The 57,671-nt window shown below is 63.4% G+C and carries 50 protein-coding genes, 1 tRNA gene and 4 pseudogenes (2 of these 55 only partly in view); 27 read left to right on the top strand and 28 right to left on the bottom strand.

The features are described 5' to 3' along the window. Positions 1-105 carry the 5' end (the start) of a polysaccharide deacetylase family protein gene (locus tag V1277_RS14350; RefSeq protein ID WP_334416793.1) on the bottom strand. It extends 930 nt beyond the left edge of the window, so the window shows 105 of its 1,035 coding nt (coding positions 1-105); it begins with the start codon at positions 103-105; its stop codon lies off the left edge, out of view. A 209-nt stretch (positions 106-314) separates the two neighbouring features. Here V1277_RS14350 and V1277_RS14345 point away from each other — a divergent pair, with 209 nt between their 5' ends. Together V1277_RS14345 and V1277_RS14340 are read left to right on the top strand one after the other, a co-directional pair. Further along, positions 315-593, top strand: a complete 279-nt coding sequence (locus V1277_RS14345) for a hypothetical protein (RefSeq protein WP_334416792.1) — start codon at positions 315-317, stop codon at positions 591-593. 232 nt (positions 594-825) lie between these two features. Continuing rightward, a complete protein-coding gene (locus V1277_RS14340; protein WP_334371781.1) occupies positions 826-1,047 on the top strand; it encodes a hypothetical protein in 222 nt (73 codons plus the stop codon). Positions 1,048-1,068: 21 nt separating this feature from the next. On the opposite strand, the gene V1277_RS14335 is transcribed toward V1277_RS14340, so the two are convergent. From V1277_RS14335 to V1277_RS14310, 6 genes are all read right to left on the bottom strand, one after another. Continuing rightward, entirely contained in the window at positions 1,069-1,242 is a 174-nt protein-coding gene (locus V1277_RS14335) for a hypothetical protein (protein WP_334416791.1), read from the bottom strand. Then, positions 1,239-2,630, bottom strand: coding sequence for an amidase (locus tag V1277_RS14330; RefSeq protein WP_334416789.1), 1,392 nt, complete (start codon positions 2,628-2,630; stop codon positions 1,239-1,241). Before V1277_RS14330 ends, V1277_RS14335 begins: the two co-directional genes overlap by 4 nt. A 31-nt stretch (positions 2,631-2,661) precedes the next feature. Then, positions 2,662-4,011, bottom strand: coding sequence for a TRAP transporter large permease (locus V1277_RS14325; RefSeq protein WP_334416787.1), 1,350 nt, complete (start codon positions 4,009-4,011; stop codon positions 2,662-2,664). Then, the gene (locus V1277_RS14320; RefSeq protein ID WP_334416785.1) at positions 4,008-4,613 is read right to left on the bottom strand and encodes a TRAP transporter small permease subunit; all 606 of its coding nucleotides are present in this window, start codon (positions 4,611-4,613) and stop codon (positions 4,008-4,010) included. Before V1277_RS14320 ends, V1277_RS14325 begins: the two co-directional genes overlap by 4 nt. A gap of 112 nt (positions 4,614-4,725) precedes the next feature. Further along, the gene (locus V1277_RS14315) at positions 4,726-5,847 is read right to left on the bottom strand and encodes a TRAP transporter substrate-binding protein (RefSeq protein WP_334416783.1); all 1,122 of its coding nucleotides are present in this window, start codon (positions 5,845-5,847) and stop codon (positions 4,726-4,728) included. Between the two features lie 326 nt (positions 5,848-6,173). Continuing rightward, entirely contained in the window at positions 6,174-7,865 is a 1,692-nt protein-coding gene (locus V1277_RS14310) for an MFS transporter (RefSeq protein ID WP_334416781.1), read from the bottom strand. 149 nt (positions 7,866-8,014) lie between these two features. Between V1277_RS14310 and V1277_RS14305 the strand changes: the two are divergent. The 3 genes and pseudogenes from V1277_RS14305 to V1277_RS14295 all read left to right on the top strand — a co-directional run bounded on the left by V1277_RS14305 (position 8,015) and on the right by V1277_RS14295 (position 12,418). Next, a pseudogene (locus V1277_RS14305) lies at positions 8,015-9,383 on the top strand (hydrolase). Positions 9,384-9,520: 137 nt separating this feature from the next. Next, positions 9,521-10,906: a cytochrome P450 gene (locus V1277_RS14300; RefSeq protein ID WP_334416779.1), complete on the top strand. Its 1,386-nt coding sequence runs from the start codon at positions 9,521-9,523 to the stop codon at positions 10,904-10,906. 102 nt (positions 10,907-11,008) lie between these two features. After that, a complete protein-coding gene (locus V1277_RS14295) occupies positions 11,009-12,418 on the top strand; it encodes an adenylate/guanylate cyclase domain-containing protein (RefSeq protein WP_334416777.1) in 1,410 nt (469 codons plus the stop codon). A gap of 6 nt (positions 12,419-12,424) precedes the next feature. Here V1277_RS14295 and V1277_RS14290 read toward each other — a convergent pair whose 3' ends face one another. Continuing rightward, the gene (locus tag V1277_RS14290; RefSeq protein ID WP_334416775.1) at positions 12,425-12,901 is read right to left on the bottom strand and encodes a hypothetical protein; all 477 of its coding nucleotides are present in this window, start codon (positions 12,899-12,901) and stop codon (positions 12,425-12,427) included. Positions 12,902-13,278: 377 nt separating this feature from the next. On the opposite strand from V1277_RS14290, the gene V1277_RS14285 reads away from it, so the two are divergent. The 4 genes from V1277_RS14285 (at position 13,279) to V1277_RS14270 (ending at position 16,689) form a co-directional block, all read left to right on the top strand. Next, a complete protein-coding gene (locus V1277_RS14285; protein ID WP_334416774.1) occupies positions 13,279-13,782 on the top strand; it encodes a tellurite resistance TerB family protein in 504 nt (167 codons plus the stop codon). A 226-nt stretch (positions 13,783-14,008) separates the two neighbouring features. Beyond that, the gene (locus V1277_RS14280; protein ID WP_334371800.1) at positions 14,009-14,788 is read left to right on the top strand and encodes an SDR family NAD(P)-dependent oxidoreductase; all 780 of its coding nucleotides are present in this window, start codon (positions 14,009-14,011) and stop codon (positions 14,786-14,788) included. A gap of 168 nt (positions 14,789-14,956) precedes the next feature. After that, a complete protein-coding gene (locus V1277_RS14275) occupies positions 14,957-15,763 on the top strand; it encodes a glutamine amidotransferase (RefSeq protein WP_334416772.1) in 807 nt (268 codons plus the stop codon). 113 nt (positions 15,764-15,876) lie between these two features. Further along, positions 15,877-16,689 carry an enoyl-CoA hydratase gene (locus V1277_RS14270; RefSeq protein ID WP_334416770.1) on the top strand — a complete coding sequence of 271 codons (813 nt, stop codon included), beginning with the start codon at positions 15,877-15,879 and terminating at the stop codon, positions 16,687-16,689. A 127-nt stretch (positions 16,690-16,816) separates the two neighbouring features. On the opposite strand, the gene V1277_RS14265 is transcribed toward V1277_RS14270, so the two are convergent. Next, positions 16,817-16,892: transfer RNA gene (locus tag V1277_RS14265), tRNA-Ala, on the bottom strand. Positions 16,893-17,076: 184 nt separating this feature from the next. Between V1277_RS14265 and V1277_RS14260 the strand changes: the two genes are divergently transcribed. The 3 genes from V1277_RS14260 to folD all read left to right on the top strand — a co-directional run bounded on the left by V1277_RS14260 (position 17,077) and on the right by folD (position 18,685). Continuing rightward, positions 17,077-17,367 (top strand): YggT family protein, encoded by a 291-nt coding sequence (locus V1277_RS14260; protein WP_334371807.1) that lies wholly within the window; start codon positions 17,077-17,079, stop codon positions 17,365-17,367. Between the two features lie 30 nt (positions 17,368-17,397). Further along, a complete protein-coding gene (locus V1277_RS14255) occupies positions 17,398-17,715 on the top strand; it encodes a DUF167 domain-containing protein (RefSeq protein ID WP_028348404.1) in 318 nt (105 codons plus the stop codon). An 85-nt stretch (positions 17,716-17,800) separates the two neighbouring features. Beyond that, positions 17,801-18,685 carry a bifunctional methylenetetrahydrofolate dehydrogenase/methenyltetrahydrofolate cyclohydrolase FolD gene (gene folD / locus V1277_RS14250; RefSeq protein ID WP_334416767.1) on the top strand — a complete coding sequence of 295 codons (885 nt, stop codon included), beginning with the start codon at positions 17,801-17,803 and terminating at the stop codon, positions 18,683-18,685. 85 nt (positions 18,686-18,770) lie between these two features. Here the strand turns inward: folD and ppa are convergent, their stop codons facing one another. Both ppa and V1277_RS14240 read right to left on the bottom strand, forming a co-directional pair. Continuing rightward, entirely contained in the window at positions 18,771-19,301 is a 531-nt protein-coding gene (ppa, locus tag V1277_RS14245) for an inorganic diphosphatase (protein WP_028348406.1), read from the bottom strand. 98 nt (positions 19,302-19,399) lie between these two features. After that, entirely contained in the window at positions 19,400-19,909 is a 510-nt protein-coding gene (locus V1277_RS14240; protein ID WP_057842744.1) for a GNAT family N-acetyltransferase, read from the bottom strand. Positions 19,910-20,199: 290 nt separating this feature from the next. On the opposite strand from V1277_RS14240, the gene V1277_RS14235 reads away from it, so the two are divergent. Genes V1277_RS14235 through V1277_RS14220 form a run of 4 tightly spaced genes read left to right on the top strand, consistent with a single transcriptional unit; the run spans position 20,200 to position 23,306 of the window. After that, positions 20,200-21,099, top strand: a complete 900-nt coding sequence (locus tag V1277_RS14235; RefSeq protein WP_334416766.1) for an alpha/beta hydrolase family protein — start codon at positions 20,200-20,202, stop codon at positions 21,097-21,099. Beyond that, positions 21,096-21,563 (top strand): DUF2269 family protein, encoded by a 468-nt coding sequence (locus V1277_RS14230; RefSeq protein ID WP_334416764.1) that lies wholly within the window; start codon positions 21,096-21,098, stop codon positions 21,561-21,563. Before V1277_RS14235 ends, V1277_RS14230 begins: the two co-directional genes overlap by 4 nt. A gap of 5 nt (positions 21,564-21,568) precedes the next feature. Next, a complete protein-coding gene (locus tag V1277_RS14225; RefSeq protein ID WP_334416762.1) occupies positions 21,569-22,888 on the top strand; it encodes an SDR family oxidoreductase in 1,320 nt (439 codons plus the stop codon). A 10-nt stretch (positions 22,889-22,898) separates the two neighbouring features. Continuing rightward, complete coding sequence (locus V1277_RS14220) at positions 22,899-23,306, top strand: thiol-disulfide oxidoreductase DCC family protein (RefSeq protein WP_334416760.1); 408 nt, start codon at positions 22,899-22,901, stop codon at positions 23,304-23,306. Between the two features lie 113 nt (positions 23,307-23,419). On the opposite strand, the gene V1277_RS14215 is transcribed toward V1277_RS14220, so the two are convergent. Then, positions 23,420-24,670, bottom strand: a complete 1,251-nt coding sequence (locus V1277_RS14215; RefSeq protein ID WP_334416758.1) for a flavin monoamine oxidase family protein — start codon at positions 24,668-24,670, stop codon at positions 23,420-23,422. 163 nt (positions 24,671-24,833) lie between these two features. Here V1277_RS14215 and V1277_RS14210 point away from each other — a divergent pair, with 163 nt between their 5' ends. Continuing rightward, positions 24,834-26,687: a hypothetical protein gene (locus V1277_RS14210; protein ID WP_334416756.1), complete on the top strand. Its 1,854-nt coding sequence runs from the start codon at positions 24,834-24,836 to the stop codon at positions 26,685-26,687. Between the two features lies 1 nt (position 26,688). On the opposite strand, the gene typA is transcribed toward V1277_RS14210, so the two are convergent. The 3 genes from typA to V1277_RS14195 all read right to left on the bottom strand — a co-directional run bounded on the left by typA (position 26,689) and on the right by V1277_RS14195 (position 31,981). Next, complete coding sequence (typA, locus tag V1277_RS14205; protein WP_334371825.1) at positions 26,689-28,515, bottom strand: translational GTPase TypA; 1,827 nt, start codon at positions 28,513-28,515, stop codon at positions 26,689-26,691. Between the two features lie 372 nt (positions 28,516-28,887). Further along, positions 28,888-30,462: an alkaline phosphatase D family protein gene (locus V1277_RS14200; RefSeq protein ID WP_334416754.1), complete on the bottom strand. Its 1,575-nt coding sequence runs from the start codon at positions 30,460-30,462 to the stop codon at positions 28,888-28,890. A gap of 88 nt (positions 30,463-30,550) precedes the next feature. Next, positions 30,551-31,981 (bottom strand): TAXI family TRAP transporter solute-binding subunit, encoded by a 1,431-nt coding sequence (locus V1277_RS14195; protein ID WP_334416752.1) that lies wholly within the window; start codon positions 31,979-31,981, stop codon positions 30,551-30,553. 227 nt (positions 31,982-32,208) lie between these two features. On the opposite strand from V1277_RS14195, the gene V1277_RS14190 reads away from it, so the two are divergent. After that, entirely contained in the window at positions 32,209-32,517 is a 309-nt protein-coding gene (locus V1277_RS14190) for a 4a-hydroxytetrahydrobiopterin dehydratase (protein WP_334420377.1), read from the top strand. A 106-nt stretch (positions 32,518-32,623) separates the two neighbouring features. Next, a complete protein-coding gene (locus V1277_RS14185) occupies positions 32,624-33,010 on the top strand; it encodes a YkvA family protein (RefSeq protein ID WP_334416750.1) in 387 nt (128 codons plus the stop codon). A gap of 109 nt (positions 33,011-33,119) precedes the next feature. Here V1277_RS14185 and V1277_RS14180 read toward each other — a convergent pair whose 3' ends face one another. From V1277_RS14180 to V1277_RS14170, 3 genes are all read right to left on the bottom strand, one after another. Continuing rightward, a complete protein-coding gene (locus tag V1277_RS14180) occupies positions 33,120-34,283 on the bottom strand; it encodes a TAXI family TRAP transporter solute-binding subunit (protein WP_334416748.1) in 1,164 nt (387 codons plus the stop codon). A 146-nt stretch (positions 34,284-34,429) separates the two neighbouring features. Next, on the bottom strand, positions 34,430-35,740 hold the full coding sequence (locus V1277_RS14175; protein ID WP_334416747.1) for a hypothetical protein: 1,311 nt from the start codon (positions 35,738-35,740) through the stop codon (positions 34,430-34,432). Between the two features lie 270 nt (positions 35,741-36,010). Continuing rightward, entirely contained in the window at positions 36,011-36,985 is a 975-nt protein-coding gene (locus V1277_RS14170) for an NADPH:quinone oxidoreductase family protein (protein WP_334416746.1), read from the bottom strand. A 113-nt stretch (positions 36,986-37,098) separates the two neighbouring features. Between V1277_RS14170 and V1277_RS14165 the strand changes: the two are divergent. The 7 genes and pseudogenes from V1277_RS14165 (at position 37,099) to V1277_RS14135 (ending at position 45,084) form a co-directional block, all read left to right on the top strand. Continuing rightward, positions 37,099-37,937, top strand: a pseudogene (locus V1277_RS14165) (SDR family oxidoreductase). A 165-nt stretch (positions 37,938-38,102) separates the two neighbouring features. Beyond that, complete coding sequence (locus V1277_RS14160) at positions 38,103-38,726, top strand: invasion associated locus B family protein (RefSeq protein ID WP_334416744.1); 624 nt, start codon at positions 38,103-38,105, stop codon at positions 38,724-38,726. A gap of 165 nt (positions 38,727-38,891) precedes the next feature. Further along, positions 38,892-40,091, top strand: coding sequence for a 23S rRNA (adenine(2503)-C(2))-methyltransferase RlmN (gene rlmN, locus V1277_RS14155; protein ID WP_334416743.1), 1,200 nt, complete (start codon positions 38,892-38,894; stop codon positions 40,089-40,091). A 29-nt stretch (positions 40,092-40,120) separates the two neighbouring features. Beyond that, the gene (locus V1277_RS14150) at positions 40,121-40,612 is read left to right on the top strand and encodes a hypothetical protein (RefSeq protein WP_334416741.1); all 492 of its coding nucleotides are present in this window, start codon (positions 40,121-40,123) and stop codon (positions 40,610-40,612) included. A 138-nt stretch (positions 40,613-40,750) separates the two neighbouring features. Next, positions 40,751-41,512 carry a phosphatase PAP2 family protein gene (locus V1277_RS14145; RefSeq protein ID WP_334416739.1) on the top strand — a complete coding sequence of 254 codons (762 nt, stop codon included), beginning with the start codon at positions 40,751-40,753 and terminating at the stop codon, positions 41,510-41,512. Positions 41,513-41,623: 111 nt separating this feature from the next. Beyond that, positions 41,624-42,961, top strand: coding sequence for an argininosuccinate synthase (gene argG, locus V1277_RS14140; protein WP_334416737.1), 1,338 nt, complete (start codon positions 41,624-41,626; stop codon positions 42,959-42,961). 282 nt (positions 42,962-43,243) lie between these two features. Continuing rightward, positions 43,244-45,084: pseudogene (locus V1277_RS14135) on the top strand (alkaline phosphatase). Positions 45,085-45,107: 23 nt separating this feature from the next. Here the strand turns inward: V1277_RS14135 and V1277_RS14130 are convergent. After that, positions 45,108-45,752 carry a TetR/AcrR family transcriptional regulator gene (locus V1277_RS14130; protein WP_334371850.1) on the bottom strand — a complete coding sequence of 215 codons (645 nt, stop codon included), beginning with the start codon at positions 45,750-45,752 and terminating at the stop codon, positions 45,108-45,110. Between the two features lie 202 nt (positions 45,753-45,954). Here V1277_RS14130 and V1277_RS14125 point away from each other — a divergent pair, with 202 nt between their 5' ends. Next, positions 45,955-46,911 (top strand): homocysteine S-methyltransferase family protein, encoded by a 957-nt coding sequence (locus tag V1277_RS14125; RefSeq protein WP_334416735.1) that lies wholly within the window; start codon positions 45,955-45,957, stop codon positions 46,909-46,911. Between the two features lie 57 nt (positions 46,912-46,968). On the opposite strand, the gene V1277_RS14120 is transcribed toward V1277_RS14125, so the two are convergent. The 9 genes and pseudogenes from V1277_RS14120 to V1277_RS14080 all read right to left on the bottom strand — a co-directional run. Further along, complete coding sequence (locus tag V1277_RS14120) at positions 46,969-49,026, bottom strand: OmpA family protein (RefSeq protein WP_334416733.1); 2,058 nt, start codon at positions 49,024-49,026, stop codon at positions 46,969-46,971. Between the two features lie 226 nt (positions 49,027-49,252). Then, positions 49,253-49,481, bottom strand: a pseudogene (locus V1277_RS14115) (hypothetical protein). 83 nt (positions 49,482-49,564) lie between these two features. Beyond that, complete coding sequence (locus V1277_RS14110; protein ID WP_334416732.1) at positions 49,565-49,951, bottom strand: VOC family protein; 387 nt, start codon at positions 49,949-49,951, stop codon at positions 49,565-49,567. Between the two features lie 42 nt (positions 49,952-49,993). Further along, positions 49,994-50,821 (bottom strand): FkbM family methyltransferase, encoded by an 828-nt coding sequence (locus V1277_RS14105; RefSeq protein WP_334416731.1) that lies wholly within the window; start codon positions 50,819-50,821, stop codon positions 49,994-49,996. 304 nt (positions 50,822-51,125) lie between these two features. After that, a complete protein-coding gene (locus V1277_RS14100) occupies positions 51,126-53,120 on the bottom strand; it encodes an ABC transporter ATP-binding protein/permease (RefSeq protein ID WP_334416729.1) in 1,995 nt (664 codons plus the stop codon). Between the two features lie 118 nt (positions 53,121-53,238). Then, complete coding sequence (locus V1277_RS14095) at positions 53,239-55,404, bottom strand: hybrid sensor histidine kinase/response regulator (RefSeq protein WP_334416727.1); 2,166 nt, start codon at positions 55,402-55,404, stop codon at positions 53,239-53,241. Positions 55,405-55,591: 187 nt separating this feature from the next. Then, the gene (locus V1277_RS14090; protein ID WP_334416726.1) at positions 55,592-55,867 is read right to left on the bottom strand and encodes a hypothetical protein; all 276 of its coding nucleotides are present in this window, start codon (positions 55,865-55,867) and stop codon (positions 55,592-55,594) included. After that, entirely contained in the window at positions 55,864-56,574 is a 711-nt protein-coding gene (locus V1277_RS14085) for a hypothetical protein (RefSeq protein WP_334416724.1), read from the bottom strand. Before V1277_RS14085 ends, V1277_RS14090 begins: the two co-directional genes overlap by 4 nt. Positions 56,575-56,641: 67 nt before the next feature. Continuing rightward, positions 56,642-57,671 carry the 3' portion of a phage tail protein gene (locus V1277_RS14080; protein WP_334416722.1) on the bottom strand. Its footprint extends 2,375 nt past the window's final position, so 1,030 of the gene's 3,405 nt are visible here — the last part of the coding sequence; its start codon lies off the right edge, out of view; it ends in the stop codon at positions 56,642-56,644.

Here is a 57,671-nt window from a genome sequence, read left to right as displayed (position 1 = left end):
GGGTGCAGCCGCGTCGGTCCGCGGCGAGGAGGTCCAGAACCAAACGCCGGTGATCACCAGCGCCATCACTACACTGGCCAGCATCAGGCCCAACGCATTACGCATCGCTACTCTTTCCACATACTCGGGGTACACACACGCAACGGGCCATTAATGCCAACAATGTCTTAACGTCTCGCGAACAAGCGCCGGCTAGGTGAAGGAAATGAGCAGCTTATGCGCGAGTGAGGTCAGTCACAGTCGTCCCGCGGCTCCGGGCGCATGCTCCTGCCATCAACAACGGGGCTCGCCTGCCGAGCCAACAGGAGCCGACAATGACCGCAGTGTTCTTCAATGCCGTTCGCAAGGTCAGCCTAGTGCTGGCCCTGACCACCTCGTTCGCCGCCGCTTCGTCGACCGAGAGCTTCGCCTTCACCTCTGAGCAGCAGCAGATGTGCACCGGCGACGCATTCCGCCTCTGCAGCTCGGAAATCCCGAATATTCCGAAGATCACCGCCTGCATGATCAAGCATCGCGCCGACCTGAGCGCGGGCTGCCGCACCGTGATGGATCGCGATCTCGCGGCGAAGAAGGGCAAGCTCGCCGCGCAATAGTCGGCCCACCGGCTCCCGGGAACGCTTGCGGCGATGCGACGCAGGCGTTTTTCGTTTCGCGGCGTTCACAACGCGAACGGGGCATTTCACCGTTCACAAATGCGTGCGGCCGGGATTTTGACGCACTGGATTCCTGTTTGACGCGTTTTCCTGACGCGGACCGGTTCCAACCTCGCCAGAAAACGCTATAGAGCGCGCTGATCGCGTTTCCCGGCTACGAAGGCATTAACAAATGACCAAGATCCTTTTCGTCATTCCCCTGATCCTGATGGCCTCAAGCGTATCGGCACAAACACAAAAAAGAGAGGGGCATGACGAGTGCGCGCGCGACGTCTCGCGGTATTGCCGGGCGCAGATGCAGGATGGTGATCAGGTCATTCTGGCCTGCCTGAAGCAGAACCGCTCACGGATCAGCAAGGCCTGCCAGCGGAAGCTAGCGAGCGCCGGGCAGTAGAAGGCGCCGGGCGGCCGCGGCTTATCCCGTGCCGTTCCCGTTGGTGCGGAGCGATTGGTAGAAATCGTAAATCAATAGCGCCATCACCAGCACGCAGATGATGATCAGCGGCACCGCCTTGATCCACCAGAGCATGATGCCGAGAAACGCGCAGACGCCGGCAACGCCGATCAGTCCGGTGATGAAATTTGTCATCTGCCGCTCCTTGTTTTCGCTCGACGCGCATTGGTTTTGGCAGGCGCGGCTTTGCCGCGGCCGCCTTTTCCAAGAGTTTTGATTAGCCAGTTGGCCGTCCGCAGGAGCCGCGCATCGTTGCCGCGGCGCCCGACCAACTGAACGCCAATGGGCAGGCCGCTTTCCGATTGCAGCAGCGGCAGCGTCACCGCCGGCGTGCCGAGGTAAGTCCACGTCGAGCAGAACACGGGGTTGCCGGTACTGTCGAGGCCGCGCGGCGCCGGGCCCGGTGCAGACGGGGTCAGAATCGCGTCGTATTCGTCGAACACGCCGTCGAGCGCCGCGTTGAGCGCCGCGCTGCCGGCCAAGGCGCGCGTGTAGTCGACGGCCGCAACCACGCGACCGCGCTCGATCAGCGCGCGCAGTACCTGGCTTAAGGATCCGCCGCCCTGCTCGAAATCACGATGCAGGTTGTGCGCCATCTCCACTTCCATGACGGTGCGGTGCATGTCGATGGCGCGGTCGAAACTTGGGCCGATCTCGACTTCGGAAACTTGCTCGCCGAGCGCTTCCACCAGTTCGGCAAACGCCTCCGTCGTCACCTGCTCGACATGCTTCCACGCGGGCGAGCGCACGAAGGCGAACCGTGGCGGCAATGGCGGCTCACTTGCCGCCATTTCGACAAAGCGGGGAGAGGCAAGGGGGCGCGTATCCGGATCTTCCTCGTCGAAACCTGCAAGCGTCTGTGCCAGCAGTGCTGCATCGTCGACCGAGCGAGCAAACACGCCGACATGATCGAGTGCCCGCGATAGCAGTAGCGCGCCGCTCCGTGGAATGAGACCGTGTGTCGGCTTGAAGCCAACCACCCCGCAGAAGGCGGCAGGGCGGATCACGGACCCATTGGTCTGCGAGCCGATGGCGCCCGGCACCATCAGCGCTGCAACGGCCGCGGCGGAGCCCGACGATGACCCGCCCGGCGTGTGAGCCGGGTTGTGCGGATTTCGGGTCTTGCCGGGATTGAAATAGGCATACTCGGTCGTCACCGTCTTGCCGAGGATCACGGCCCCTGCCGCCCGCAGGCGCGCCACCGCCACCGCATCGCGGCGCGGCGTGCGTCCGGCCCACAGGCTGGATCCGAATTCCGTCGGCATGTCGCCGGTATCGAAGATATCCTTGATGCCCAGTGGCACGCCATGCAACGGGCCTGTGGCCTTGCCCTGCTTGCGACGGTCGTCCGCGGCCTCGGCCTGCCGCATCGCGTAGTCGCGATCGAGGAATGCCCACGCCTCGATGTCGCGATCGGTTTCGTCGATGCGTTTCAAGCAGTCGGCGACAAGCTCCACTGAGCTGAGCCGGCCGTCGCGGATGCCGGCCGCCGCTTCCGCAAGCCCGAGCGCATTGAGACTCATGCGCATCCTTTCAGCGCTTTACCGGGCCGGCTCACCGCGATCCATAGAGATAGCTGGGCAACCACAACGCAATTTCCGGGAAGATGTAGACCAGAGCCATGGTGAAGAAGACCAGGCCGACAAAGGGAAGCGCGCCGGAGAAGATGTCGGTGAGCTTCACTTGCGGCGGCGCCACGCCCTTTAAATAGAAGGCGGCCATCGCGACGGGCGGCGTGTTGAACGCTGTCTGCGTGTTCAATGCGACCAGGATGCCGAAGAAGATCGGATCGATGCCGTAGTTGGGAAGCAGCGGCAGGAAGATCGGCACGAAGATGATGATGATCTCGGTCCATTCCAGCGGCCAGCCGAGCAGGAAGATGATGATCTGGGTCAATAGCAGGAACTGGATCGGCGACAGGTTCATCGAGGCGAAGAACTGCTCGACCACGGTCTGTCCGCCAAGGACGGCAAACACCGCGGAAAACGTCCACGACCCGATGAACAAGTAGCAGACCATCGCAGTGGCGCGCACCGTCAGATATACCGATTCCTTCATCATCGTGTAGTTGAGCGAACGATAGGCGGCCGCCAGAACGATGCTCATGAGGGCACCTACCGCGGCCGCCTCGGACGGCGTCGCCAGCCCGAACAGGATGGCGCCGAGTACGGCGACGATGAGGAGCGCGAGCGGCAAGAATGATGTGGCGAGCGCCCAGATCACCGTGGAGATCGGCACGTTAGTCTGCTCGGGCGGCAGCTTCGGTGCGAGCGCGGGATTGATGATCGCGCGCGTGATAGCGTAGAGGACGTACAGCCCGGCCAGCAGGAACCCCGGAAAAAACGCGGCCGCATAAAGCTTGACCGCCGAAACGCCGGCGGTGGCCGCGTAGACGATCAGGAGAATGCTCGGTGGAATCAGGATGCCGAGGCAGCCGCCGGCGCAGACCACGCCTGCCGACAGCTTGGTGTCGTAGCCGGCCCGCAGCATGGCGGGCAAAGCCAGCAGCCCCATCAGCGTGACAACGGCGCCGACGATGCCGGTGGCGGTGGCGAACATTGCGCAAGTGATCAGAGTAGCCACCGCCAGCGCGCCCGGCACGTTCTTCATCGACAATTGCAGGGAGTAGAACAGGCGATCGAGAATGTTGGCGCGCTCGATCAGGTAGCCCATGAAGAGGAACAGCGGAACCGCCACCAGCACGTCGCTGGACGTGACCTCGAACGTCTTCTGCACCAGCAGCGTGAAGATGCGGTTCTGGAAGAACTCCTGACCGGGCGTGTAGTAGGCATAGTAGCCGAACGAGACGCCCATCGCCATCAGCGTGAAGGCGATCGGGAAGCCGAGCATGATGATGAAGATGAACAGCCCCAGCATCAGCATGCCGAGTTGAGGGTCGGTCATGCGCCGGCTCCTTTCTCGGTCGGCTCCACCGCAGCCTGGTGCTGTTGATGCTCGCGGATGATGAGGCTCTCGGTTTCCTCGACGTCGTGCAGGCGTTGCGGCCATTGGCCCGTGCGGATGCACAGTACGCAGCGGATGATTTCAGCGAAGCCTTGCAGAAACAGAAGCAGGCCGGTGATCGGGATCAGCGCCTTCAGCGGAAACACCGGCACGCCGGCCGGACTGAAGATGCTGACTTCGCGGAAGCGCACCGACATATCGGCATAATTCCAGCCCGAATACATCAATGCCGCAATCGCCGGCAGGAAGAACAGAATGTAGAGAACGAGGTCCATCGTCGCCTGGGTGCGCGGCGACCACAGCCGGTAGACCACATCGGCGCGCACATGGCCGTTGCGCGAGAGCGTGTAGGCGCCGGCCATCAGGAACATCGCGCCATAGGTGATGTAGCTGATGTCGAATGCCCAGGTGGTCGGCGCACGCAACACGTAGCGCATGAACACCTCGTAGCTGACACCGAGCGTGAGGACGAGGATCAGCCAGGCGAACGCCTTGCCAACCCATGTGCTGAGTTCATCGATGAAAAACAGAAATTTCTTCATGCGAGTTGAACTCGCGGCAAATCGCACATCCGGATGTCCCCCAGTTGCTGGCTGAGCGGCGCGTCAACCGCGCCGCCCATTATTCGTACCTCCGATCAGCGCTGCGGGCTCGTCAGACCTTGAGCACACCCGGGAAGTGGTGCTCGAAGGCGCCACGATAATCCGTCGCGTTGGTCATATTGTAGTAAACCACACGGCGCACCCATGCCTTCTGCGAGTCCATCACCTTCTTCATGAATGGATCCGACCCGAGCTGGGCGATCAAGCCGTCCCATGCCTTGATCTGCGCATCGAATACGGACTTCGGCGTCCGCTGAACGTTGACCTTGTCCTTGCTGATCAGTTCCTGCAGGTCCTTGGAGTAATAATCCATCCCCTTCCACTCGTTGGCGGAGGAGACTGCCTCTGCGGCATACTGCAGGATCGCCTTCTGCTCGGCGGCCAGCGCATTGTACTTCGTGCGGTTGAACATGATCTCGAAGTATTCCGTCGCCTGATGGTGGCTGCCCAACATGTAGTTCTTGGCGACGTCCTGCGCGCCGAAGCGCCTGTCCGAGGTCGGGTTGTTGAACTCGAATCCGTCGATCACGCCGCGCTCCATGGCCGGCACGATTTCGCCGCCCGGAAGCTGCGCGACAGAGGCGCCCATCACCTGGAACAAGTCGGCGGCGAGACCCACGGTGCGGTACTTGAGCCCCTTCAGGTCGGCATCGCTGTTGATCGGCTTTTTGAACCAGCCGAGCGGCTGGGTCGGCATCGGCATTGCGAAGAAGCTCTTGATATTGACCTTCATGATCTGGGTCTGGAGTTCTTCGAACAGCTCCTTGCCACCGCCGTTGTGAATCCAGCCAAGACCCTCGTTGGCATTGAAGCCGAACACGGGCCCGGTGCCGAACAGCGACGCGGCCTTGTGCTTGCCGTACCAGTAGACGGTCACCGTATGTGCCGCGTCGATCTGGCCGCCATGCACGCCGTCGAACACCTGGAACGGGTGCACGACCGAGCCGCCCACCAGATAGTCGATGCGCAACCGGCCGCCCGCCATCTCGTTGACGCGCTTCACATAGTCTTCGGCCATCTCGTTGAAGACGTCGGCCTTGCCCCACGAGCCCTGCATCCTCAGGGTTGCCGTCTGCGCCCGGCTGACTTGTGGCATCGCAATCGCCGCACCGCCGGCGGCCGCGGCCGTCAGGAAACGGCGCCGCGTCGTTCTTGTATCGCTACGCTTGCTCATGAGCTCCTCCCGGTTGAGATGTCGCCCGCTGTCGCCGCAGGCTTGTTTGTCTCAACGACAAGTCAAAGGCTTGCGCGGCATTTTGGCAAGCGGGAAGTGCGCGGGCTCCTTATGAATCGCTCAATTGGCAGGGTAACGTTGCTATCTCGCAGGCGCGAAGCAGGACCTGTTCGCGTTCGGCTGGGCGAATGCCCACCGGCGTCTTGCACTTTAGTCGCAGGAAGTTGGTGGCGCGGTGTCGGCAGTACGCTGAATCAAGTTGGGCTGATTTATTCCCGCGCCATTTCTGCGCTCAATAGCCGCGGCGCGGCACCCTTACCGATGGGTCAGGTGCTGCTGCCTGCCGCGGTCGCGACCACCGGCAAGACCTCGTTGGCCGCGCGGTCGGGGGTATCTTCCTTCCAGCGGACCGAGCCGAACGGCCGCTCCAGCATGCGGCGGACGCGGATCGGCTCCGGCCCTAGGTGAAAGTCGATCGCGCGCTGGTGCAGGGCGCGCTCGGACTGCGTCGCACGGTTGCGCTGGCGCAGATAATCGAGCCAGGTCGGGCAATGGTAGCGCTCGGTCCACAATTCGGGGTCGCCGATGTCGCGCGCGATCGACCAGCCATAGGCGCCGTTGCGCTGGCGGCTGAGCTGCACTTCCTGCATCACATTATGAAACGCGCGCGCGTTGTCCTGCGCGACGCGATATTCGATTTCGACCACCAGCGGCCCGCTGCGCCCCGTGAGCGACAGCCGCACCTCGGGATCGGCAAGCAGTTCGGTGGCATCCTCGTTGCGCGCGCCGACCGGCGGCATGCGCAGCCAGATGCCGAGCAGGGGCGAGATCAGCATCAGCCCGGCCGAGACCAATAGCGCGATCTCCACGCCGGCGAGGTCGGTGAGGTGTCCCCAGCCCCAGCTTCCCACCGCAATGCCGCCGGCGATCGACGCCTGGAAAGCCGCCAGCGAGCGGCCCGCAACCCAGCGGGGCGCTGAAAGCTGCACGCCGATATTGAACAGGGCGACCGCCAGCATCCACACCGCGCCGGCGAGCACGAGTGCAATCGCCGTCAGGACCGCGTTGGTGCTCAGGGCGACCGCCGCGATCGCGCCGGCCATCGATATCGCGCAGGCGCGCACCGCGGCCTCCCCGCTCATGCGCCGCCGCACCTCGCCGATATTCAGCGCGCCGAATACCGCGCCCATGCCGAAGGCCCCGAGCATGATGCCGTAGGTTTGCGCGCCGCCATGCAGGAGATCGCGGGCGACCAGTGGCATCAGCGCCGAGACCGAGCCGCCAATGATGCCGGTGACCAGCGTGCGCGTCAGCACGATCTTGATCGACGGCGAATTGGTGATGTAGCGCACGCCGGAGACCATGGCGCGGTTGAGCCGTTCGCGCGGCAGGCGCGACGGCTCGTTGGCGCGATTCCACAGAAACATCACCACCATCAGCGGCAGATACAGCACCGCATTGACGGCAAACGCCGCCACGGCGCCCGCGGTAGCAACGACGATTCCGCCGATCGCCGGGCCGAAACTGCGCGCAATGTTGTAGCTGATGCCGTTGAGCGCGACCGCCGCCGGCAGCGTTTCCGCCGGCACCTGCTCGGTCACTGAGGCCTGCCAGGCCGGCCCGAACAGCGCCATGCCGCTGCCGACGACGAAGCACAGCGCCAAGAGGATATTCGGCGTCACGAGGCCGAGCCACGCCAGCACCGTGAGCGCGGTTGCGCCGACAAGCGCGATGCCGAGCGAGACCAGCGCGACGATGCGGCGGTCGTGCATGTCGGCGATGGCGCCGGCGGGCATCGAGATCAGCATCACCGGCAGCATCAGCGCGGTCTGCACCAGCGCGACCTTGTCGGCCGAAGAAGTCATCTGCGTCATCGCCCAGGCCGCGCCGACGCCCTGGATCAAAATCCCCAGGTTGGAAACGAGGCTGGCGAGCCAGATGCGCCGGAACACCGCGTGTCGCAACGGCGCTGCGATCCCGTCAGTCGCAAGACGCGAGCGTTTCGGCTGGTCGGTCATGATCGGTTCCGTTGGCGTTCTGTCACCGGCTTGATTCCATTCGAATATAAAGTGATGCCTGCGAAAGCCCTGGCCTGTCCAGTCGAAGCAGCACTATCGGCGGTGCTATCGCACAGCTAAGGTATTGAAAAGCAACGGAAGGTTTCGGAATGCGGCTGTCGCGGCGGTTGATCCTCAAGGGTGCCGGAGCGTTGCCTTTGCTGGCGGGCGGTCTTCCGCTCCTCGGTTTGCCGGCGCGGGCGCAGACCGCACCAGCGGCCGTTCCGCCGATCCTGTTCGTGCATGGCAATGGCGACCACGCGGCACTCTGGATAACGACGCTGTGGCGAATGGAATCGAATGGCGTGCCACGCGAGCGAATGCTGGCGTTCAATTTTACCGATCCTCTGGCGCGCACCGATGACAAGGTGCAGCAACCGAACCGTTCCTCGACCGAAGACCAGCGCCGCGAGCTCGGCGAGGCCGTCAAGGAATTGCAGCGTCGCACCGGCGCGGCGGCGCATCGCCCTCGTCGGTAATTCGCGCGGCGGCTATTCGATCCGCAATTACATCAGAAATGGCGGCGGAGCTGATGTGAGCCACGCCGTGCTGTGCGGCGTTCCCAATCACGGAATCTATGATTGGGATGACGGCATCAATAACGAGTTCAACGGCCGCGGCCCGTTCTTGCGCGGCTTGAACGAGGGCGACAGCGAGGCGACGCCGGGCACGGCGTTTCTCACTTTGCGCAGCGACGGCAACGACAAATATGCGCAACCCGACGGACGCTTCGTCGGCAAGCCGGGCATACCGACCGGCGTGACATCAGATGGTCCTGCGCTGAAGGGCGCGACCAATCTGGTGCTCGGCGCGCTCGATCATCGCGAGGTCGCGTTTCATCCGCGCGCGTTTCGCGAGATCTACAAATTTATCGCTGGCGCAGAGCCGTCCCGAATCGAGATCGTGCCGGAAGCGGAAGTCAGGCTGAGCGGGCTTGTGACGGGTACGCCGGGCGGCGTTGTCACCAACCGTCCGGTCTCCGGCGCGACGGTCGAAATCTATCGCGTCTCTGCCGAGACCGGTGAACGGACCGGCGGTCCCATCCATTCTTCGCAAACCGGCGCCGACGGCCGTTGGGGCCCGGCGCAGGTCGAGGCTACCTGGTTTCTCGAAATCATGTTGACGTCAGCGGGTTCGCCGACGACCCATTTCTACCGCTCGCCGCTTCCGCGCTCCTCCGAAATCGTGCATCTGCGTGCCGCACGCCCGCTCGGGCCGGCCGATACCGGCGCGGGCGCCGTGGTCCTGATGTCGCGTCCGCGGGGCTATTTCGGCCTGCCGCGGGACGTAGTGCTAATCGACGGCAAGGAGCCTAGGGACGTGAAATCCGGCGTGCCGACCGATTCGGTCACGACCTTGCGGCTTCCGGCAGAGGAAGTCGGCAGGCCCGTGGTGACCATGTTCAACACCGAGCGGATCGTGGCGCGGGCCTGGCCGGCCTCGGAAAACCGGATTGCGGTTGCCGAACTGACTTATTAGCTGTTTCCTGACGGGTGCGCCTTTGTGGCGCCCGGATCGAATACATAGTTGGAGCCGTAGCCCGCATGAGCGAAGCGATATGCGGGGCGTTGGTCCCGGATATCGCCACGCTCGTCCGGGCTACGAGAGTGGCGCCGATGAGCATAGCCGAAGCCTACGACATGACGGTTGCGCGCGCACCGCTGGTGCCGCCGAGCCCGCCGCGGGCGCCCGACGACATGACGGTGTTCGGGCGGATGAAGGCTATCCGCGAAAGCCCGATCGGTAGCTGGGGCCAGCGGGCCTATGAGGAAGATATCGTCCAGGGCCGCTTCTTTGGACGCAGCACATTCATTCTCAACGCGCCGGATGCGATCAAGCATGTGCTGGTCGACAATTACGAAAATTATACGCGAACGCCGGCCGGTATCCGGGTGCTGCGTCCAATCCTCGGCGAAGGTCTTTTGATCGCGGAAGGGCGCGCGTGGAAGCATCAGCGCCGCACGTTGGCGCCGGCATTCACGCCGCGCGCGGTGATGCCGCTCATTCCGCACATGCTGGCGGCGACCGACCAGACGGTCGCCAAGCTGAGAGCCGCCAGCAATGGACACGTCGACCTGCGCGAGGCGATGCAGCGGATGGCGCTCGAGATCGCCGGGCGCACCATGTTCTCGTTCGGGATGGATCGCCATGGCGCTGCCTTGCGCGATTTCGTGATGGAATATGGCGAGCGGCTGGCGCGCCCGCATTTCCTCGATCTGCTGCTGCCGTTGAGCTGGCCAAGCCCGCAGGATATTGCGCGCAGCCGCTTCCGCAAGCGCTGGACCGTATTCGTCGGCATGTTGATGACCGAGCGCCGCGCCGCCGGCAAAACCGCGGGCGCGCCGGCGCGCGATCTGTTCGACCTGATGGGCGACGCGCGCGATCCGGAAACCGGCGAAGCCTTCTCAGACGAGCAACTCGGCGATCAGGTCGCGACCATGATTCTCGCCGGCCATGAGACGACGGTGACCGCACTGTTCTGGGCGCTCTATCTTCTGGCGCTCGATCCTGCCACGCAGGAGCAGGTGGCGAGCGAAGTACAGACCGCGCCTGTCAACGGCGCGTCCGATATCGAGCGGTTGAAATTCACCCGCGCGGTGATCGACGAGACCATGCGGCTCTATCCGCCGGCGTTCCTGATCGCACGCGCGGCGATCGGGCCAGATAAGATCGCGGGCCTGCCGGTCAAGAAGAAGGACGTCATTCTGATCGCGCCGTGGCTGTTGCATCGGCACGAAAAATTGTGGCGCGATCCGAGTGCCTTCATCCCGTCCCGCTTCATGACGGGAACGCCGCCCGACCGCTTCGCGTATCTGCCGTTCGGCGTCGGCGCCCGCGTTTGCATCGGCGCGCATTTCGCGCTGGTCGAGGCGACGCTGGCGCTAGCGAAGATGATCGGCGCGTTTCGCGTCACGCTGGTTGACAAGGATCCGGTGATGCCGGTCGGCGTGGTGACGACACAGCCCGACCGTTCGCCGATGTTCGCCATCACGCCTCGGTAGTCTTTTTTTGATCGGGGATTGCCGGACCAGGCGAAGAAAATGCGTCAGAGAAGGAAGCGCACCTTGCGCAGCCGCCGCGGGAGCGACATCTAGGTTGTCACCATGAGCGATACCCAGGCCCAGTTCGCAGTCTTGAAGCAGACCGCCGATCCCGCGGTGGTCGATGCCATCTCGCAACTGATCGCCAAGGGCGAGGACCGCGACCTCAACCGGATCAACCTGTTGGATTTCGCCGCGCGCTACGGGCTGGACGAGGAAAAGGTCATCTCGGCTTTCCTGCATTCGGCGCGGCTCGGGCTGTTCGATCTCACCTGGAATGTGCTGTGCCCCGGCTGCGGTGGCGTGCTCGGCGCGCACAGCACCCTGAAATCGCTACGCCACGACGATTACAATTGCGCGCTATGCGCCCAAGGTTACGAGGCATCGGTCGACGACCGCGTCGAGGTCGCTTTCACGGTCAGCCCGCGCGTCAGGCGCATCGCCGCGCACGATCCCAATACGCTGTCGATCTGGGAATATAACCGCCAGATATTCTGGAGCTCGGGGATGGACCTGAGCGAGGAATCGATCAAGCGTCTGATCGACGAGATCTCGCTGGAAGCCATCGAGCTGCCGGCGGGCGAGAAGGCGGTGCTGTCGCTGCAATTGCCCAACCAGTTCGTGATCGTGTTCGAGCCGGTGACGCATTCGGCGCATTTCTTCGATGTCCAGGGCGAGCCGACCCGCGAGCGGCAACAGTTTTCGATCGTCTTCAACAAGCTGCAGGCGCCCACGGGCTCGACGGTGATGCGGCCGGGACCACTACGGCTGTCGCTAGACAATCAGACCGACCACCGGGTGCTGCCCGCGGTCTGGGTCGCCAACGACACGCTCCATGAGCTGCTCGGCAAGCGCAAGCCGATCCTGACCGCCAAGCGGATGCTGTCCAACCAGACGTTTCGCGACGTCTTCAAGGCGGATAATCTCAACGTCGATCAGCGCCTCAAGATCACCTCGCTGACCTTCCTGTTCACGGACCTCAAGGGCTCCACCGCGCTCTATGAGCGGGTCGGCGATCTCGCCGCCTTCGACCTGGTGCGAGCGCATTTCCACGCGCTGCTCGAAATCATCGCATCGGAGAAGGGCGCGGTCGTGAAGACGATCGGCGATGCCGTGATGGCGACCTTCATCAGGCCGGAACATGCGATCGTCGCGGGCCTGCGCATGCGGGCGGCAATGGCGACGCTGAATGCCGAGCGCGGCCGGGAAGACCTGATTATCAAGATCGGCATCCACGAAGGTCCGTGCCTGGCGGTGATGCTGAACGAGCGGCAGGACTATTTCGGTCAGACCGTCAACATCGCTTCAAGGGTGCAGCACCTGTCGACCTCGCAGGAGATCCACATCACGGGACCTGTGATCGAATCGCCGGCCGTTGCCACCATTCTGGCGAAAAAGGCGATCAGGCCGATCCAGAAGGAAGCGGCGCTGCGCGGCATCGCCGACAAGGTGATGGTGTACGAGATACCTTAAACGACACTACTCGATCACGATCTCGCCGGTCATGCCGAGCTCGGCGTGGGTCTTGCCGTCGCTGGTCTTGATGTCGCAGCGTAGATCGTTGACGCGGCCGGCCGCGATCGGCACCAGCCACCATTCGGCGGATTGTCCCGGATAGACCTCGATCTCGCGAATCGCGCCCTTGAATTCGGCGAGCGTAACGGTCTTGCCGTTCTGCTGCTGCGTCACCTGCACCTTGCGCGTGAACACCATCTGCGAGAACGCGTGCGAGGTGAAGTAGTGCGGATCGTTGCTCGAATTGCGCAGGATCAGCTTGTAGAGCTTGCCGGTTTCGAACTTGAGTTGCTTCGGCGCGAATTCGTGTTTGCCGGGCGAGCCGAGATCGACCGTCACCTCGATCGGCGTCTGCCGCGACAGGTCACCTGCCGCAAGCGCTGCTCCGGACGCGATTCCCAACATAACGGCAGCACCAAGTGCGAAGCGCAACGAGGTCATGGTCGTTTCCTCTTTGAAAATAGCTTGCTGAAACAATGAGTTCTTTCCCTAGTGCAAATGCGAATGATTTGCAATTGGATATCGACCGACTGCCTGCGGCGAATCGCGCAGTCGGCCATTGGCCGATAGGCCGTGTCTTGCCGAAGCAGCAAGGTTACATGCTTTGAACCCGGGCCGAGCCAGCAGAAAAGCGAAGGCGCGCCGTTCGCCGTGGCGGCTTTGGGCACTGCCCAGGTTTCGCGCAGATGTTTCCGTCACACCCAACGTGACGCCGATTTAATCTGCGCGCCCTGTCAGCCACCCATCGCGCGGATTGCGAAGGCCAAGTCTTCGACCCATATTCGCTCGACAGCTTCTTCGAATTTGCAGGTAGATTGATGCTCGACGGACTGCGCCAATTCATTGCCGACATCGTTGCCCCCAACGCGGATCCGGACTTCGCGTTCGACGATACCGGGTATCTTCTCGCGGCGACTGCGCTACTGGTCCACGTCGTCTCGCTCGACGGCGAGCCGAGCGCGATCGAGAAGCGCAAATTGCACAGTTTGATCGAAAGCCGATTCAAGCTCGATCCCGGGACTGCGGATCATTTGATCGCGTCGGCGACGCGGGCCGAAGGCGAGGCGGTCGATCTCTATCGTTTCACCAGCGTCATCATGCGTTCGGTGAACGAAGAGGGCCGGCTTCGCATCATCGAGATGATGTGGGAAGTGGTATACGCGGACGGCCAGGTCAGTGAGTTCGAGGATAACGTCGTCTGGCGCGCGGCTGACCTGCTCGGCATTTCCTCGCGCGACCGGATCGACCTCAAGCGTCGGGTGGCTGAGCGGCAGCCGGTCTCGTCCGCAGGTGCGCCGAAGGCCGAAGACGCAGCAATGTGACAATGAGCGGCGCAGCCACGCGTCATTGCAGATGACGAAACTTTGATGTTCGCCGCAACCGGCTGCGGCAGCGCGCGATAAGCCTGAAAACATAGAGACTTCAGCGCGTGGAGCACACAGGCCGGCATGGGCCATGTTTGGGGGATGGCTTGCGCCACACCGCGCGCCTATGCTCTCGTTCCCGTGCTGCAGCATAACCCTGATTTGATTTTAAGAGCATTCAACCGTGACCGAGCGTGTGACGCTGATTACTGGTGCATCGGCGGGCATAGGCACCGAGCTGGCGCGCGTTTTTGCATCGAAGGGTCATCGCGTGGCGCTGGTGGCGCGGCGCGCTGATCGCCTGGAAGCGTTGGCGACGGAAATTAAGGCGGCCGGCGGCACGGCGCCGATCGTCATCCCCTGCGACCTTGCGCAACCCGACTGTGGCGACAGGATTGCCGAGGCCTTGACCGCCTCCGGCGTGGAGGTTGAATACCTCGTCAACAACGCCGGATTTGGCGTATTTGGCAGAGCAATCCAGCGCGATCGGTCCAACCAGCTCGAGATAATCGCCGTCAACATCCGCGCGCTGACGGACCTGTCACTGCGGTTTTCCGATCACCTGATCCGCAATCGCGGCGGCCTTCTCAACGTCGGCTCGATCGCGGGCTTTCTGCCGGGACCGGGAATGGCGGTTTATTACGCGTCCAAGGCCTATGTGCTGTCGTTCACCGAAGCCATGCGTGCAGAACTGGCGCCACATGGCGTGCGCGTGACAGTGTTGTGTCCGGGGCCCGTGCCCTCGGAATTTCAGGCACGCGCAGGATTTAGACCCGGCTATGATTCGTCGATCCTCAATATGTCGTCGGCTGATGTCGCGCAGCAGGCCTACAGCGGATTGATGGCGAACAAACGGGCAGTGTTGCCCGGCCTCGGCATCAAGTTTGTGCCGTTCATGCTCCGGCTGTTTCCGCGCTCCTTTATCCTCGGGGCGATCGGTCGCTTCCAGCTCCGCCAGCGCTGAAGAATCCCCGGGTTTTTCCGGTGTTCTTGCCCGTTCGCACCGCGGGCCGGGGGAGCTGACCGCATCTGGCCCGCCGGTTTGCTTACATTTTTGGATGTGTGTGTGAACTCACGCGAAATTAATACTCACTTAGGTATGGTTTCGATTCGAGACACCTGAGCAACGTCGATGTCGTTCCGGTCGAGCAAAAATGGCGACAACATCGTGCCCTTTCCGGGCAGAGGGGCGCTGCCTGCGCTTGCGCCTGACGCCGCATCCCCGTCACCGGTTCTGATCGTGCTCCACCAGGAAAGCTCGACACCCGGCCGGGTTGGCAACGCGCTGCGCGCGCTCGGCTATCCCCTCGATATCAGGCGACCGCGGTTCGGCGACCCGTTGCCGGAAACGCTGGCCCAGCATGCCGGCGCCGTCATCTTCGGCGGCCCGATGAGCGCCAACGACTCCGACGACTATGTCCGCCGCGAGATCGACTGGATCGAAATTCCCTTGCGCGAGCGGCGGCCGTTTCTCGGCATCTGCCTGGGCGCGCAGATGCTCGCCAAGCAATTGGGCGCGCAGGTCGCGCCGCATCATGAAGGCAGGGTCGAGGTCGGTTACTATCCGATCCGCCCAACCGCTGCTGGTCACGCGCTCTGTTCGGACTGGCCGGAGCGCGTCTACCATTGGCACGGCGAAGGATTTCAACTGCCTGACGGCGCCGAACTGCTGGCGGAAGGCGATGACTTTCCGGTGCAGGCGTTTCGGCACGGCCACGCGTTCGGCTTCCAGTTTCATCCCGACGTCACCTACGCCATGATGCATCGCTGGACCACGCGCGGATGCGTGCGGATGGATTCGCCGGGCGCGCAGCCGCGTCACCTTCACTTCGAAGGCCGCGCCGTGCACGACGTCGTCGAACGGGCGTGGCTGAAGAATTTCATTGCAGGCTGGATCGTGTGCGCGCCGCACGCGGCTCTGCTGGAAGCGGCCGAATAGCCGCCACGCGGAATTTCACCCGCGCCATCGCACGTCTTTCAAAGACCGCCGATGTGATAGTGTCGCGCTCCTGAGCCCGCACGGCAATGACAAGAACGACAGGGAGACCCGCGGTGACCTATCAGCATATTCTCTACGAGGTGAGCGACAAGATCGCGACCATCACGCTCAACCGCCCCGACCGCATGAACGCATGGACCGCGACCATGGAGCACGACGTGCGCCACGCGATGGAGGCGGCCAGCGCCGACGACGATGTCCGCGTCATCGTGCTCACCGGCGCCGGCCGCGCCTTCTGCGCAGGTGCGGACATGGAGGCGTTGCAGGCCATCGACCCCAGCGAGATCAGGCGCGGCGAGAACATCCCGCCCTTCGACATGAACCGCCGGGCGGACTGGCAGACGCGCTACGCCTATTATCCGGCGATCCCAAAACCCGTGATCGGCATGCTCAACGGCGCCACCGCCGGCATCGGCCTGGTCCACGCGCTTTATTGCGACCTGCGTTTTGCGGCCGACAACACCGTCTTCACTACCTCGTTTGCGCGCCGCGGGCTGATCGCCGAGCACGGCATTAGCTGGATGCTGCCGCGCATCGTCGGCCACGCCAATGCGCTGGATTTGCTGATGTCGGCGCGGCGAGTCTCAAGCGAGGAAGCGTTGCGGATCGGGCTGGTCAACCGGATCTATCCGCCGGAGCAGTTGCGCGAGCAGACGTATGCCTACGCGCGCGATCTCGCCGATTTCGTCTCGCCCAGCGCGATTTCGGTCATCAAGCGCCAGCTCTACGACGTGCCGTTCCAGACGCTCGCCGAAGCCACCATCGACGCCAACCGCGAAATGCAGATCGCGCTGAAGGGGAGCGATTTCCGGGAGGGGGTAGCGAGTTTTGTCGAGAAGCGGCCGCCGCGGTTTACGGGGAAGTGAGGGGGAGGGGCGACGATTACCTTGTTGCGGGTCCGGCCCGTCTTCGCCCGTTGGGCTTCGCCGGGCACCACGCTTCACCCTTCGGGCATCACGTGGCTGCGCCACGCGTAGCCCGAAGGGCGAAGCGTGGTGGAGCCAGGCGGGATCGAACCGCCGACCTCGTCATTGCGAACGACGCGCTCTCCCAGCTGAGCTATGGCCCCGTCGCGACCGCCTCGATATGACCCGAAGCAGCCGACAATCGGCGCCATTTACAGTCCGGCCCAAGGCCAAGTCAAGAACGGTGAAAGTACCGATTTTGGCGTGATTTTGCCGGGAACTTCCCTTGTTTGCGGGGGGATGAACCGATATCTAGCTGTCTATCCCTCCTCGCGAGCTCCCCCTCCCATGCGCGCTATCCTCGACATCGTCATCATTGTCCTTGACCTATACGTCTGGCTTTTGATCGCCGCGGCCATCCTGTCCTGGCTGATCGCCTTCAATGTCGTGAACACGCGCAACGGGTTCGTCGCGGCGGTGGCGGAATTCCTGTACCGGATCACCGAGCCGGCGCTGGCGCCGATTCGCAGGTTCATGCCCAACCTGGGTGGGCTCGACATTTCGCCGATCATCCTGATCCTGATCATCATGCTCTTCCAGCGGGTAATTCTCTACTATATCTACCCCAACGTCATCTGACCGCGAGCACTGATAGCTGACGGATGCCCGATGGATCCCTGGCGCTACTCCACCGACGGCATCAGTGTCGCGCTGCGGGTGACACCACGCGGCGGCCGCGACGATATCGATGGCATTGAGACGCTCGCCAACGGCCGCTCGGTGGTGAAGGTTCGCGTCCGCGCCATCGCCGACGGCGGCGAGGCCAACCGTGCGGTCACGGAACTGCTGGCGAAGGTGCTCGGCGTCCCGAAGGCGAGGGTGAAAATCCTGTCGGGCATGACCTCGCGCATCAAGCAGGTCGCCGTTGATGGCGATCCCAAGATTCTCGGCGAAACGCTGCGAAAGGTAGCCGCCGCCAAAGCATGATCCGGACCCGGAGGGCCGCGGAAGCGCAAAGTGGGAACTGGTTTTCCGAAAGGATCATGCGTCAAAGCGAAGACGAAGGATTGAGATGACGGCACGCATTATCGACGGAAAGGTCATTGCGGCGGAGCTTCGCGCCCGTGTCGCGGAAGAGGTCGCGCGGGTCAAAGGCGAGCATCAGGTCACGCCGGGCCTTGCGGTGGTTCTGGTCGGCAACGACCCCGCCAGCGAGGTCTATGTCCGCAGCAAGCACACCCAGACGCAGGCCGCCGGCATGGCCTCGTTCGAGCACAAACTGCCCGCCGACGTCGCGCAGGCCGATCTCCTGGCGCTGATCGCAAAGCTCAACCACGATCCCGCCGTGCACGGCATTCTCGTGCAATTGCCGCTGCCGAAATCGCTTCACGCCGAAACCATTATCAACGCGATCGATCCCGCCAAGGATGTCGACGGGCTGCATCCCAACAATGCCGGCCGGCTGGCCGGCGGCTTTGCCGCGCTGTCGCCGTGTACGCCACTCGGCTGCATCATCCTGACCAAGAGCGTGCATGCCTCGCTGGAAGGCATGAACGCGATCGTCATCGGCCGCTCCAACCTGGTTGGCCGCCCGCTGGTGCAATTGCTGCTGAATGAAAATGCGACGGTGACGATCGCGCATTCGCGCTCAAAGGACCTGCCGCAACTCTGCGCGCGCGCCGATCTAATCTATGCCGCGGTCGGCAAGCCCGAAATGGTGCGCGCCGACTGGATCAAGCCAGGCGCCACCGTGATCGACGTCGGCATCAACCGCCTGCCCTTGGCCGACGGCAAGACGCGGCTGGTCGGCGATGTCGCCTTCAAGGAAGTCGCCGAGGTCGCCGGTGCGATTACGCCGGTGCCGGGCGGCGTCGGCCAGATGACGGTGGCGTGCCTGTTGGTGAATACGCTACGTGCGGCCTGTGCGATTCACGGGCTGCCGAAGCCGGGGGTGTAGGAGTTACCGTCGTTCCGGGCTCGATGCTGACGCATCGCCCCGGAATGACACTACCTCGTCAGCGGCCACGACGCGCTGAAAGAAGCTACTTCTTCTTGGCGCGCTCGATGCCTTCCAGGATGAGGCGGTGGGCGTCCTCGGCGCCGCACCAGCGCAGCACCTTCACCCATTTGCCCTTTTCGAGATCCTTGTAGTGCTCGAAGAAGTGCTGGATCTGCTGCAGCGTGATGTCGGGCAGGTCGTTGTAGTTCCGGACCTTGTCGTAGCGCTGGGTGAGTTTTGAGGATGGCACGGCGATGATCTTCTCGTCGCCGCCGGCCTCGTCTTCCATCAGCAAGACGCCGACCGGCCGCACGCTCATCACGGCGCCCGGCACGATGGCGCGCGTATTGGCAATCAGCACGTCGCAGGGATCGCCGTCGCCGGACAGCGTGTGCGGGATGAAGCCGTAATTGCCGGGATAGCGCATCGCCGTATAGAGGAAGCGATCGACCACCAGCGTGCCGGCTTCCTTGTCCATCTCATATTTGATCGGCTCGCCGCCAACGGGCACCTCGATGATGACGTTGACGTCGTGTGGCGGATTTACTCCGATCGGGATGGCGTCAATGCGCATAAGTGGCTCCGCTTGGCGTTAAGGGGCGCGCCAGGAATCAGGCGTGCGTCAGGGTCCCTTTAGACCCGCAGCCGAGCAGGGAAAAGCCTGAAATAGCTTCAGTTGGTCCAGGCAAAAGCGACTTTATCGAGCGATTTGGCCCCGAACTTCTCCGAGGAGCGGGCCACCATGCGACCGCCGAGCGCGCGGTAGAATTCCGTCGCCGGATCGTTGTCCGACAGCGCCCAGATCACCATGCTCTTCAGCCCGCTCTGCATCAGATCGCGCCGGGCGGCGGTGAACAGGCGGCGGCCGAAGCCGAGGCCCTGGAATTCCGGCCGCAGATAAAGCTCGTAGATCTCGCCTTCGAAATGCAGGCTGCGGGCGCGGTTGCGGCCGTAATTGGCGTAGCCCGCGACCTTGTCGCCGAACACCAGCACGCTGACGCGGCTGCCTTTGCGGATTGCGCTGTCCCACCATTGCGGGCCGCGACGGTTAATAAGTTTTTCGAGCTCGGCGCCGGGAATGATGCCCTGATAGGCGGAGCGCCAGGCTTCATCATGGGTAGACGCCACCGCGGCTGCGTCTGCAGCCTTGGCCGGTCGAACCTCGATCAGGGTTGTGCTCATATCCTGATCAAAGCAAGTCGGCGGGCCGGCTTCAAGGTCCATCGTTAATTATCGGTTAACCTGTGGATTTTCTGCATCAGTTTTATGTTGGTCTGTACCGAAAGAGGACAAGGGGGCTGTCTCATCAGGTGTTTGGCCACGGCAATGGCGGCGGAATCGTTGTTAGAATCATCCAACCAAACGGCCCGGTGAAATCCGTTCACGGAAAAATGCGCAGGATTTGATTCGCCGGCGGTATTCTGTTGGTGACTTCGCAATACGCCCTTCCCTCGGCTGCACCAGGCCAGTTCATGCGTCCCCTAAACATGCTTCCTGCGCTGGTCCTCGTTGCCGCGATCGGTGTGAAGGCGGCCGCCGCGCAGCCCAGCCTTGGCGCGCAAGGCCCGGAAGGCGAGCCTCACCGGCTGCAACAATGGATGGTGCCTGCTCCCGATCCTGCCACCGCCGCGCATGCGGTGCTGTTTCGGCCGCCGGGCAAGGGGCCGTTTCCGCTCGCCGTGATTGCGCACGCCTCGACCCAGAACGTGTTGCGGCGGGCGCAGATGCCGCAGCCCGAATACCGCTCGCTCGCCGGATGGCTCGTGACCCGCGGTTTTGCCGTGCTGGTTCCTGAACGCCCGGGTCACGGCGTAACGGGCGGAAAATACCAGGAGGATCAGGGCGGCTGCGACGAGGCTGATTACGCCAAGTCTGGCCGCGTTGTGGCGGATGCGATCGCCGCTGCCGCCGGCTTCATACGCAAGCAGCCCTTCATCCGCACCGAGGGCATGGTCGTGATCGGACATTCGGCCGGTGCCTGGGGTGCACTGGCGCTGGCCGGCGAAGATCCGAAGAACGTTGCGGCCATCATCGCGTTCGCGCCGGGGCGCGGCGGGCATGCCGATGATTCTTCCAGCCGGGTCTGCGCGCCGCACACGCTGATGGCTGCCGCGGGCGAATTCGGCAAGGCCGCACGCGTGAGAGTGACGTGGCTGGTGGCTGCCAATGACAGCTACTTTTCGCCCGCATTCTCGCGTCAACTGGCCGATGCGTTTCGCGCCGCCGGCGGCAAGGCCGATTTTCGCGTGCTGCCGGCCCATGGCAGTGAAGGCCACTGGCTGGTGGAAACTGGCGGCGGTGTAACCCTCGCCGGACCTGAACTCGATCGTGCCTTGAGGGCGCGGTCCCGTACGCCGGCGGCCAAGCGATGACGCTGTATTTCCTCGTCAAATATCTCCATGTACTCGGCGCGATCGTCATTCTCGGCACCGGCGCCGGCATCGCGTTCTTTATGCTGATGGCCCATCGCAGCCGGGACGTGGCGTTCATCGCGCGCACGGCAGAGACCGTCGTGATCGCCGACATGCTGTTCACGCTGACGGCGGTGCTGCTGCAGCCGCTGAGCGGTGGCGCGCTGATGTGGCTGTCCTCCACCGCGTGGAGCGAGCGTTGGCTGATGATCTCGCTCGGGCTCTATGCGGTGGCGGGGCTGTTCTGGGTGCCGGTCGTCTTGATGCAGATTGAAATGCGCGATCTCGCGCGCAAGGCGGCGGAGCAAAGCCGGGAGTTGCCGTCGCGCTATTTCGCACTTTTCCACCGCTGGTTTCTGTTTGGGATTCCCGGGTTTGGCTCGGTCATGGCTATTCTCTGGCTGATGATCGCCAAACCGTTCTAGGCAGCATGAACGCCGACATCCGAAAAATCCTAGTGCTCGGCGCCTCCGGCCTGATCGGCCGCTTCGTGACCGACGATCTGCGCGGGAGGGGATTTCGCGTGGTTGGCGTAGCCCGAAGATTATCCGCCTCGCAGAAGAACGGCGCGCTCGATCTCGAACTGCCGCTCATGTCGATGGATGCGGCTGCGATGGCGCGGCTGCTGCGCGATCACGGCGTCGGCCTCGTCGTCAATTGCCTCGGCGTGCTGCAGGACGGCCCCGGCAGCGACACCGCCGCCGTGCATCGCGAATTCGTCGCGCGGCTGTTGCAGGCGATCCGCGAAAGCCGCCTCGCGATCCGGCTGGTGCATATCTCGATCCCCGGTGTCGCCGAGACCGACGCCACCGCCTTCAGCACCACCAAGCGCGAGGCCGAACGGCTGATCGCCGATTCCGGCGTCCCGTACACGATCCTGCGGCCGGGTTTCGTGGTGGCATTGGCTGCCTATGGCGGCAGCGCCATGCTGCGCTCGGTCGCAGCACTTCCGATCGATCTTTCGCCCGCCGAACGGCTGACGCCATTCCAGCCGGTCGCCATGGAGGATATCGCGGCGACGATTGCCTGGCTTGCCGCGCGCGATCCGGGCGAGGCGAACGCGGTGACGTGGGACCTGATGCAGGAGCAGCCGGTCACGCTCGGCGACGTGATCGATCAATTTCGCGAGGTGTTCGGCACCGGCAAATGGTGGCGCATTGTGATGCCGGCGTTCCTGCTCGATCTCGGCGCCAGGCTCGGCGACCTCACGAGTTTGCTCGGCTGGATGCCGCCGATGCGGACCACGGCGATTGCGGAGCTGCGGCGCGGCGTCAGCGGCAGCCCCGCGGGCTGGATGGCCGCCACCGGCATCATACCGAAGACGATCGGGCAAATGGCGGGAAAACGCGTGGCGACCATCCAGGATAAATGGTTCGCCCGGCTATTCCCGATCAAGGCCCTGATGATCGCAAGCCTCGTGCTGTTCTGGGTCGTCTCCGGCTTCATTGCGCTGGTGATTTCCTATGACGCGGCGGCCGGAATCCTGCGCAGCCACGGTTTTCCGCCGGCGCTCGTTGCCCCCATCACGGTAGGTACCAGCCTAATGGATATGACCATCGGCGTGCTGATCGCGTTCCGCCGCACCTCGGCATTTGGCCTGGTAGCGGGTATCATTGCCTCGCTCGGCTATATGATCGGCGCCGCAATCCTGACGCCGGACCTCTGGATCGAGCCGCTCGGCGCGCTGGTGAAAACGGGACCCGCGGTCGTGCTGATGCTGGTGGCGCTGCTGACGTTGGATAACCGATGAGCCCAAATCCGTGACCCAATGGCCAGATGATGACGTGATCCTCTATGACGGCGTCTGCGTCTTCTGCTCGCGCTGGGTCCGCTTCGTCGCGAAACGCGACGTCGAGCGGAGGTTTCGCTTTACGGCGATCCAGTCGGGGTACGGTACACGACTGGCGCAGACGTTTGGCATCGATCCCAACGATCCCGACACCAACGCGGTGGTGCATGGAGGCGTCGCGTATCTCAAATCGGACGCCGCGCTGACAGTGCTCGGCATGCTGCCGGGCTGGCGATGGACGCGTGTGCTGTTTGCCGTACCGAAGCCGCTGCGCGACGCGGTCTACAGCCTCGTGGCGACAAATCGCTACCGGATTTTCGGGAAGTACGATGAATGCTTCGTGCCGGACGCAGAGATGCGGGCGAGGGTGATGGAGTAGGAAAGAACGTCGCCTCAACCGTCATTGCGAGGAGCAAAGCGACGAAGCAATCCATGTCTCGGCAAGCCGCGAAATGGATTGCTTCGCTTCGCTCGCAATGACGGATGTCAGGCTCAGCGCTTGGTCAAAACTTCCTGCGCCGCCCGCTCACCCGAATCCCGCGCGCCATGCGCGGTCGAGAAGAACTCCGGCGAGGTCGCCTCGCCCGCAAAGAACAACCGGCCATCGACGGGCGCGGCGAGGACCTCGCGATCTCCCGCATGCCCCGGCAGCGCGTGTGAATAGGAGCCGCGGGCGAAAGGATCATGCGCCCAGCGTGACTCCGCGAGCGGCTTCAGCTTGCGGCGAAAATCGTTGCCGAGGATCGAGACGATCTCGTCGATGCTTGCTGCGGCCAGCGCACCGGGGCCGGCGTCCTCCAGCGACTGCGCAAAGCGGCCGCCGAAAAAGCCTTCGATGCAGGGCTGGCCGAAGGGGCGGATGTGATAGGTGCCCATTTCGGTGCGCATGGTGGCGGCGCGCAGATTACCCTCTACGGGCAGCGCCTCCGGCTCATCCACTGCCAGCGTCACCTTGTCGGCGAGGCCAAGCGGCAGGCCGCGCGCGGCATCGACCTTTTGCGGCAATGGCGGGTGAAAGCGGATGGCCTCGTCGGCGATCAGGCTGGTCGGCACCGTGATGATCACCTTGTCGGCCGTCAGCGTGCCGCGCGACGTCTCGATGCGGACGCGCTTGGTGGAATGATCGATCAGCGTCACGGCGCAATTGAGCGCAAGCGGACACGTGGCGCCATAGGCCGCTATCAGCGCGCCATAGCCGCGGCGGACGCGCCAGTTGATGTCGGTGTCTTCATAGGCGTCCATGTCGAGGATCGAGACCTGGTCGAGCTCGCAGCCGTTGACGTAAGTCGAGATCGCATCGATCATCGGGTTCCAACGATTACCAGGCTCAAGATAAAGGCTTGCGGCGCAGTCGCGGCCACTCTTCTCGGCTTCCGCCGCTGCTACTTCGGCGCGGTCGTAGAACGCATTGAGCGCGTGCATGAAGTCGTCGCGCTCGGCCTGCGGAAACGCCTTGCCGTGAGCGCGCTCGCGCCAGGGCGGCAGTGACCTGTTGATCTCGAAACCGAGTTGTTCGGCGATTTTGACAAAGGAGTTCTCATCTGCCGAATGCAGCCAGCCGCAGCCGACGTCGAAGGTGACGTCAGGCGAGGCCATGATGGTGTGTGCGCGGCCGCCGACGCGATCACGCGCTTCCAGCACGATGACGGAGAGGCCGGAATTTTTCAGCGCATTCGCCGCGCCGAGCCCGGCAGCGCCGGCGCCGATGATGGCGACATCGACTGAGGAGGGGAGAGACGTCATGCGCAGGCTCTAGCACGTTCGCCGCGAGGGCTGAATAGGCCGTAACGCCGCCTTGAAGCCAGTTGGCGATTTGCGCGGCCGGCGCAAAGCTGCTTGTCACTCTGCCTGAAGTTGTGTTGAATGAACCATTCCCTTTTTACATTTTTAGGCAGGAATTTTCCCCATGACCATGACCATGACCGATGCCGAATTCGACAAGGTTCACAAGCGAACGGCGGTGCTCGTCGTCCATGGCATTGGGAGCCAGCGGGCGCTGGAAACCGTGCGTGGCGTCATCAAGGGCGTCTGGTTGAACAGTGAAAATCCCTATGACGCGGGCCGAAGGCTGTGGAGCCATCCCCAACGGGACGGCGCGGATATCGACCTGACGGTAATGACAACCAACGAGGTGCCCGAATCAAGGGACAAGCGCGCGGTCGATTTCCACGAACTTTATTGGGCCCACCTGATGAGCGAAACCAAGCCGGTCGCAGTTTTGCTCTGGCTGTACGAGCTTTGCCGAAAGGGCCCGATCATGAAGGAGGGGATCAACGGGCTCTGGTGGGTCGCGTCCATCTTCCTGTCTTTCATGAATCTTTCTCTCGCCCTGCTGGCGCTAAAAGGCGCGGTCATTTTTGCGCAAGTCTCTGTCGTCCAGAATCTGCTGGTCGCTCCGTTCCTGCTGATCTTCAGCTCGCTGGTATTCGGCTTCTTTATCGCGCTGAAATGGCGGGCTTTCCGTCTCATCAGAAAGCTTGCCGCGTTTTGCGTGATCGGCGTGATTGTCAGCGCGGTCTACTTTGGCGTTGAGTTCAATCCGCTTTGGGAACCGACGGAGAAATTACCGGATGCAGCCGAGCTCGCCACCATCGTAGCGCTCCCAACGCTGATCGGCTTGATCGCCACCTACCTCCTAACCGGAGAACCCGGCTTGCGGGCGTTCTGGCGTGCGCTTCTAATATCGCTGATCGTGGCCGGCATGTTCGTCGGCGTCGACCGACTCTGGCATTCGGACACGCCCTTTGTGGAGACTTTGGTTACGGCATGGCCCTGGGGCTTGAACTCACCCTGGAGCGCGCCGGTGGCCTTTGCCATCCTGGGCATCTATCTCATCGTCAACGCGGCGTTCCTGCAGCCATACCTCGGCGACGCGGCGCGCTATTTCCGTGCCTCGCCGGCCAATGTCGCAGTGCGCCGCGCGATCCGAATGGAGGCGGTCAACGCGCTTCATAACCTGCACCAGAGTGGCTATTACGACCGCATCATCGTCGTGGCCCACAGCCTCGGAACCGTCGTCGCATATGACATGCTGCGCGCCTATTTCAGCCGGATTTGCCGAGATCTGCCTCCAGTCACGACCTTCGGAACCGATTTTGACGAGATCGACACCGCCTCCTGGCAGCCAAGCGGCACGGCATCCGCTGCCGACAAGAAGGCCCTGCGGGAGAAAGCGCGACGTGCCGTCGCGAGCATCGCGGCGGCAGCGGAAAAGGCCGGTGAAGATAAAAAGACAAAGACATGGCTAGTGACCGATTTCGTAACACTAGGAAGCGCGCTGAGCCATGCGACCTTCCTGATGTGCATCGGCAATACCCGCCGTCTTCTCGAATCCGATTTCTGCCGTCGCGTTGCCGAGCGCGAATTCCCGACTTGCCCGCCGAAACGTCTCGACAATGACGGCCTGCTTACTTTCCGCAACCCGAAGACAGGGCAGAAACAGGTCCATCATGGCGCACTGTTCGGCCTGACCCGATGGACCAACATCTTTTTTCCGATGGTGCAGATCTTCTGGGGCGACGCGATCGGCGGCAAGCTCGCGCCGATCTTCGGGTCGCACATCGTCGACTACCCGGTCGCGACGCGCGGGGATGGCGCCGCGGACTTCTTCACCCATACCGCCTATTGGGACGTTTGCCGCGAGCCTGAAACGTTTCAGGCCCCGCATGTCATCGCGCTTCAGGAGGCCATCGACCTTGCGGATAAAGGCAAGGCCGTCGCCGTGGTCGACAGCGCCCTGGCATCCAACGCAGCAGGATAGTTTACGCCACCGCTTCCTTGGCCTTTTCCGCGCGCTTGCGGTCGTTGGCGTCGAGGAACTTCTTGCGCAGGCGGATCGACTTCGGCGTCACTTCGACCAGCTCGTCGTCCTCGATATAGGCCAGCGCCTTTTCCAGCGTCATCCTGATCGGGGGCGTCAGGCGCACCGCCTCGTCCTTCGACGTGGTGCGGATGTTGGTGAGCTGCTTGCCCTTGAGCACGTTGATCTCGAGATCGTTGTCGCGGGTGTGCTCGCCGACGATCATGCCCTTGTAGACCTTCCAGCCGGGCTCGATCATCATCGGGCCGCGATCCTCCAGCTTGAACATCGCGTAAGCCACCGCTTCGCCCTGGTCGTTGGAGATCAGCACGCCGTTGCGGCGGCCCTGGATGTCGCCCTTGTAGGGCGCATAGCCGTGGAACAGGCGGTTCATGATCGCGGTGCCGCGGGTATCGGTGAGCAGTTCGCCCTGATAGCCGATCAGGCCGCGGGTCGGCGCGTAGAACACCAGCCGCAGGCGGTTGCCGCCGGAAGGGCGCATCTCGATCATCTCGGCCTTGCGCTCGCTCATCTTCTGCACGACAACGCCGGAATGCTCCTCGTCGACGTCGATCACGACCTCCTCGATCGGCTCCTGCCACTGGCCGGTGGCTTCGTCCTTCTGCAGCACGACGCGCGGACGCGACACCGAAAGCTCAAAGCCTTCGCGGCGCATGGTCTCGATCAGGATCGCGAGCTGCAATTCGCCGCGGCCTGATACTTCCATGGAATCCTTGTCGGCGGCCTCGACCACGCGCAGCGCTACGTTGCCCTCGGCCTCGCGCAACAGGCGGTCGCGGATCATGCGCGAGGTCACCTTGTCGCCTTCGGTGCCGGCAAGCGGCGAGTTATTGACGATGAACGACATCGATACCGTCGGCGGATCGATCGGCTGCGCCACCAGCGGCGTCTCGACGGAAGGATCGCAGAAGGTGTCGGCGACGGTACCCTTGGTCAGCCCGGCAATCGCGACGATGTCGCCGGCTTCGGCTTCATCCAGCGGGGTGCGCTCGATGCCGCGGAAGGCGAGGATCTTTGTGATACGCCCTTGTTCGATCGTCTTGCCGTCAGCGCCCAGCACCTTCACCTGCTGGTTCGGCTTGATCGCGCCAGAGGTGATGCGGCCGGTGATGATGCGGCCGAGATAGGGATTGGCTTCCAGAATGGTGCCGATCATCCGGAACGGGCCCTGCTCGACGCTCGGCGGCGCGACATGGCGCACGATCAGGTCGAACAGCGGCTGCATGCCGGCTTCCTGCGAGCCGTCCGGGCTGTCGGCCATCCAGCCCTGCTTGGCCGACCCGTAAAGAATCGGGAAATCGAGCTGCTCCTCGCTGGCGTCGAGCGCCGCGAACAGGTCGAACACCTCGTTGATGACTTCGGTCGGGCGCGCATCGGGACGATCGACCTTGTTGATCACGACGATCGGCTTCAGCCCGACCTTGAGCGCCTTGGAGACCACGAACTTGGTCTGCGGCAGCGGGCCTTCGGCGGCATCGACCAGCACCAGCGCGCCATCGACCATGTTGAGGATGCGCTCGACCTCGCCGCCGAAATCGGCGTGGCCGGGGGTGTCGACGATGTTGATACGGGTGTCCTTCCACTGCACCGAGGCGGCCTTGGCCAGAATGGTGATGCCGCGCTCGCGCTCCAGGTCGTTGGAGTCCATCGCGCGCTCGGTGACCTTCTGGTTCTCGCGATAGGTGCCGGATTGCTGCAGCAGACGGTCGACGAGGGTGGTCTTGCCGTGGTCGACGTGGGCGATGATGGCGACGTTACGAAGGTTCATGGCTCTTCTTCTGGTCGTGCATGTGGAGGCGCGATCTCACCGGAAAACCGGGACCCACTTTTCCGGATCGCGCTCAAACCTGGGATGCGAACGGGGCCATGGCTCAAACCTGGCCCCAAAAAGGAAGCCCGGCCAAAAGGACCGGGCACACCTTACGCGTTGCGGCGCAATATATTCAGAAAACGCCAAAAAACAATGGTTCGTTTGGCATTTGGTTAGCCGATTTTGGGCATGGCGCCGGGCTCAATTGCCCGTTTCAGGGGCGGGATAAACTGCGCAAAACCTCGTCAAAATGGGCTTTGACCGCCTCATTGCAGCGGCAGGACCGGTTCCACAGCGATCGCACATGGTCGAGACGTGCTTCGTCATGCTCTAGACCGGCTTCGGATCGAGCGTCGTCGACCACAGCGCAACATCGGCGCGGTCGCGCAAGGTCACCGTCATCTGTCCGCTGCCGCCGTCGATCCTGACGTGGCCGAAAAACTGCATTCCAGCGGACGGCGGCAAATTCTGTTTGCCAGCCCCCGGCGCCTTGATGAACTTCACCTCGGGTCCGAACGTGTTGTCGAGGTCGTTCGGGCCGAAGGTGCCGGCATGCAGGGGACCAGCGACAAACTCCCAGAACGGGTCGAATTCTTGAAACTGCGCCTTGTCGGGATTGTAGTAATGCGCGGCCGCGTAGTGCACATCCGCCGTCAGCCACACGGTGTTGACCACGCCCGACGTCTTGATGAAACGCAGGAGATCGGCGATCTCCAGCTCGCGACCGCGCGGCGGGCCGTCGCTTTGCGCAACGGCTTCCGAGCCTTTTCTGTTGCGCGCATCGTCATAGACGATGATGCTGAGCGGCATGTCGGATGCGATCACCTTCCAGGTGGCGCGTGAGTTCAACAGTTCCCGTTTCAGCCACGCGAGCTGCGCCGGCCCGAGAAAAAAACTTTCCGGCCCGTAAGCGGTCTCCTGGTTCGAGCCATTCGGTCCGCGATAGCTGCGCTCGTCCAGCATGAACACGTCGAGATGCAGGCCATAACGGAGCGTGCGGTAGACCCGTCCCGGCTCCGTGATGCTCGCGCGGATCGGATACATCTCATGGAAGGCGCGCGCTGAGCGGGCCGCGAGCAGGGCGACGTTGCGCTCCTTGTAGGCGGCAGGCAGTTCCTTGGACGACGACCAGTTGTTGACGACCTCGTGGTCGTCCCACTGCACGAAGATCGGTACCTCGGCATTGAACGCGCGCAGATGCTCGTCCATGAAATTGTACTTGTGCGCGGCGCGGAATTCGTCGAGCGTTTCGGCGACCTTTGCCTTCTCGGGCGTCGTCACGTTCTTCCAGACCTTGCCGTCGGGAAGCGTCACCTCGCTCTTGATCGGGCCGTCGGCATAGATGGTGTCGCCCGAATGCAGCAGGAAATCCGGGCGATGCTTGCGCATGGTGGCGAAGGTGAGCATGCCGCCGTCATCCGGGTTGATACCCCAGCCCTGTCCGGCAACGTCGCCGCCCCAAACGAAACTGACGTCGCGGCGGTCGCCAGGTGCGGTGCGAAACCGCCCGACCACCGGCTCGCTTTCGATGCCGGTATGGGCGAGGTCGCGAAACCGGACGCGATAGAAGATCTCCTGCCCGGCAGGCAGGTTCTCCAGCAGCATTTTCGCGGTGAAGTCGCTTTCGGGCAGCGCCGCGATCGGCGGCAAAGCCCGTGCGTCGGCAAAGGATTCATTCGTGGCGACCTCGACCAGCATTTGCGAGGGCCGGTCGGCGCGCGCCCATACCACGCCGCCGTCAGCGCCGACATCGCCCGACTGCACGCCGGAGGTGACCGTGGGCCGGTCCGCGGCGCGGCTGAGATAAGGCGTTGCAATGACGCCGATGGCGCCTGCTCCGGCGGTGGCGAGGAAATGACGCCGCGAAATTCCAGGAAGGCGGTTGCGGGAAATCCTGAACCTCATGCGGGTCTCTCCGGATCTGACGCGGGTGCAGTGTAGCACCGTCAGACCTAGAAAGAATTGATGACGGCTCGATTACCGTGTTGGCAGATCAGGCGTTGCCGGCCGCGCGGAACTGCGCGCTGGCGCGTTGCAGGTTTTGCGGCATGCTCAGCAACAGCGCCTTGCGGTCGGCGACCGCGTTGTGGAATTGCTCGATCGCGATGTTGAAAGCGGTCAACGTGCCTTCCTCGATCGTGCCGTGTTCGTAGCACAGCAGCGTGTGGCGCAAAATGTCGTCCGCTTCCGCCTGCATCTGGTCGAGCTCGTCCATCGAATCGCACTGGCGGGCGGCGCTGAGCATGTCGAGAAGTCGGTCGCGCTGCGATGTGTTGACGTTGCGCTCGTCCTTCTTGAGATAGCCGGCAAACCACGCGCCGGCGGAGCCCATCGCCGACATCGCCATCAACGTCCACCAGATGTAATCGCTGTAACGGTCGAGAAAGGTCTTTTCCTCGCCGTCGACAAAGGCGGCGGCGCCGGGATGCACGGGAATCGTGGCGTCCTTGTCGGTGTCGGGCGTTTCGATCTTTGCGGTGAGCGGAAATTCGTTCTTCAGGATTTGCCGGATGGCGAACAGTTGGCGGGTAAAAGCGGCGATGGTCGATTCCGAAATGCCTCTGCGCGCCACGATGTGATGCGCGAAACTGATGGTCTTGACCTCTGCCTCGGGCTTGTCCGGCGCGCCGCCAAAGGTCCCGGCGGGAATTTCGGAAGCCTCGTAGGCGGGGTGGTTCTGCGCAATCGCCTCCGCCGAATCGATCGCCAGGAATTTCGGCGAGCCGCCGTCGCGCGTCGAAGCCGCGATCGCGTCCGAAGTGATTTTGCTGTTGACCGGGCCGGCCGCGAGATAGGCATCCGCCTTCTGGCTGCGAATGGCTTCCGCGGCCTCGTTGGCCGGAAACTGAACGATTTCGACCTTGTCGGGATCGACGCCGTATTGCCGCAGGATCACCTTGAGCAAATTGACATTGGCCTGGGTGCGGCCGACCACGCCGATGCGACGGCCGGCGAGTTGCGTAATGTTCTTGATTTCGGGTGCGGCCTTCCTGCCCCCGGCAGCCTTGGCCTTGCCGGCCGACGGCACCCATAACACCGCGACGTTCTTGCGCAGCGTTGCCACGGCCTGCGCGTTCTTCGGCACCTCGAGGTCGCCGCGGATGATGGCGAGATCAGCTTTGCCTTCGCCGAGCAGGTTGGCGCTCGCGAGCGCGCCGTCGGTTTGCACCGGACGCAGCCGGACCTGGCTGTTTCGGGGACTATTGAAAGCCTGCGCCAGATTCTGAACCACCTTGAGATCGTCGCTGTTGGCAGGGCCAACCGCGATCCGCAGCGTCACTGGCCGCATCGCAAAGTAATAGCCGGCCGCCAGCGCGCCGACGACGGCCAGCACGCCGGCCAGCGTCACGAATGTCAGCCGTCGTTTCGCAGAGCGGGGCGAGGGGGCGGCCGGCGTTTCCGCAGAATGGGGGCCGTCGGTCATCAATCCCCGTTGGTTTGAGGGTGGAATCTTCACGCAGCCGGCACGCTTCGCTGAATATTCTAGCAAATTTTCCCGCGGAACCTTTGTTACATCTCTGTCATGGTTACCGGCGTCCGGGGCCGCCATTGGACGCACCTTGCTTGCCAATTTTGGGCATGGGATCCCCGAGGCGGCCTTGGGTGTTAGGCTTGGATGTTAGGTGACGGGCTGATTCAAGCGCGGAGGCGATCATGGCGGAACGGCTGTCGGCAGAAGCGCGAAAATCGGCGCTGGCGGAACTGACCGGCTGGTCGGAAACGGCCGGCCGCGAGGCGATTGCCCGCACCTTCACTTTCAAGGACTTCAACGAGGCGTTCGGTTTCATGTCCCGCGCCGCTCTCGTGGCCGAAAAGAACGACCACCACCCGGAATGGAAGAACGTCTACAAGACGGTGGAAGTGGTGCTGGCGACCCATGACGCCGGCGGCGTCACCAGGCGCGACATCGATCTGGCCAAGGCCATGAACGCCATCGCCGGGCAATTGGGCGTCGCCTGAGGTCACCTCTCGCGATCTTGCGGGGTGGGGCGGACATCCCCAATTCTTCATTCGTACATGTTGGCCGCGGCGATCTGCCGCGCCGGATGCGAGGGGGAGCGTCGCGATGGCATCGTCCGATCACACCGCGGGTTTTGAGCCGGCCGACCGGCTGGCGCAGGACCGCGAGAATGTGCGCCGGCGCTTCTGGATCAAGCTCAAGCGGGTGATGGCGCAGCTTCCGTTCGCCGAGGATCTGCTCGCGGCGTACTATTGTGCATTCGACAAAGAGACGCCGCGTCACGTGCAGGCGGCGCTGCTCGGCGCTGTCGCCTATTTCATCCTGCCGCTCGATTTCATGCCGGACGTGATGCCGCTGCTCGGATTCACCGACGATGCGGCCGTGCTCGCCACCGCCATCCGCCTGGTCGCAAGTCACATCACGCAGGAGCATCGCGATGCCGCCCGCGCTGCGCTGAAGCGCGGGATCGACGCTGATGAAACGACGGAATAGCGGATACCAAAAAAGCCCGTTCCGCTTGAATCGGAACGGGCTTTTGATTTTCTGGCCTTGATGAACCGGCCGCCTTCCCGGATCGACGCCGGCTTCCGCCGGAAGGCGCCTAGCGAGTCTGCGCCCTTGCGCCTCGCTCCGCTTCCCACGCCTGGAACTGCTTGAAGAGCGCCTCCTTGTCCGCGTCGGTCTTGACGCTGGCCGCCGTCGTCGGGCTCTGCTTCAGGAATTCATCGAACCTGGCGCGCGACACTGCCTCGACGTTGTGGGTCTTGAGCCATTGCTCGGCAACCGGCAGACGCTGCCAATCCGGGAGCGGCGCCGACAGCGAGACCTCCTTCCACTTCGGGTGGAACGGCGGGTTCTGGAATTTCGGAAACTTCGTGAAGAAGGCGTCCACGAACTGGGCCAGCTTGCGGTAGCGGTCGGTGTTGGGTGCCCAGTTGTAGGCAGCGAGCACCGCAGGCACGGCAATGGTATCGACCTTCGCGCCTTCGGCGATCAGGTTGGGATAGTCCTTCGAGGTCAGAGTGGCCGGCAAATAGTCGCCCTGCAGCGGCCGCGAATAGTCGACCGGAACCAGATGGAAGCGGTCGTCCTTGAATGCGGCGACGGACTTGTACGGTTTGCCGCCGACGGCAATCACGGCGTCGATCTCGCCAGCCCGCATTTTCTCCATCGCGATGCGCTGCTCGAGATAGAGGAAATTCGGTTTGATGCCGAGCCGTTCGAACACGATCGCGGCGGTTACGAAGGTGCCGCCATTGGGAAGGTCGACGCTGACCTTCTTGCCGTTGAGCTGGCTGATGTTGGTCACCGATTTCGACGCGAGGACGTACATCTCTTCATTGTAGAGCTTCGTCACATAGGTGAATTGCTTCTTGATGTCCTTGGCGAAGCCCTTCTTCTCGAGATAGTCGAGCGTGTCGGCGCGCACGATGCCGAGGTCGACGCCCTGCAGGAACAGGATGTCGGCCACGCTCTGCACAGAGCCGCGCCCGACGATCGGAAGTACGCGCAACTTGTTTCCGTCGTCGAGCACGGAAGCGAGGTCGGCACCGAACTGCACATAGGTGCCGCCGATTGTTCCTGAGATCAGCGTGACTGTGTTGGCGTTCAGCGCCTGCTTGGTGGCGACCGAACCGAACTGGAAAATGGCCTTAAGGCTTTCGCTGACTTTGGCCGGATCGTATTCCGTCTCAGCGGCCTTGGCCGCCGTATTGCTGCATGCCACCGTTATGGCAAGCAACGCCATTCCCAGTAAGTGTCGCATGGGTTCCTCTGCGCTGGTCTTGAGTAATTTTCTTGAGTAATTGCCTAGATCGAGATGACTTTTCTTCGAATCGTCATCTCGCTCTATGTCTTTGATTTGAGCATGATCTTTTCGGAAAACCGGTTCCCACTTTTCCGGATCATGCTCTAGTTCTGGAACTGGCCGAGCCGCCGCTTCGCATCAGCCGACCCGAGCTGGGCGGCCTTCTGGTACCAGAGCCGCGCCGCCGCCGGATCGGGCGTGACGCTCCGCAAATCCTGGCTGCCCAGCACTTGCGGATCATACGTTCCGGCCAGCATCAATGCCGCGTCCGCCTCCTGCGCGTCCGCCGCGCGCTCAAGCAATAGTCGGGCGGAAGTAATATCGCCGATCGCAAGCAGGCCCTTCGCTCGCTTCAGCAACGCCGCAAGTTCGTCCGGATCGATGCGACGTGCCGGAGCCGCCTCGCGCGCGGGCTCACGAACCGCCGGTGCGGCCGCAGCAACCGGGGCCACCGGATTAATCGCAGCGACGACGTCGCCGCGTGATGCTTCGAGCGCCACCGGCTCAGGCACCGCGACCTTGCCCTTGAGCGCGCTCTGATAGGCGGCGGCAATTTCGTCGCGCGTCGGCGATGCGGATGCCAGCGCAGTCGGCGGCGAGCGGCGAGCGGCCGCCATCTCCGCACCGGATGGCTCGGCGGCCAGCGGCGGCGCGGCAACGCGCTGCTGCGGCTGCGGGGCGGGCTCCGGCACCGCCGCGGCAAGCTGGGCGGCTGGCGGCGCGTTGCCGCCACCGCTGCCGCCGAGCGAGGCGTTGAAAATGACGGCCCGGGTCGAATCGATCGAAAACAGCGCGAGAACGGCCGCTATCGCCGACACGATCACGACGCCGGTTACAATGCGCCCGGCGCGCGCCTTCTTCAGGCCGCCGCTGCCGAACCTTCCGCTGCCGAACGTGTATTCGGAAAGCTGCTGATGTGACTCCTCCTCGTAGTTGGAGAGGAAAAGCGGCACCGGCTCGTGTGGTGGGAGCTCCTCCGGCAGCACATCGGTCCGCTCAAACGATGGCGCAAAAGACTGCGCATATTGCGGCTGCTCGTATTGCGGCTGCTCGTATCGGGGCTGTTCGTATTGAGGCTGTTCGTATCGGGGTGGCTCGTATCGAAGCTGCTCGTACCGAGGCTGATCGGCCTCGTACAACCGAGGATCGCTGATGGCTTCGTCGAATCTGTCGAACGGATCTCTCGCCTGAATCGGCTTGGCGTTCTCCGCCATGATGATGCTCCCCACTACTGAACGCAACGACGGGCGTTCCCCTGCACCTACTTCTTGCTCTTGTTGACGTACAGGAGCCCCTTCACTGATGGTTAAAATCGCACACGGAATGGGCTCAAAAAACGGCGGCGGCGGGTGGGAATGAGGAGATATTTTGGTATGATTGAGGCAAACAAGCGGCATCCTGCCCTTTGAAAACACGCATTGTTACCGAGAAACTATATCGGTGAGATGAAATTCATGCCGCAGGCGCGAAAAAATGTGCGCCGCTGGTCCGCGCCCGCGCAACGCGCGGACCGCTCTCGCTTCTTCCGAGTGGGCGACTAGAGCCCGGTTCTGATTGAATCAGAACCGAGCTCTAGATTTTTGTTTTGACGCGTTTTCTTGACGCGAACCGGTGTCCACCACGGATCAAGTCCGGGGCAGGCTTTCGCTGGAAAACGCTCTAAGTTCGACAGATGATCCCGCACCTCAGGGATGCAGGATCACCTTGCCCATCGCTTTGCGGCCGGCAAGCACCTTCAGCGCTTCGGCGGTTTGTGCCAGCGGAAAGGTGCGGTCGACATGCGAGGAAATCTTGCCTTCCGCCGTCCACTTCACGAGCTTTTCCAGGTTGGCGCGGTTCTTTTCGGGATTGACCCTGGTCCAGGCGCCCCAGAACACGCCGCGGATATCGCAGCCCTTGAGCAGCGCGAGGTTGAGCGGCATCTTCGGAATGTCGCCTGCCGCGAAGCCGATCACCAGGAAGCGGCCTTCCCAGGCGATCGAGCGCAGGGCGGCTTCGGCGTAAGTGCCGCCGACCGGATCGAAGATGATGTCGACGCCCTTGCCCCCGGTGAGCCGACGCAAGCCCTCTTTCAAATCTTCCTTGCCGTAGTTCAGCGTCAGCTCGGCGCCGTGCGCCTTGGCAAATTCCAGCTTCTCGTCCGACGACGCGCAGGCGATCACCTTCAGGCCCATCAGCTTGCCGAGCTCGCAGGCTGCAAGGCCGGTGCCGCCGGCAGCACCCAGCACGGCAAGCGTCTCGCCGGGCTTCGGGCTGGCGCGATCTTCCAGGGCGTGCAGTGCGGTGCCGTAGATGATGATGATCCCGGCGGCGCGGTCAAAATCCAGATTGTCGGGGATCTTCACGATCGAGCTTGCCGGCAGCGCGATCTTTTCGCGCGCGCCGTTGTGGCCGCAGGACGCCACCACGCGGTCACCGACCTTCAGGTCGGTCACGCCGGCGCCGATGCTTTCGATCACGCCGGCAACTTCGGCGGCTGGCGAAAACGGGAACGGCGGCTTGATCTGGTACTTGCCCTGGATCATCAGGATGTCGAAGAAATTCAGCGCCGCGGCCTTGATCGCGATCACGGCCTGTCCCGGTTCGGCCACCGGATCGGGCACGTCGGCCAGCACGAGATCGTCCGGTTGGCAATATTGCGAGCAAAGAATGGCTTTCATGGACACACCTGATTTTCGGACCGACGATGAGCTGACTGCTTCATGCCGGATTTGAAGCCGGGCTACAATCCGATTCGGACGCATGACTCGCGCGGGTGAAGGGGATTCAAACGATGTTTGAAAACAGCCTGTTGGCCGGAAAGCGGATATTGGTCACCGGTGGCGGCTCGGGGCTTGGAGCAGCGATGGGACGCCGCTTCGTCGAGCTTGGCGCAGAGCTCGTCATCTGCGGCCGACGGCTCGAATTGCTGGAGGCGACTGCCGCGCAGATGCGCGGTGAATTCGGCGGCAAGGTCACTGCAGTCCGATGCGATATCCGCGACGGCGCCGCCGTCGATGTGATGATGGACCAGATCTGGCGGGAGGCGCCGATCGACGTGCTGGTCAACAATGCTGCCGCGACCTTCATCGCGCAGACCGAACATCTTTCGTTCCGCGCGGCGGATGCGAGCCTGGCGCCGACGCTGCACGGCACGATGTACTGCACCCTCGCCGCGGGCAGGCGCTGGATCGACAGCAAGCACAAGGGCGTGGTGCTGAGCATACTCTCGACCTCGACGATCACCGGTCGCGCTTTCACGGTGCCTTCGGCGATGGCGAAATCCGCCGTGCTCGCGATGACCAAAAGCCTTGCGGTGGAATGGGGACCGAAGGCGTGCGCACGGTTGCGATCGCGCCCGGCGCGTTTCCGACGCCCGGCGCGTCAGGCCAGCTCCGCCCCGAGGGCCGCGATGAAAGCTGGGCGCAACGCAATCCGCTTGGCCGCGCCGGCGAGCATGGTGAACTTGCGAATCTTGCGAGCTTTCTGATTTCGGATCAGGCCGGTTACATTAACGGCGAGATGGTGGTGCAGGATGGCGGTGCGCATTTGCGCAGTTCCGGCGCCGAGGATCTGCTGCAATGGACCGATGCGCAGTGGCAGAAGCAGCGCGAGCGCCGTTCCAGGGACTGACGTCGAGCCCCGCGCGCTGAATTCGAAGGTATCAGGGACGAAGCGTCGCCGCGGCGGTGAGTAACACCGTAACTGCCTTCCCAAAAAAGCATTTCCCGGCTATCCATCCCCGGCGGCGCGAAGCGCCCGCGGGCCATCTTCCAGTCACAATAATGAGGGAACCAGTTGTCCGTGTTGCGAATACTGGCATTTCTGGTTGCGATTGCGGCGTTGTGCGGGACGACAGCCCTCGCGCAAACACCGAGCCCTGCTTCGAAGGGCGCCAAGGACTCAGGCAAGGCGGCACCTGCACCGGCGGCAAAGAAGCCGGAACCGGCAGCCGCCGCGGCGGCCGGCGGCGCGGAGCCTACCTTGATCGGTCAGTACGGCACCTGGGGCGCCTACACGGCAACGCCGAACGGCAAGAAGGTTTGCTTCGCGCTGGCGAAGCCGTCGTCGTCGAAAACCAATCCGCCGAATCGTCCGCGCGATCCCGCCTACGCCTTCGTCTCGACGCGCCCGGCAGAAAAGGTCTTCAACGAGGTCTCGATCATGATTGGCTACGCGCTGAAGCCGGGCTCGGAATCCTCTCTCGAGGTCGGTGGCGCGTCCTACGCGATGTATACCCAGGGCGATGGGCTCTGGATCAAGAACGCCGCCGAGGAAGAGCAGATGGTCAACGCCATGCGCAAATCTGCCGAGGTCACCATCAAGGGCGTCTCTGCCAAGGGCACCGAGACCACGGACGTCTTCTCGCTCAAGGGGCTGTCCCAGGCGCTCGACCGGCTGGCGCAAGATTGCAAGCGCTAGGCGGCATTTAGCCCAAATTGACGTTGTTTGCGGGCCTCGGAGGGCCTATTTGAGCACCGTAGGGTGGGCAAAGGCGCGAAGCGCCGTGCCCACCATTGAACGTTCGCGGTGGGCACGTTGCGCTTTGCCCACCCTACGCCGCCCCCAACGATCTCGTGTGAATTAATGACGCTTTCATCTTCCGTGGCGCCGCTGGAGAAGGTTCCACTCGAAACCTATGTGCCGCCGGCAAAACCCTCGCTGATCGGCCTGTCGCGCGCCGAGATCGCCGACCGGCTCGGCGAGATCGGCGTTGCGCCTTCGCAGCGCAAGATGCGCACGCAACAGCTCTGGCACTGGATGTACTTTCGCGGCGCCAAATCCTTTGCGGAGATGAGCAGCGTCTCCAAGGACATGCGCGCGCAGCTCGAGCAGCATTTTACCGTCGATCGTCCCGAAGTGGTGGCCGAGCAGATTTCCAACGACGGCACCCGCAAATGGCTGTTGCGCCTGCCGAGCGGCGACGCGTTCCAGAAGGCGCATGAAGTCGAGTGCGTCTACATCCCCGAAACCGATCGCGGCACGCTCTGCGTTTCCTCGCAGGTCGGCTGCACGCTGAATTGCTCGTTCTGCCACACCGGCACGCAACGGCTGGTGCGCAACCTCACCGCGGGCGAAATCGTCGGCCAGATCATGGTGGCGCGCGACCGTCTCAACGACTGGGCCGATCGCGAGACGCCGACCGGCAGTCGCCTCGTCACCAATATCGTCATGATGGGCATGGGCGAGCCGCTCTATAATTTCGACGCGGTGCGCGACGCGCTGTTGATCACGGCCGACAATGAAGGCATCGGCATTTCCCGCCGGCGCATCACGCTTTCGACCTCGGGCGTGGTGCCGAACATCATCCGCACCGGTGAGGAGATCGGCGTCATGCTCGCGATTTCGCTGCACGCGGTGCGCGACGAATTGCGCAACGAGCTGGTGCCGCTGAACCGAAAATATCCGATTGCCGAATTGCTGCAGGCCTGCCGCGATTACCCGGGCTCGTCGAATGCGCGGCGCATCACCTTCGAATATGTGATGCTCAAGGGCATCAACGACTCCCTCGACGACGCCAAGTTGCTGGTCAAGCTGCTCAAGGGCATTCCGGCCAAGATCAACCTGATCCCGTTCAACCCATGGCCGGGTTCGCGCTACGAGTGCTCGGACTGGGAGCAGATCGAAAAATTCTCCGAATACATCTTCAACGCCGGCTATTCCTCGCCGGTCCGCACGCCGCGCGGCCGCGATATTCTCGCCGCCTGCGGCCAGTTGAAGTCGGAGACCGAAAAACTGTCCGCGCGCGAGCGCCAGGCGCTCCGCGCCATGGCGATGACGGATTGAGCGATCCTCGCAATGACGGTGCATGAACCATGGCACTAGTCGGCCGCTTCTTCGTCATCCTGTTCGCCTTCCTCGCCGCCTGCTTCGTGGCGGGAATGATCGTGGTCGGCGCGGTGCTGTATCCGGAACTCAGCGATCTCGGCGGCGGACCGATCGACCAGGGCGCGCTGAATGTCGTGCTCGGCTTCGGCTTCATCTTCCTGTCCGGCTTTGCGCTGCTGCCGGCGCTGGTGGTCGTGCTCATCACCGAAGCGTTCTACATCCGCAGCGTGCTGGCTTACGCGGTCGGCGGCGCGATCGTCGGCGCGGCCTGCTATCTCGGCCTCGTTCCCTTCGACCCCGAGACGTTGACTTTTGATGGTATCGTGCGTCGTCATCTCGAAATCATGACCGGCGCCGGTATCGTCGCCGGCCTCGTCTACTGGCTGATCGCGGGCCGCACCGCCGGCGCCTGGCGCGAACCGCCGCCCCCGATAAAGCCGCCGCCGCCGCTGCCATCGCAGTCACGGCCGCTGTCGTGATGCAGAGTACGGCCGTCATTGCGAGGAGCGACAGCGACGAAGCAATCCATTCTGTCCGCGAATGAGAAATGGATTGCTTCGCTTCGCTCGCAATGACGGGCCTTTTCATCCCCAATCGCCTCGGCTAAACCCCGCGCCATGAACCGTACCGGACTTATTATCGCGTTGGGCTTGTCGCTCGTTATCGGACTGCTGTTTGGAATCTTTCCCGAACTCGACCTGAAGCTGGCGGCATTGTTCTACGATCCCGCGAGCACTTCGTTTCCATCGAAACAGAACGGGCTTTACGCTTTCGCGCGCGATGCCGCGATGTGGATCGCGTGGGCGCTGGCGCTGCCTGCCCTGATCGCGATTGTCGCGAAGCTGCTGCGGCCGGATCGGCCGATGTTGGTTCCGGGACGCGCGGCGGTGTTCCTCCTGGCCACCATCCTGCTCTCCGCGATCGTGCTGACCAATCTGACCTTCAAGAGCCATTGGGGACGGCCGCGGCCTGTGGTGGTAACGGAGTTCAACGGCCCCTGGGAATTCGTGCCGTGGTGGGATCCGCGCGGGGCTTGCGGGCGCAATTGCTCGTTCTTCTCGGGCGAGGGCGCGACCGCATTCTGGACCTACGCGCCCGCGGCGCTGACGCCGCCGGCGTGGCGGCCGTTGGCCTATACGGCGGCGACCCTGTTCGGTATCGCGACCAGCGTGCTACGGATGGCGTTCGGCGGGCATTTCTTCACCGATGTCGCAGCCGCCGGCCTCGTCAGCTTTTTCGTGATCTGGCTGGCCTATGCCTGGATTTACCGCTGGCCGTCGACGAGGCTCACCGATGCGCAAATCGAAGCCGCGCTGGCGCGCTGGGGCTGGCCCGGCTACCGCCTGTGGCAGCGCTGGCGCGGGCGCGAGGCGGGGTAGTCCGTCCTCAGCCGCCAGGCGCCATTAAACGCGTGCCCATTGCTGCGAAATTTGTTATTCGCGCCGTCAAGCCGCAACCGGCATCCGCCATTTCGACCGATTGGAAGCTCGATGAGTACGATCCTGAAAAGCCTGCCCAAGGGGGAAAAAGTCGGCATCGCTTTCTCGGGCGGTCTCGACACCAGCGCGGCGCTGCTGTGGATGAAGCAAAAGGGCGCGCGCGTCTTTGCCTATACCGCCAATCTCGGCCAGCCTGACGAGGCCGACTACGACGAGATTCCGCGTAAAGCGCTGGAGTTCGGCGGCGAAAAAGCCCGGCTCGTGGATTGCCGCACGCAACTGGTCCACGAGGGTATTGCCGCCATCCAGTCCGGCGCTTTCCACGTCTCTACCGGCGGCATCGCATATTTCAACACCACGCCGCTCGGGCGCGCGGTAACCGGCACGATGCTGGTGGCGGCCATGAAGGAGGACGGCGTCAACATCTGGGGCGACGGCTCCACCTACAAAGGCAACGATATCGAGCGGTTTTATCGCTACGGCCTGCTGACCAATCCGAACTTGCGGATCTACAAGCCCTGGCTCGACCAGCAGTTCATCGACGAGCTGGGCGGGCGCGCGGAAATGTCGGCATTCATGACCGCCAACGGCTTCGCCTACAAGATGAGCGCCGAAAAGGCGTACTCGACCGACAGCAACATCCTCGGCGCCACCCATGAGGCCAAGGATCTCGAGCGTCTCGACAGCGGCATCAAGATCGTCAACCCGATCATGGGCGTGCCGTTCTGGCGCGACGACTGCGCCGTCAAGGCCGAACAGGTCACCGTGCGTTTTGAGGAGGGCCAGCCCGTTGCGCTGAACGGCCAGACATTCACCGATCCGGTCGCCTTGTTCCTCGAGGCCAACGCCCTTGGCGGCCGACATGGCCTTGGCATGAGCGACCAGATCGAGAACCGGATCATCGAGGCCAAGAGCCGCGGCATCTACGAAGCCCCCGCCATGGCGCTGTTGCACATCGCCTACGAACGCCTGGTCACCGGCATCCACAACGAGGACATGATCGAGCAATACCGGATCAGCGGCATCCGCCTTGGACGGTTGCTCTACCAGGGAAGGTGGTTCGATTCCCAGGCCCTCCTGCTGCGCGAAACCGCCCAGCGCTGGGTGGCCCGCCCCGTCACCGGCGAGGTGACGCTGGAACTGCGCCGTGGCAACGACTACTCGATCCTGAACACCGAGAGTCCCAACCTGACCTATCAGCCGGAGCGGCTGAGCATGGAGAAGGTCGAGGACGCCGCGTTCTCGCCGGCGGACCGCATCGGCCAACTCACCATGCGCAACCTCGACATCGCCGATACCCGCGCCAAGCTGAAGCTTTATTCGGACACGGGGTTGCTGTCCGGCAGCGAAGGCTCGGAGATCTTCAAGCTCGAAAGCGACAAGGGCTGAGAAAGCCCTCGTGTGCCGGACGCGACGCAGCGCGTAGAATCGTAGGGTGGACAGAGCCAACGGGTCGCGCGAATGCGCGCCCAATGACAGGCTCCGCGTGCCCACCAAACTGTGACGGCGCAAGAAAGGTGGGCACGGCGCTGCGCGCCTTTGCTCACCCTACGGCGCTCCGGGTCGCCGTTATGGATACGTCATGCGGGACCGATAGATTTGCCCGTCTGAATTTCTTGCGGAGCAAGCCACATACGCTGCCCGCTCCGTGGTCCGACCGGAGCCTCGACCATGATCAAGCCTGTCACCATCACCCTCGGCTTCCTGCTTTCGGCATCAGCGGCCTACGCCCAGACGATCTATCCCATCGACCGCGCCGAAATCCTTTCCGGCGCGCGTTTCGATTTCAAAGTCGAATTTCCCGACAAGATCGATCCGGCGACGCTGAAGGTGACGGTCAACGGCCAGGACTATGCCACCGCCTTCGGCCGGGCCGGAACGTTCGTCGAGCGTGAGGATGGCAAGGACCAGTCGGCGCTGATGCTCCGCGATGTCGCGCTGACTGCGCCAGGCCCTGTCGTCGTCGAGGCTGGTGACGGCGCACGCAGCCGCAAAGTGACATGGACCGTCTACGACACCGGCCCACGCAAGGCGAAGAACGTCATCCTGTTTATCGGCGACGGGCTATCGCCCGCGCATCGCGTCGCCGCCCGTCTGCTCTCCAAGGGCATCGCGGAGGGCAAGAGCCTCGGCAAGCTTGCGATCGACGATATGCCGCACATGGCGCTGGTGGCGACCGCCGGCTCGGATTCGATCATCACCGATTCAGCGAATGCCGCCAGTGCCTACGCCACCGGCCACAAGGCCGCGGTCAATGCCATGGGCGTCTATGCGGATCGCACCGCGAGCCCGTTCGATGATCCGAAAGTGGAGACCATTGCGAGCCTGGCGAAACGACGGCATGGCATGGCAATCGGCATTGTGACCAATACCGAAGTCGAGGATGCAACCCCGGCGGCGATGGTGGCGCACACCCGCCGCCGCGCGGCCTATGACGAAATTGTCGAGCAGTTGTTCGCCGCCAAACCCGATGTATTGATGGGCGGCGGAGCTGCGAACTTCCTGCCGAAGGCCGCGGCCGGTTCCAAGCGCAAAGACGACGTCGATTACATCGCCCGCTTTCGCGAGGCCGGCTATCCGATGGCCATGACAAAGTCCGAGTTGGAAGCGACCGCGGCGAAATCGGAAACGCGCCAATTGCTCGGGCTGTTTGCCAGCGGCAACATGGATGGCGCTCTCGATCGCAAATTTCTCAAGGGTGGTGGCGTCAAGAAGTTTCCCGATCAGCCCGACCTGACCGAACAGGTACAGGCGGCGCTGAACGTGCTGTCGAGGAACGAGGCCGGCTTCTTCCTGATGGTGGAGTCCGGGATGATCGACAAATACGCGCACCTCCTGGACATGGAGCGCGCGGTCTATGACACGATCATGCTCGACAATGCCGTTCGCCAGACGCGCGACTGGGCGCGCGCTCGCAGCGACGACACCCTGATCCTGGTGGTTGCGGATCACAATCATCCCAACAGTCTGGTTGGTACCGTCAATGACGACATGAGCACGACGCCCAACGTGCCGCTGCGCGAGCGCGTCGGCACTTACGACAAAGCCGGATTCCCCAATTATCCAGCTCCCGATGCCGAGGGCTATCCGTCACGCGTCGATGTCAGCCGGCGGCTCGCGATCTTCTCGGCGAGCCTTCCGGACCATTACGAAACCTTCCGTCCGAAGCTCGACAATCCCAACGAGCCCAGCGTCAAGGGTGATGCACCGGGCACCTTCAAGATCAACGAGAAGTACAAGGATGTCCCGGGGGCCGTGCTGCGCCTCGGCAATCTGCCGGCGATGATGGGCCGGGCACCTTCAAGATCAACGAGAAGTACAAGGATGTCCCGGGGGCCGTGCTGCGCCTCGGCAATCTGCCGGCGATGATGGGCGCCAGCGTGCATTCGGGAGAGGACGTGATCCTGACGGCGACCGGCCCCGGCAGCGACCGGGTCCATGGCTCGATGGACAACACCGAAATATTCCGCATCATGGCGGACGCGCTCGGCCTCGCAGCCGCAGGGCAATAGTTTGCGCAGGCGTTCCTTGCGCGTCAGCAAAGCGATGGCGGTGCGAACATCAGTTTGACGCAGCTTCGAAAGATCATGATCTGCCGTTCGAGACGGCCGGGATCGTTCAGTGTCTTCGACATGATGATGGCGCCGTCGACGATGCAGGACAGCATGTCGGCGACATCGTCGAGGTCGATCGGCTCTCTCGGAGGATAGACCGCCGCGATGCCGTCGAGGATCGTGCGGAAGCGTGCGTTCCAGTCTCGCACGGATTGCGCGGTAAGATCGCGTATCTCACGGTCGAACAGCCGTTCCTGATAGCAGATGCTGGCGATCAGGCAGCCGGGATGTCCGTTCGGCAGATCGGCCATCGTTTCCGCAAGCAGCTTCAGTGAAATCAGGAACGCCTGCAGCGGATCGTCCGATAGCTGTTGGCCGCGCCCGAAGATTTCGTCGAACAGGCGATCATTGGTTGCGACATATCGCCGGACCATTTCGCGGGCGAGCGCGTTCTTGTCCTTGAAGTGGTAGAAGAAGCCGCTCTTGGTGAGGCCGGCCTCGGCGATCACTTCCTCGATCGAGGTCGCGCCGAATCCCTTGGCGAGCACGGCCGCCTCCGCGATCTCGAGAATGCGCTCGCGGGTGGCTTCGCCCTTGCCCTTCGGGGTCTCCAAAACTGCACTCATGGTACGGTTTCTCCACGGCCGAAAGCCGCAGGAGCTTTGCGCCCTGCCGGCAACTATCTGATTTCGTATCATTTTGCAGCTCAAGGTTCATCCGCACCACGAGCCGCCTAGGCCGCCGCGACACTATGAGGCACCAACATCGCCGGACCTGGCCGATGCGCGAGAGACGTATCGAGGTCCTCTAATTCGCGGAGATGTTGAAATGGCCAAATATCGACACGCCCTGCCGCAGCGCCGCGGTGGCGTTTTCCTCACCGATGGCGGCATGGAAACCACGCTGATCTTCCACGAAGGCGTGGAGCTGCCGCACTTCGCTGCCTTTGTGCTGCTGGATAGCGCCGAAGGGCGGGAGAAGCTGAAGCAGTATTATGCCGCCTATCTCGCGGTCGCTCGTGAGCATGGGGTTGGCTTCGTGCTCGACAGCCCGACATGGCGTGCCAATCCGGATTGGGGCACCAAGCTCGGCTATGACGCGTCCGCGCTCGCTGGGATCAATGTCCGTTCGATTGCATTGCTCGAGGAGTTGCGCACCGGCTGGGAGCGGCCAGGCGCACCCTGCGTCATCAGCGGCGCCATCGGCCCGCGCGGCGACGGCTACAAGGCAGGCAACATGCAGGCTGACGAAGCCGAGGCCTATCATCGGGCGCAGATTGCGGCCTTCGTCGAAGGCGGCGCCGACATGGTCACCGCCTATACGCTTACCAGCATCAATGAAGCGATCGGCATCGCGCGCGCCGCGCGGTCGCAAGGGATTCCGGCGGCCATCTCGTTCACTGTGGAGACCAATGGCCGCCTGGTGAAAGGAGAAACGTTGCGTGAGGCGATCGAGACCGTGGATCGCGAGACAGATCGTGCGCCCGAATACTTCCTGGTCAACTGTGCGCACCCAACGCATTTTGAAGACGCGTTGAAGGCGGGCGAAGCCTGGACCGAACGGATCCATGGCATCAGGGCCAACGCCTCGACAAAGAGCCATGCCGAACTCGACGAATCCGAAACGCTCGATGCGGGTGATCCGGCCGATCTCGGGCGGCGTTATGTTGCGCTCAGGAGCGCGTTTCCGACGATGCGCATTCTTGGCGGGTGCTGCGGCACCGATCACCGGCACGCCGCCGCCATTTGCGAGGCGTGCGTACCGCCGCAGGCCCTTACCGCCTGATTCAAAAAAAATGGCCGGGATTGTTCCCGGCCATTTTCATGTTGATCGACTGCCAGCTCAGCGCGGCGGCGCTGTGCCGGGCGGGGGCGGCGGCAGCGAGGCCTGCCCGCCGTTGAGCAGCGGCGTGATGTTGCGGATGGTGACGCGCCGGTTGACCGGGCTCGGCCCGTCGATCTGCTCCTTCAGGTACTGCTCGCCATAGCCCTGCGAGGTCAGGTTTTCCGCAGGCACGTTGAACTGTTGCGTCAGCAAGGTGGCCGCCGATTCGGCGCGGCGGTCCGACAGCGACAGATTGTCGACGTCGTTTCCGACCGCGTCGGTGTGGCCCTCGATCAGGAATACCGCGCGCGGGTTTTGCTGGATTGCGCGGTTGAGGCCGTCGGCGATCACCTGCAGCTTCGCCGCCTGATCGGGCGGGATTTCCCACGATCCGGTTTCGAAGTTGATGGTGTTGACGTCGATGCTCGGCATGCGCTGGCGCACGGTCGGGCTGTAACGGATTTCGTCCAGCGAATAACGCCGTTCGATCCGTTCCACCGGCGGCGCCATCAAGGTGTCGTAGATCACCTCCGGCTCCGCCTCCTCGGCATCGACGATGTAGCGGTTATACGGGATGCGTATCGTCGGCGGCGGCAGCGCGACAAAGAAGCCGCCGGTCGCCCGCGGATCGCGGTAGCTGTTGTCGATGATGATGACCTCGCGGCCTCGGTCATCGCGGCGGATACGGCGCAGCAACTGGCCGTCACGGCCCATCACGGTGATGACCTGGCTGCCGTCGGGCCTGATGACGACGGTACGGGTCTCGCCGCCGACGGTCTGGGTCTGGATATCACGCGCACCGTAACGGAAGCGGTCCACCTCGCTGTGACGGACATATGTCTGCCCGCCCGGATCGCGAATGATGATCCGGCCCGGTTCGGTGATGACCGTGCGGCCGCCTTCCTGAACTTCACGACGCTGGCCGCGGAAGTCGTCGAGACGTTGCGGTCCTGTGGCCCGAGTGCCCGGGGCGATCACCCGGAGTCCCTCTTGAGGTGGAGGAGGCGCCGGCAATGGTGCCGTGACCTGAGGCGCGCGCTGGAAGGCCGGCGCGACTGTTGGTGGCGCGTTCTGGACCCGGCCGGCCGGCGGCGTGGCGGCCGGGGCACCGGGTACGGCGGTCGGCGCCGCGGGAGCGGTCGTGGTACCGCCCGGCGCGGCCGGAGTGCCAGCGGCCGGGGGTGCCGTCGGCGCGGGTGTCGGCGCCGTTCCAGCGGGGGCGCCGGGAGGCGGCGCGCCGGGGCGGCCCGTCGGTGGCGTTGGCGTCGGCGTTGGGGCACCCGCGGCCGGAGGCGGTGTGCCAGGGCGTCCCTGCGGTGTAGTCGGCGCGGTCGCCGGGGCTCCCGCAGCCGGAGGCGTCGTAGGGGTGCCCGCGGCTGGTGGCGTCGCGGGCGGCGGTGCGCCGGGACGCGCCGGCGGCGCGGCCGTGCCGGGCGATGGGGCGGTGGTTGGCGACGCGGCTGGAGCCGGCGTCGGCGAAGGTCTCGCGCCGGCCGCCGGGGGTGGCGGCACGGGAGACGGCGTCCCCTTCTGAGCGGAAGGCGGTGTAGGCGTCGGCGTCGGTGCCGCCGGCTGCTTCGGCGCAGTGGGAGCTGCCGCCGGTGGCGGAGGTGGCGGTGGGGTCGGACGCGCAGGCGCCGCCGCGGGAGGTGGCGGTGTCGGAGTCGGACGTGCAGGTGCGGCCGCAGGAGGCGGCGGCGGAGCCGGCGTCGGACGCGGCGGCGCGGCTGCGGGAGGGGGTGGCGCCGGTGTTGGACGTGGCGGCGGTGCAGCCGCCGGTGGCGGGGGCGTCGGTGCCTGGCGTGGCGGTGGGGCAGCCGCCGGCGGCGGTGGGGCAGGCGTCGGACGTGGAGGCGGCGCCGCGGCGGGAGGCGGCGGAGTAGGCGTCGGTCGGCTAGGAGCAGCGGCCGGCGGCGGTGCGCCCTTCGGCGGCGGCTGCTGCCCCTTGCCTCTGCCTTCCTCTTCCTTGGCTTGCGCCAGGACAAGCGGAGCGGTCTGCGCATGCGATGCGGAGCTCGCTAGCTGCGTTACCGACAGGGCAGTTGTGGCAAGCAGCACGATGCGAAGGTTTGTCATGATGTCCTTTGGTCCCCGGAAAAGGCCTGGCCGTAGAAAAGGCCTGGCAGTAACGGAAGTGCCGTATTGAGGTATCAGTTGGTCGATCAGCAGCTAATCATTAGGCCGGATTGTGGCGGCTTACAAATCGCCCGTAGCCTTTTATTTCATGAAAGCAAAGGGTTGCATGGCCCCTCGTTCATTGGGCGTTCAGACGGTACTTTCAAAGTTTGTTTCAAAGTTTGTATCATTCGGTCCCCGGATCGGTGGCTGGGTTAGGCGTTCGTGGGCCATTCGGCCCACGCACGGGTAGCTCGTCTGGCATCTCGCCCGGCAATTCCCGCGGCTGGGGCGGCCACCGGTTCATGCACCGGTGGCGGCACCTCCGGACGAGGACGGCCCGGTGGCTCCTCGCGCGGCGGCTCCGTCGGTTGTCCCGGTGTCGCCGGCGGTACTTCCGGCGGTTCGATCGGCATCACATCTCCCGGACTACAAGTTCCGGGAGCGACAACGGCGACGGCGGCGTCAAGTTCCCGCGTGATCCAACAATGGAACCGGATTACTCGGGTGCGTGGCAGACGGCCTCGATGTTGTGGCCGTCCGGATCGAGCACGAACGCGCCGTAATAGTTCGGATGATAGATCGCGCGGATCCCGGGCGGACCGTTGTCGCGCCCGCCCGCGGCCATCGCCGCCTTGTAGAAGGCGTCAACCGTGGCGCGGTCCTTCGCCACGATCGCGACATGCAGCGGCTTGTCCAATCCGCCCTCGCTGCCGATCCAGAAATCGGGCTTTCCGTTGGCGCCGAAGCCTGCGGCGGGTTCGTGGCTGTGTTGCTCCTGCGTGACTTCCATCACGAGGCTGTAGTCGAGCGGCGCCAGGGCTTTCAGATAGAAGGCCTTGGAACGTTCATAGTCCGAAACCGGAAATCCGATGTGGTCGATCATCAAGCTCTCCTGCGGTCTGAGAGATGGGTTAGCAACGGAAATTCAGCCTCGCGCCAACAGCGTGTTGCTGCGGGTTTTGCCGGTCTCGGCATAACCCCGCGAGCGCATGTCGGCGATGCAGTCCTGCTGCCATTCGTCCTTCGACAGATGCTCGATCACGATCGCGCGGGGCCACAGCGTCTGCGGCGCTTCGGCGAAGAAGCCGGTCAGCACGCGATCCTCAAATCCTTCGACGTCGATCTTGAGCGCGTCGACATGCGAGACACCAGCCTCCTCCAGGATGCGCTGCAGCCGCAGCGACGGCACCTTGATCGCCTTGCCGGAGGCCCCGCTTGATACGATGTGGCTGGCGCCGAGATTGTCGCCATCGGTCTCGATCATCAACTCGCCATCGGCGGGACCGGCGGCGGCCGCGACCAGTCGCACCTGCCTGTAGCCGGAGGCGGCATTGTTGAAGGCAAGCCGCGCATGGGTGACCGGGTGCGGCTCGATTGCGATCACCTTGCCGCCGGCGCCGACATGGCGCGCCAGCGCAAGCGCGTAGGTACCGACATTGGCGCCGACATCGACGAATACGCCGCCGGCGGGCACATGCGCGCGGAGAAAATTCAGTTCTTCGAGATTGTAGTCGGGATTGAACAGCGCGCCGCGCTCGGTGGCGCTGGCCTGATGATAGAAGCGGAACGAAGCGCCCTGGTATTGCACGTCGACGGGTCCTGTCCGCAACAGGTTCACCAGTCGCGACAGCATCGGCCGGAACGCACCGCGCTTCAGCCGCGAGCGGTGGGCCAGCGCGATAATGGCGGCCTGTGCGGCATTCGGGGCGAACGCGCCGAACGGCGCGGGCGAAGGGTCGTTGTCGGGCGTCAAACCTGTGTCCTCGGGCAGAAACGCCGCATGCATAGCCGGTTTTACGGCGACGAAACAGGTTCATCTGAGTCAGACAGTTCATCGCCGGACAATTGGATGGCGCATCGTATCCACCACCTGTCACTGAATACGGATGGTCTTGCGACGCGGGCGGTCGGCTCCCTCCCCCCTTGCGGGGGAGGGCTGGGGAGAGGGGTAAGCCGCGAGCACCGCCGATGCCGCCACCCCTCTCCCTAACCCTCCCCCGCAAGGGGGAGGGAACAGACCGTTCGTGCGGTGACAGGGGACGCAATGACAGTCGCCTTCACGCCGCCTTCTTCGCAGCTTTCCGATGGCGCAGGAAACGGCCGAGCAGGCGGCGTTTGTCCTTGCGCGGAATCAGGTCGACGTCACTGACCAGCTTGGCGCCGCCCTTGCGTCGCTCCAGCACGATCTTGCGGCTGTGGAACGCCTCCAGCTCGGCGCGATGGGCGACGCTGACGATGGTGGCGTTCGGCAATTCCTTGATGACGAGCTCCATCATCTTGTCCTGGCTCTTCTCGTCGAGCGCCGAGGTCGCCTCGTCCAGCACCACGATATCGGGGTTGTGCAGCAGGAGGCGCGCGAAGGCGAGCCGCTGCTTCTCGCCGCCGGACAGCGTCTGGTCCCAGGGTCCCTCTTCCTCGATCTTCTCCTTGAGATGGTCGAGGCCGACCTTGTGCAGGGCGTCGTAGATCTGCTCGGCGAGCCAGTCGTCGGCCGCGCCGGGATAGGCGATCGCGCGCCGCAGCGTGCCGGAGGGGATGTAGGGTTTTTGCGGCAGCATGAAGAGCCGGCGGTCGGGATGGAAATTGACGCTGCCGTCGCCCCAGGGCCACAGCCCGGCGAGCGCGCGGACCAGCGTGCTCTTGCCGGTGCCGGACTCGCCGGCCACCAGCAATCGCTCGCCGGGTTCGATCACGACTTCGGTCTCGCCAACGACGGCGGTGCCGTCGTCCAGTGTCACCGAGAGATCGTTGAGGCTGAGCATGGCGCCGCCTTCCGTCTTCCCACGCTGGATGCGGCCAATGCCGTCGCCCTGCTCGGCGCGCTCCAGGCCGTCGAGCGACATCATCAGCGAAGCGATGCGGCGCGCGCAGGCGTTCCAGTCGGCCAGCCGGGGATAATTGTCGACCAGCCAGCCGAACGCGGTTTGCACGATGGTGAAGGCGGACGCCGCCTGCATCACCTGGCCCAGGGTCATGCTGCCCTCGAGAAATTTTGGCGCGCACAATAATATCGGAACCACCGGAGCGATGAGGTGCGATCCCTGCGACACCAGCGTGGTGCGCATGTGCTGGCCGGCAAGCCGCGCCCATTGCTGCAGGACTTTTGAGAACGTCTTGTTGATGCCGTCGCGCTCTTCCTCTTCGCCGCCGAGCAGCGCGATGCTCTCGCCGTTCTCGCGCACGCGGGTCAGGACATAGCGGTATTCGGCCTCGGCCTGGTTCTTGTTTTCGGACACCTGCACGAAGCTTCGTCCGATCGCCGTGATCGAGCCCGAAGCGATCCCAGCGTAGATGATCGCGGCGATCACGAGGAAGCCGGGGATGGTGACCGTCGAGTCGGCCAGCGTGATCGTGAGAGCGCCGCCGATGGTCCAGAGCACGACGATGAAGGTGGCGGCTGACAGAAATGCCGATGTGACGCCGGCGACGAAATCCACCGGCGAATCGGTCGCGATCCGCAAATCCTCGGCGATGCGGTATTCGGGGTTCTGATGATCGCCGCCGACCAGGTTGAGTTGATAGTAGCGGCCGTTGGCCAGCCAGCGCGAGATCACCGCATTCGTCAGCCAGGCGCGCCAGCGCCGTTGAATGCCCATGCGGGCGAACACCTGGGCCACGCCGAGCAATGCGCTGCCGATGGCCAGCGGAAAGAACACCGCGGTGAGAAAATAGACGGTCGCGGCGTCGCGCCTTTCGATGGCGTCGAAGATTGCGCGATTCCAGACATTGATGCCGTATTGAAATCCGACATTGGTGACGATCAGGAGCAGCAGGCCGATCGATAGCAGCCACGCCAGCCGGTCGCCGCCGCTGCCCCAATAGCCGCGCGCGCTGATCCAGAACCGCGTCAGCAGATAATTTTTGCGGGCCTGCTCGGCCTCCTCCGGAGACATTTCCGGATCGGGCTCGACGACTTCCGGCGGCGGCGGTTCGACACGTCCGCCGCCTTCCGCCGTGACGTCGACGAACTCCGAATCTTCTTCCTTCTCAGGGGATTTCTTGGCCGAGGATTTCCTGGCAGATGGCTTGGGCTTCACATCGGATCTGGCCATGCCGCGATAACGCAAGGAAAATCAGATGGTTCCCGCTGGTTATCTGAGTATCCCTCCGCTGTCATTGCAATGACGTGGAAAGCGCCGAAGCCAATCATCGGCACTTACAGCGCCTGGACTACGCCCGCGTTTCCGCGCTGGGCTCTACCTTCCGCCGGCCAACCCGGTGCAGCACACGGGAGAGCTGCTCGATCGAGTAGGGCTTTTGCAGCAGTTCGAAACCGTAGCTGCCGTGCTCCGACAGCACGTGGCTGTAGCCGCTGGTCAGCACGACGGGCAGGTCGGGATGGCGGCGGCGGACTTCCTGGGCGAGTTCAATGCCGGTCATGCCGGGCATCACGACGTCGGTGAATACGGCATCGAAATGCCCGGCGCCGGTCGCCAGTTCTTCGAGCGCATGGACGGCGTTGCCGACGAGCCTGGTGGCGTAGCCGAGTTCGGCCAGCGCGTCGGTGGCGAAGCGTCCGACCTCGGCATTGTCCTCCACCACGAGCACCGACATCCCGCTTCCGTCGATCGCCGCGGCATCTGCTGCCGGCGTCTGTCGCGATTTGCCGCTGCCGGCGGTGCGCGGCAGATACAGCGTGAAAATGCTGCCCTTGCCCACCTCGCTGGCCACAGCCACTTCGCCGCCGGATTGCTTGGCGAAGCCGAATACCTGCGACAGGCCGAGCCCGGTGCCATGGCCGGCCTGCTTGGTTGTGAAGAAGGGTTCGAAAATGCGTTCGAACTGGTCCGGCGGAATGCCGCTGCCGGTATCGGCGACGGATACGGCCACATAACCATATGGATGTTGCGGCTGCGGGGCGGCGTTGGGCAGGCTGGCTGCCATTCCAACCGCAATCGTCAGCCGTCCGCGGCCTTCCATAGCGTCCCGCGCGTTCACGGCCATGTTGATGATGGCGGTTTCGAACTGGCCGGCGTCGGCGTTGACGAAGCACGGCTCTTCTGGCCCAAGGATGACAATTTCGATGCGCGAGCCGATCAGGGTGCCGATCATTTCGCTCAGCATCTGCACGGTCCGCCCGACGTCGAACACCTCCGGCTTCAACGTCTGCCGCCGCGCGAAGGCCAGCAATTGCCCGGTCAGCTTGGCGGCGCGGGTCACCGTATCCGAGATCGCATCGATATAGCGCAGCCGCCGCTGTTCCGGCAGGTCGGACCGCCGCAACAGGTCCACGGAAGCAAGGATCACCGTCAGCAGATTATTGAAGTCGTGCGCAACGCCGCCGGTCAACTGGCCCAGCGCCTCCAGCCGCTGACCGTGCTTCAGCGCTTCCTCGGCCACCCGGCGCTTCTCGGCCTCGAAATAAAGGTGGCGCGTCCGGCGCAAGGCCAGCCCCAGCAGGGCAAACAGCAGCGCGGTGGCCGGCGCGCCGAAAATCAGGTGCTGGCTCATGGTGGACAGCCAGCGTGCCCGGATCGCCGACATCTCGAGGCCGGCGCTGACATAGATCGGGTATTCGGCCAGCCGCTGATATCCGAGGCGCCGTTCGATGCCGTCGGTCGACGAAGTCATGGTGACGAGGCCGGCCTTGGGATCGGACCCGGTATTGGACTTGGGATCGGCCGAGATCAGCTTTCCGATCGGGCCGTTGCGGTCGAGACGGACCTCGCGGCCTGCGGCCGGAAAGCGAGCCAGCACGGCGCCGTCCGCGCGACCGACCGCGAAGAAACTGCCCGGCTCGCGGCCGATCCGGGCGTAGTAATTTTCGAAATATTCCGGCAGCACGGAGGTCTGGATCACACCTGCGAAGCTGCCGTCCTCGCTCGGGCGCCGTCTGCCGACGCCGAAGAATGCGGCGCCCTGATAGGGTGGCCGCGGTGTGAGCGCCTCGCCAATATAGGTTCCGATGTCGCCGGCGACGTGGGCCTTGAAATAGTCCCGGTCGGAAAAATCGATCTCGGGCGCCGGGACGACGAGGCTGTTGACGAGCGCGTGGCCCTTGGCGTCGAAGATCCAGGCCGACTTCACCTGCGGCAGGGAGGCGACCAAACGCTTCAGCCGCAAATGCAGCGCTTGTTCGCGGGCAACGATGTCGGCGTCGGGAAGGTCGCGGATGATCTCGGCGATCTCTGACAGGCTGCGGTCGATGGTCTCGAATACTTTCAGCGCATGCTCGTGCGCGACATCCAGCGTGCGCTCGATTTCACGGTCGGCCGTTTCGCGGATCGAGACCCAGGAGACAGCAGATGCAAATACAAAGAGCGCCAACGGAAGCGCCAATGAGGCGACCATCATCCATTGCAGCAGTCTCAGCGAATTAGGTTGCGCGGTCTGCACGCTCGCTCCGGCTTCGAGGCGAGCTTAACGCAAAGTCGTGCGAGGAATAAAGCGGAGCGGCGACGGGAACTCGCGCTTCCGGCGGTCAAGCCGGATTGATCATAATAGATTCAAATCCGGCCGTTCGCGTTCCCGTAGCCCCCCGTGTCGCTCGACAATAGAGTTCTTTCATTCGGGCGGAAAAACTTCAATCTAGGTAAGCAACCGAGGAAAGCCCAAAGAACAAAGTTCTTTCAAAAGGGCTCAAGAGAAGCTTTTTAAGTGACAATAAAGTTCTTTCGCAAAAGAACCACCCCGGCGCTGTCGCGCCCGGCGCGGTGGTCGCTTCAGCGGCGGCGGGCGCCGGCGCAAGGCGCGCCTGCAATAAAGTCTGCGTGCCGGCATTGCCGAAGCGCAGCTGCAACTCGGCGCTCGGCAGCGCGGCGATTGCAAAACCGCGCTCGAGACTCGCCGTTGCCGTCACCGGCCGAGCTTCTCAAGTGTCTGCAAGAGTTCCGGTACCTGTCCAAACTTCAGGTCAGCCCGATTTCTGTCGAAGAAATATTGAGCACCAAGGATGTCCGCCAGCTTGCGCTCCTTTTGCAGCCGGCCGTCCATATCCTTTGGAACCACGGGTTCGTCTAAGCAGATCGCGATTTGCTGTGATTTGAGCTGGAATACCCGGACGCCGGGCAATGAATTTATCTTTTCGGCGCCGAACGCCTTCGTAAGCTCAGGACCAAGAATGGTAAGCCAGTAGAGACCGGGCAGGTACCGAAGGAATTCCTGCGATGCCGCACCGACGGCACCGGTCGCTGCGCCACCCGTCGGCGTTCGCCGCACACGAAGATGCTTGGCGTCGTGCTCTGATACGGAGCAGCCAAATCCGTAGAGCACGGAGAACTCGTTGCATAGACGGAAGAACCAGTCGAGCCATGGCTGCATTTTTGAACCCTGCAACTCTCGAATATTCATCCAGATGTCCCAGTTTGACCAACCTTCACGGCGTCTTGAGAAACTCGCAACGAAACCATTCTTTTCGCCGCGGACGAAAAGCCTTCGCTCGTCTTCGTATTCTTGCCGAGCGGCGTCGAAAGCTTTCGCGGCAAAAGGCGTCTTAGCCCTTTCCACGGACCCGTAACGGCGGGCGTTCACGATCGGATCGCTGAGCAATGCCCAAAGTCTGCGCATTGTGTCCCTCTCGGACACCTGGTGGCTCGTATACAATCCAACGCGAAATTTCTCAGTCATGCGCATCCTACGGCAGTTCGTCGTAAACCTCTCCGCCAGTTCCTGTGATCGCCGCTAGTAGAGGCCCGGTTACGTGCGTGCCCTCGGGCAACGCATCGGACGGGCCCCTAACAACGAGATCGAATACCCCGCCGCCGCTCAGGAGGGCGGTACTGCCCCGCAGCCTGCACATGTCCCCATCAACGATGCGCACATTGTCCCCCATCTGTTCGTCCAAGCTCTGCGTCTGTACATTCTTGATGTCGCCCACGACGACGCCCGCCACGAAGATGTCCGGAATGCGCTCGCGGACCACTTTGTAATTGGGGCCCTTGCCTGACAGCATTTCGATCGTCTTGGTGTTCTTAGAGACTCCGCGCCCCGAGGCTGCGTTGTAAGCGTCCACTCCGGGTTTCTCCGCGATTCTACCGAGTTTCCGCGCGGCTCTGCCCTCGCAGTAGATGAGCAGCGTCTGTCTTCCATTGTACTTCTTCCAATCTTTGACGTATTGCGCTGGCCTTCCAGGTTGAACCTCTTCGAGTGCGAGGCAGTTCGGAGTATCCAGTCCTTTGAGATCCTTCGGCCAGTCCGCCGGTAACCCCTTCTTCGCTCCGGTGACCTTGTTGTTCGGACTTGCCGCGTACTCAAAATCCCACGTTGCTCCTCCATCCACGACGACAAGTGTCGTGAATGCCGGATGTTCCTTCTTCACATCTGTTGCGACTTTTTCTGCGTTCGGGCGTGAGATTTCGCCCTCGGCATCCATGTACTTCTTCTCTTGGGTCCGCAGAGCCGCCAAGCCCGCCTCCACTTTGACGTCGTGTTCCGGATCGTCGGTTTTCGGTGTCGGCTTGTCTTCCTTCTTACCGAAGCCGAGCAGATTGCCGGCGGCCTTGACCAAATCGACTGCCTTCCCAATCAGCCAGTCGATTGCCTGGTACACCGGCGCCTGGATGTTCTGGATAGCCGCCTGGATCTTCTCCGAGATTCCGCCGAGCCCAAGCAGGCTCGCCAGGAAGCCGATGACCACCGGGATCGCCTTGGCGAGCGCTTGTTCG

Source organism: Bradyrhizobium sp. AZCC 1588, assembly GCF_036924735.1.
In the GTDB taxonomy this organism is placed as follows: Bacteria; Pseudomonadota; Alphaproteobacteria; order Rhizobiales; family Xanthobacteraceae; genus Bradyrhizobium.
Note: the sequence above shows the minus strand (reverse complement) of the source record. Positions and strands in the feature narration are given on the sequence as shown.

Excerpts from the sequence above, each read along its gene's own strand:
- V1277_RS14345 (WP_334416792.1), top strand. The coding sequence starts at position 315 with ATGACCGCAGTGTTCTTCAATGCCGTTCGCAAGGTCAGCCTAGTGCTG.
- V1277_RS14340 (WP_334371781.1), top strand. The coding sequence starts at position 826 with ATGACCAAGATCCTTTTCGTCATTCCCCTGATCCTGATGGCCTCAAGC.
- V1277_RS14335 (WP_334416791.1), bottom strand. The coding sequence starts at position 1,242 with ATGACAAATTTCATCACCGGACTGATCGGCGTTGCCGGCGTCTGCGCG.
- V1277_RS14330 (WP_334416789.1), bottom strand. The coding sequence starts at position 2,630 with ATGAGTCTCAATGCGCTCGGGCTTGCGGAAGCGGCGGCCGGCATCCGC.
- V1277_RS14325 (WP_334416787.1), bottom strand. The coding sequence starts at position 4,011 with ATGACCGACCCTCAACTCGGCATGCTGATGCTGGGGCTGTTCATCTTC.
- V1277_RS14320 (WP_334416785.1), bottom strand. The coding sequence starts at position 4,613 with ATGAAGAAATTTCTGTTTTTCATCGATGAACTCAGCACATGGGTTGGC.
- V1277_RS14315 (WP_334416783.1), bottom strand. The coding sequence starts at position 5,847 with ATGAGCAAGCGTAGCGATACAAGAACGACGCGGCGCCGTTTCCTGACG.
- V1277_RS14310 (WP_334416781.1), bottom strand. The coding sequence starts at position 7,865 with ATGACCGACCAGCCGAAACGCTCGCGTCTTGCGACTGACGGGATCGCA.
- V1277_RS14300 (WP_334416779.1), top strand. The coding sequence starts at position 9,521 with ATGAGCATAGCCGAAGCCTACGACATGACGGTTGCGCGCGCACCGCTG.
- V1277_RS14295 (WP_334416777.1), top strand. The coding sequence starts at position 11,009 with ATGAGCGATACCCAGGCCCAGTTCGCAGTCTTGAAGCAGACCGCCGAT.
- V1277_RS14290 (WP_334416775.1), bottom strand. The coding sequence starts at position 12,901 with ATGACCTCGTTGCGCTTCGCACTTGGTGCTGCCGTTATGTTGGGAATC.
- V1277_RS14285 (WP_334416774.1), top strand. The coding sequence starts at position 13,279 with ATGCTCGACGGACTGCGCCAATTCATTGCCGACATCGTTGCCCCCAAC.
- V1277_RS14275 (WP_334416772.1), top strand. The coding sequence starts at position 14,957 with ATGTCGTTCCGGTCGAGCAAAAATGGCGACAACATCGTGCCCTTTCCG.
- V1277_RS14260 (WP_334371807.1), top strand. The coding sequence starts at position 17,077 with ATGCGCGCTATCCTCGACATCGTCATCATTGTCCTTGACCTATACGTC.
- V1277_RS14255 (WP_028348404.1), top strand. The coding sequence starts at position 17,398 with ATGGATCCCTGGCGCTACTCCACCGACGGCATCAGTGTCGCGCTGCGG.
- folD (WP_334416767.1), top strand. The coding sequence starts at position 17,801 with ATGACGGCACGCATTATCGACGGAAAGGTCATTGCGGCGGAGCTTCGC.
- ppa (WP_028348406.1), bottom strand. The coding sequence starts at position 19,301 with ATGCGCATTGACGCCATCCCGATCGGAGTAAATCCGCCACACGACGTC.
- V1277_RS14240 (WP_057842744.1), bottom strand. The coding sequence starts at position 19,909 with ATGAGCACAACCCTGATCGAGGTTCGACCGGCCAAGGCTGCAGACGCA.
- V1277_RS14235 (WP_334416766.1), top strand. The coding sequence starts at position 20,200 with ATGCGTCCCCTAAACATGCTTCCTGCGCTGGTCCTCGTTGCCGCGATC.
- V1277_RS14230 (WP_334416764.1), top strand. The coding sequence starts at position 21,096 with ATGACGCTGTATTTCCTCGTCAAATATCTCCATGTACTCGGCGCGATC.
- V1277_RS14225 (WP_334416762.1), top strand. The coding sequence starts at position 21,569 with ATGAACGCCGACATCCGAAAAATCCTAGTGCTCGGCGCCTCCGGCCTG.
- V1277_RS14215 (WP_334416758.1), bottom strand. The coding sequence starts at position 24,670 with ATGACGTCTCTCCCCTCCTCAGTCGATGTCGCCATCATCGGCGCCGGC.
- V1277_RS14210 (WP_334416756.1), top strand. The coding sequence starts at position 24,834 with ATGACCATGACCATGACCGATGCCGAATTCGACAAGGTTCACAAGCGA.
- typA (WP_334371825.1), bottom strand. The coding sequence starts at position 28,515 with ATGAACCTTCGTAACGTCGCCATCATCGCCCACGTCGACCACGGCAAG.
- V1277_RS14200 (WP_334416754.1), bottom strand. The coding sequence starts at position 30,462 with ATGAGGTTCAGGATTTCCCGCAACCGCCTTCCTGGAATTTCGCGGCGT.
- V1277_RS14195 (WP_334416752.1), bottom strand. The coding sequence starts at position 31,981 with ATGACCGACGGCCCCCATTCTGCGGAAACGCCGGCCGCCCCCTCGCCC.
- V1277_RS14185 (WP_334416750.1), top strand. The coding sequence starts at position 32,624 with ATGGCATCGTCCGATCACACCGCGGGTTTTGAGCCGGCCGACCGGCTG.
- V1277_RS14180 (WP_334416748.1), bottom strand. The coding sequence starts at position 34,283 with ATGCGACACTTACTGGGAATGGCGTTGCTTGCCATAACGGTGGCATGC.
- V1277_RS14170 (WP_334416746.1), bottom strand. The coding sequence starts at position 36,985 with ATGAAAGCCATTCTTTGCTCGCAATATTGCCAACCGGACGATCTCGTG.
- rlmN (WP_334416743.1), top strand. The coding sequence starts at position 38,892 with ATGACGCTTTCATCTTCCGTGGCGCCGCTGGAGAAGGTTCCACTCGAA.
- V1277_RS14150 (WP_334416741.1), top strand. The coding sequence starts at position 40,121 with ATGGCACTAGTCGGCCGCTTCTTCGTCATCCTGTTCGCCTTCCTCGCC.
- V1277_RS14145 (WP_334416739.1), top strand. The coding sequence starts at position 40,751 with ATGAACCGTACCGGACTTATTATCGCGTTGGGCTTGTCGCTCGTTATC.
- argG (WP_334416737.1), top strand. The coding sequence starts at position 41,624 with ATGAGTACGATCCTGAAAAGCCTGCCCAAGGGGGAAAAAGTCGGCATC.
- V1277_RS14130 (WP_334371850.1), bottom strand. The coding sequence starts at position 45,752 with ATGAGTGCAGTTTTGGAGACCCCGAAGGGCAAGGGCGAAGCCACCCGC.
- V1277_RS14125 (WP_334416735.1), top strand. The coding sequence starts at position 45,955 with ATGGCCAAATATCGACACGCCCTGCCGCAGCGCCGCGGTGGCGTTTTC.
- V1277_RS14120 (WP_334416733.1), bottom strand. The coding sequence starts at position 49,026 with ATGACAAACCTTCGCATCGTGCTGCTTGCCACAACTGCCCTGTCGGTA.
- V1277_RS14110 (WP_334416732.1), bottom strand. The coding sequence starts at position 49,951 with ATGATCGACCACATCGGATTTCCGGTTTCGGACTATGAACGTTCCAAG.
- V1277_RS14100 (WP_334416729.1), bottom strand. The coding sequence starts at position 53,120 with ATGGCCAGATCCGATGTGAAGCCCAAGCCATCTGCCAGGAAATCCTCG.
- V1277_RS14085 (WP_334416724.1), bottom strand. The coding sequence starts at position 56,574 with ATGCGCAGACTTTGGGCATTGCTCAGCGATCCGATCGTGAACGCCCGC.